General features: G+C 34.5%; 42 protein-coding genes (2 of these 42 only partly in view). 40 read left to right on the top strand and 2 right to left on the bottom strand.

Translation table 11 applies throughout. The features are described 5' to 3' along the window. The 12 genes from BMY96_RS02390 to queG form a co-directional block, all read left to right on the top strand. A protein-coding gene (locus BMY96_RS02390) for a DUF3341 domain-containing protein (RefSeq protein WP_092848573.1) crosses the window boundary here: on the top strand, positions 1 to 341 show its 3' portion. Its footprint begins 190 nt before the window's first position; only the last 341 of its 531 coding nucleotides appear in the window; its start codon lies beyond the left edge, outside the window; the stop codon is at positions 339 to 341. Between the two features lie 8 nt (positions 342 to 349). Then, positions 350 to 901, top strand: a complete 552-nt coding sequence (locus BMY96_RS02385; RefSeq protein ID WP_245750521.1) for a c-type cytochrome — start codon at positions 350 to 352, stop codon at positions 899 to 901. A gap of 22 nt (positions 902 to 923) precedes the next feature. Next, positions 924 to 2,288, top strand: a complete 1,365-nt coding sequence (locus BMY96_RS02380; RefSeq protein ID WP_092848571.1) for a quinol:cytochrome C oxidoreductase — start codon at positions 924 to 926, stop codon at positions 2,286 to 2,288. A 29-nt stretch (positions 2,289 to 2,317) separates the two neighbouring features. Beyond that, positions 2,318 to 3,391 carry a cytochrome c oxidase subunit II gene (locus BMY96_RS02375; RefSeq protein WP_092848568.1) on the top strand — a complete coding sequence of 358 codons (1,074 nt, stop codon included), beginning with the start codon at positions 2,318 to 2,320 and terminating at the stop codon, positions 3,389 to 3,391. Positions 3,392 to 3,420: 29 nt separating this feature from the next. Then, on the top strand, positions 3,421 to 5,214 hold the full coding sequence (locus BMY96_RS02370) for a cytochrome c oxidase subunit I (protein ID WP_092848566.1): 1,794 nt from the start codon (positions 3,421 to 3,423) through the stop codon (positions 5,212 to 5,214). Between the two features lie 229 nt (positions 5,215 to 5,443). After that, positions 5,444 to 10,117, top strand: coding sequence for a T9SS type B sorting domain-containing protein (locus BMY96_RS02365; RefSeq protein ID WP_092848564.1), 4,674 nt, complete (start codon positions 5,444 to 5,446; stop codon positions 10,115 to 10,117). A gap of 27 nt (positions 10,118 to 10,144) precedes the next feature. Then, a complete protein-coding gene (locus BMY96_RS02360; protein ID WP_092848561.1) occupies positions 10,145 to 11,101 on the top strand; it encodes a PorP/SprF family type IX secretion system membrane protein in 957 nt (318 codons plus the stop codon). Positions 11,102 to 11,209: 108 nt separating this feature from the next. Then, entirely contained in the window at positions 11,210 to 13,096 is a 1,887-nt protein-coding gene (locus tag BMY96_RS02355; protein WP_092848558.1) for an OmpA family protein, read from the top strand. A 162-nt stretch (positions 13,097 to 13,258) separates the two neighbouring features. Then, entirely contained in the window at positions 13,259 to 14,281 is a 1,023-nt protein-coding gene (ruvB, locus tag BMY96_RS02350; RefSeq protein ID WP_092848555.1) for a Holliday junction branch migration DNA helicase RuvB, read from the top strand. A 181-nt stretch (positions 14,282 to 14,462) separates the two neighbouring features. Further along, positions 14,463 to 15,803: a cytochrome-c peroxidase gene (locus tag BMY96_RS02345; protein WP_092848553.1), complete on the top strand. Its 1,341-nt coding sequence runs from the start codon at positions 14,463 to 14,465 to the stop codon at positions 15,801 to 15,803. A gap of 134 nt (positions 15,804 to 15,937) precedes the next feature. Continuing rightward, positions 15,938 to 17,272, top strand: coding sequence for a cytochrome P450 (locus BMY96_RS02340; protein ID WP_092848550.1), 1,335 nt, complete (start codon positions 15,938 to 15,940; stop codon positions 17,270 to 17,272). Positions 17,273 to 17,274: 2 nt separating this feature from the next. Further along, a complete protein-coding gene (gene queG, locus BMY96_RS02335) occupies positions 17,275 to 18,201 on the top strand; it encodes a tRNA epoxyqueuosine(34) reductase QueG (protein WP_092848548.1) in 927 nt (308 codons plus the stop codon). Between the two features lie 6 nt (positions 18,202 to 18,207). Here the strand turns inward: queG and BMY96_RS02330 are convergent, their stop codons facing one another. After that, positions 18,208 to 19,236: a LacI family DNA-binding transcriptional regulator gene (locus BMY96_RS02330; RefSeq protein ID WP_092848546.1), complete on the bottom strand. Its 1,029-nt coding sequence runs from the start codon at positions 19,234 to 19,236 to the stop codon at positions 18,208 to 18,210. Between the two features lie 168 nt (positions 19,237 to 19,404). Here BMY96_RS02330 and BMY96_RS02325 point away from each other — a divergent pair, with 168 nt between their 5' ends. From BMY96_RS02325 to BMY96_RS02250, 16 genes are all read left to right on the top strand, one after another. Next, entirely contained in the window at positions 19,405 to 22,128 is a 2,724-nt protein-coding gene (locus tag BMY96_RS02325; protein ID WP_092848544.1) for a TonB-dependent receptor, read from the top strand. Between the two features lie 162 nt (positions 22,129 to 22,290). Next, the gene (locus BMY96_RS02320; RefSeq protein ID WP_092848541.1) at positions 22,291 to 22,674 is read left to right on the top strand and encodes a glutaredoxin family protein; all 384 of its coding nucleotides are present in this window, start codon (positions 22,291 to 22,293) and stop codon (positions 22,672 to 22,674) included. A gap of 14 nt (positions 22,675 to 22,688) precedes the next feature. After that, positions 22,689 to 24,020 (top strand): MFS transporter, encoded by a 1,332-nt coding sequence (locus BMY96_RS02315; protein WP_092848539.1) that lies wholly within the window; start codon positions 22,689 to 22,691, stop codon positions 24,018 to 24,020. An 18-nt stretch (positions 24,021 to 24,038) separates the two neighbouring features. After that, positions 24,039 to 24,965, top strand: coding sequence for a carbohydrate kinase family protein (locus BMY96_RS02310; protein ID WP_092848537.1), 927 nt, complete (start codon positions 24,039 to 24,041; stop codon positions 24,963 to 24,965). Between the two features lie 11 nt (positions 24,966 to 24,976). Further along, complete coding sequence (locus BMY96_RS02305) at positions 24,977 to 26,710, top strand: alpha-amylase family protein (protein ID WP_092848534.1); 1,734 nt, start codon at positions 24,977 to 24,979, stop codon at positions 26,708 to 26,710. 130 nt (positions 26,711 to 26,840) lie between these two features. Continuing rightward, positions 26,841 to 28,043, top strand: a complete 1,203-nt coding sequence (locus BMY96_RS02300) for a sensor histidine kinase (protein ID WP_092848531.1) — start codon at positions 26,841 to 26,843, stop codon at positions 28,041 to 28,043. A 100-nt stretch (positions 28,044 to 28,143) separates the two neighbouring features. Continuing rightward, positions 28,144 to 30,438, top strand: a complete 2,295-nt coding sequence (locus BMY96_RS02295; RefSeq protein WP_092848528.1) for an NADP-dependent malic enzyme — start codon at positions 28,144 to 28,146, stop codon at positions 30,436 to 30,438. 131 nt (positions 30,439 to 30,569) lie between these two features. Continuing rightward, the gene (ruvA, locus tag BMY96_RS02290; RefSeq protein ID WP_092848526.1) at positions 30,570 to 31,151 is read left to right on the top strand and encodes a Holliday junction branch migration protein RuvA; all 582 of its coding nucleotides are present in this window, start codon (positions 30,570 to 30,572) and stop codon (positions 31,149 to 31,151) included. Between the two features lie 6 nt (positions 31,152 to 31,157). Then, the gene (gene sov, locus BMY96_RS02285) at positions 31,158 to 38,441 is read left to right on the top strand and encodes a T9SS outer membrane translocon Sov/SprA (RefSeq protein WP_092848523.1); all 7,284 of its coding nucleotides are present in this window, start codon (positions 31,158 to 31,160) and stop codon (positions 38,439 to 38,441) included. 245 nt (positions 38,442 to 38,686) lie between these two features. Continuing rightward, positions 38,687 to 39,067, top strand: a complete 381-nt coding sequence (gcvH, locus tag BMY96_RS02280) for a glycine cleavage system protein GcvH (protein WP_092848521.1) — start codon at positions 38,687 to 38,689, stop codon at positions 39,065 to 39,067. After that, a complete protein-coding gene (locus BMY96_RS02275; RefSeq protein WP_175473496.1) occupies positions 39,060 to 39,437 on the top strand; it encodes a VanZ family protein in 378 nt (125 codons plus the stop codon). The genes gcvH and BMY96_RS02275 overlap by 8 nt, the downstream gene beginning before the upstream one ends. 63 nt (positions 39,438 to 39,500) lie before the next feature. Then, a complete protein-coding gene (locus tag BMY96_RS02270; protein ID WP_092848518.1) occupies positions 39,501 to 40,220 on the top strand; it encodes an energy transducer TonB in 720 nt (239 codons plus the stop codon). A 203-nt stretch (positions 40,221 to 40,423) separates the two neighbouring features. After that, positions 40,424 to 41,218, top strand: coding sequence for an energy transducer TonB (locus BMY96_RS02265; protein WP_092848515.1), 795 nt, complete (start codon positions 40,424 to 40,426; stop codon positions 41,216 to 41,218). A 204-nt stretch (positions 41,219 to 41,422) separates the two neighbouring features. Beyond that, the gene (locus BMY96_RS02260) at positions 41,423 to 43,537 is read left to right on the top strand and encodes a gliding motility protein RemB (protein ID WP_092848513.1); all 2,115 of its coding nucleotides are present in this window, start codon (positions 41,423 to 41,425) and stop codon (positions 43,535 to 43,537) included. A gap of 259 nt (positions 43,538 to 43,796) precedes the next feature. Beyond that, positions 43,797 to 45,512: an amidohydrolase gene (locus tag BMY96_RS02255; protein ID WP_092848511.1), complete on the top strand. Its 1,716-nt coding sequence runs from the start codon at positions 43,797 to 43,799 to the stop codon at positions 45,510 to 45,512. Positions 45,513 to 45,866: 354 nt separating this feature from the next. Continuing rightward, complete coding sequence (locus BMY96_RS02250) at positions 45,867 to 46,349, top strand: hypothetical protein (protein WP_092848508.1); 483 nt, start codon at positions 45,867 to 45,869, stop codon at positions 46,347 to 46,349. 121 nt (positions 46,350 to 46,470) lie between these two features. Here BMY96_RS02250 and BMY96_RS02245 read toward each other — a convergent pair whose 3' ends face one another. Further along, positions 46,471 to 47,337: an MBL fold metallo-hydrolase gene (locus tag BMY96_RS02245; RefSeq protein WP_092848506.1), complete on the bottom strand. Its 867-nt coding sequence runs from the start codon at positions 47,335 to 47,337 to the stop codon at positions 46,471 to 46,473. 148 nt (positions 47,338 to 47,485) lie between these two features. On the opposite strand from BMY96_RS02245, the gene cyoE reads away from it, so the two are divergent. The 12 genes from cyoE to BMY96_RS02185 form a co-directional block, all read left to right on the top strand. Then, entirely contained in the window at positions 47,486 to 48,379 is an 894-nt protein-coding gene (gene cyoE / locus BMY96_RS02240) for a heme o synthase (RefSeq protein WP_092848503.1), read from the top strand. 3 nt (positions 48,380 to 48,382) lie between these two features. Further along, a complete protein-coding gene (locus BMY96_RS02235; protein WP_092848501.1) occupies positions 48,383 to 48,964 on the top strand; it encodes a cytochrome c oxidase subunit 3 in 582 nt (193 codons plus the stop codon). Between the two features lie 294 nt (positions 48,965 to 49,258). Continuing rightward, complete coding sequence (locus BMY96_RS02230) at positions 49,259 to 50,251, top strand: cytochrome c oxidase subunit 3 (RefSeq protein ID WP_092848499.1); 993 nt, start codon at positions 49,259 to 49,261, stop codon at positions 50,249 to 50,251. 54 nt (positions 50,252 to 50,305) lie between these two features. Beyond that, entirely contained in the window at positions 50,306 to 50,686 is a 381-nt protein-coding gene (locus BMY96_RS02225) for a cytochrome C oxidase subunit IV family protein (RefSeq protein ID WP_092848496.1), read from the top strand. A gap of 352 nt (positions 50,687 to 51,038) precedes the next feature. Beyond that, positions 51,039 to 51,755: a hypothetical protein gene (locus BMY96_RS02220; protein ID WP_092848493.1), complete on the top strand. Its 717-nt coding sequence runs from the start codon at positions 51,039 to 51,041 to the stop codon at positions 51,753 to 51,755. Positions 51,756 to 51,791: 36 nt separating this feature from the next. Next, positions 51,792 to 52,532, top strand: coding sequence for an SCO family protein (locus BMY96_RS02215; protein ID WP_092848490.1), 741 nt, complete (start codon positions 51,792 to 51,794; stop codon positions 52,530 to 52,532). After that, positions 52,525 to 53,058 (top strand): DUF420 domain-containing protein, encoded by a 534-nt coding sequence (locus BMY96_RS02210; protein WP_092848485.1) that lies wholly within the window; start codon positions 52,525 to 52,527, stop codon positions 53,056 to 53,058. Before BMY96_RS02215 ends, BMY96_RS02210 begins: the two co-directional genes overlap by 8 nt. Before the next feature lie 3 nt (positions 53,059 to 53,061). Then, on the top strand, positions 53,062 to 53,283 hold the full coding sequence (locus tag BMY96_RS02205) for a hypothetical protein (protein WP_092848483.1): 222 nt from the start codon (positions 53,062 to 53,064) through the stop codon (positions 53,281 to 53,283). Between the two features lie 92 nt (positions 53,284 to 53,375). Further along, complete coding sequence (locus tag BMY96_RS02200) at positions 53,376 to 54,077, top strand: ABC transporter ATP-binding protein (RefSeq protein WP_092848481.1); 702 nt, start codon at positions 53,376 to 53,378, stop codon at positions 54,075 to 54,077. After that, the gene (locus BMY96_RS02195; RefSeq protein ID WP_092848478.1) at positions 54,070 to 55,299 is read left to right on the top strand and encodes an ABC transporter permease; all 1,230 of its coding nucleotides are present in this window, start codon (positions 54,070 to 54,072) and stop codon (positions 55,297 to 55,299) included. Before BMY96_RS02200 ends, BMY96_RS02195 begins: the two co-directional genes overlap by 8 nt. Continuing rightward, complete coding sequence (locus BMY96_RS02190; protein ID WP_175473495.1) at positions 55,292 to 56,536, top strand: ABC transporter permease; 1,245 nt, start codon at positions 55,292 to 55,294, stop codon at positions 56,534 to 56,536. Before BMY96_RS02195 ends, BMY96_RS02190 begins: the two co-directional genes overlap by 8 nt. Before the next feature lie 104 nt (positions 56,537 to 56,640). After that, positions 56,641 to 57,671: the 5' portion of an efflux RND transporter periplasmic adaptor subunit gene (locus BMY96_RS02185; RefSeq protein ID WP_092848476.1), read on the top strand. Its footprint extends 85 nt past the window's final position; only the first 1,031 of its 1,116 coding nucleotides appear in the window; its start codon is at positions 56,641 to 56,643; its stop codon lies off the right edge, out of view.

Genomic DNA, 57,671 nt, shown 5'->3' with positions numbered 1-57,671 from the left:
TTGGGTTAACTGTAGCCATTACCATGATGAATTTTATTATGATTGAAGATTGGCCTCAAAATATTGGTGGTAAACCAAGTTTCAGTTATATTGAAAATATGCCAGCTTTTGTACCAATTATGTTTGAGCTTACTGTGTTTTTTGCAGCTCACTTAATGGTAATTACATTTTACTTACGCAGTAGAATGTGGCCTTTTAAAAATGCTGAGAATCCAGATCCAAGAACTACAGACGACCATTTTTTAATGGAAATTGCAGTAAACGGTAATGAGAAAGAACTAGAAAGTTTATTAGCAGAAACTGGAGCAGTAGAAATTAATTTAGTTGATAAAGCCCATTAATAATAGATATGAAAAGCTTAATTAAAATATTAGTATTAGCAGTAGTTTTTGTAGCTACATCTTGTAATAAGAGTACAGCACCTAACTATCAATTCATGCCAAATATGTATGAATCTGCAGGATATGAAACCTATGGCGAAGCAGCATTTGCAAATGGTGTAGAAGCGCAATTACCTGCTCAAGGTTCTATTCCTAGAGGTTTTGTTCCTTTCGATATAGAAAATTCTACCGCAGGTTACGATTTTGCAAAGGCAACCTTAAATAGCCCATTAGATTCTACCCAAGTAGATTTAAATAGAGGTAAAGAGTTATATGATATTTACTGCGGAATTTGTCATGGTAATAAAGGTAACGGACAAGGTAACTTGGTGAAACGTGAAAAAATTCTTGGTATTCCAAGTTATGATGATGCAGGAAGAGCTATTAATGCAGGAAGTATTTACCACACTATTTATTATGGTAAAAATGCAATGGGTTCTTATGCTAACCAATTGAATGAAGAAGAGCGTTGGCAAGTTGTGTCGTACGTTTTAAAGTTGAAAGCAGATTTAGAAAAGTAAGATTGATAAGATTATTATAGATATGTATACATTTTCAAATAAATTAAAGACATTTTCTTTCGTTCTAATGCTTTTAGGAGCAATAGGAGTTGGTTATGGTTTTTTGACATCTCATTTATCTTTTGAAGAAGTGGAGCACTTACTTGCAGAAGAAGCACACCACGGAGGTGGACATGGTGAAGAAGCGGGACATGCGGCACCAACTCATGATGCACATGCAGTAGCAGATACACATGATAATCATGGAGATACAGCACATGCTGAAGTGGATGAGCACAAAGAACATGTAGAACATGTGCAACACCAAATAGCAAATAGACCTTGGTCTGCATTATACGTAGCAGCCTTCTTTTTTATGATGATTGCTTTAGGTGTATTAGCATTTTATGCTATACAAATAGCTTCTCAAGCAGGATGGTCTCCAGTTTTATTTAGAGTAATGGAAGGTATAACAGCTTACCTTTTACCAGGTGCCTTAATAGTTTTAGCTATAGCAGTGGCTTCTGGTACCATAGGACACTATAACATATTTATATGGATGGATCCTGAGGTTGTGGCGCACGACAAACTTATTGAAGGTAAAACAGGATGGTTAAATCTTGGTGGTTTTGTTATTAGAGGTCTTATTTTTATTGGAGGTTGGTATGCTTACCGTCACTTTTCAAGAAAATTTTCGATTGCTCAAGATACAGCTGAAGATAATAGTAACTTTAAAAAATCATTCCGTATTTCTGCGGCATTCTTAGTATTCTTTATTTATACAGAATCTATGATGTCTTGGGACTGGATTATGAGTGTAGATCCGCACTGGTTCTCTACATTATTTGGTTGGTATGTGTTTGCTAGTATGTTTGTAAGTGGAATTACGGTAATAGCATTAATTACAATATACCTAAAATCTAAAGGTTTCTTAGAGTTTGTAAATGCAAATCATTTACATGATGTTGCTAAATTTATGTTTGCAATTAGTATATTCTGGACGTATTTATGGTTCTCACAATTTATGTTAATCTGGTATTCAAACATTCCAGAAGAGGTAACTTACTTTGTAACGCGTTTCCAAGATTATAAATTACCATTTTTAGGAATGGTAGTTATGAACTTTGTGTTCCCATTATTAATGCTTATGAATGCAGATTACAAGCGTATGCCATGGTTTGTGGTTATGACTGGTTTAGTAATCTTATTTGGACATTATATAGATATTTTTAATATGATAATGCCAGCTACAGTTGGAGATAGATGGTTTATTGGAATACCAGAAATAAGTTCAATTTTACTTTTTGCAGGGTTATTTATATTTGTAGTATTTAGCGCCTTAACAAAAGCACCATTACTTGTAAAAGGATATCCTTTTAGAAAAGAAAGTGAAGAATTTCATTATTAATTAGATATAAATAAAGACGAACGATACCAATGACTGCTTTATTAACAATTATAGTTTTAGTATTTATTTTAGTTGCCATTTGGCAAATGGTAAAGATTTTTGATTTGGCTCAGGCTAAAAACGAAAGTACAATTGCCGGAGTTGCAACAGATAAGGATAATACATTAAATGGATATTTAATGATGGGCTTTTTAGCTTTCATTTACATAATTACCATTGTATGTTTTGTTAAATGGGGTGATTTACCTTTAATGTCTAACTCTGCATCAGAACACGGACCAACTATCGATAATTTAATGGTTATTTCTATGACCCTTATTTTTATTGTACAAACATTTACTCAGTTCTTATTACACTATTTTGCTTTTAAATACAAAGGGGAAAAGGGTAAAAAAGCATTGTTCTTTGCCGATAATAATAAGCTGGAAGCTATTTGGACCATTATTCCTGTAATTGTTTTAGCAGGTTTAATTATTTATGGTTTAAGTACATGGATAAACATTATGGGTGTAGACGAAAGTGACGACCCTTTAGTTGTTGAGTTATATGCACAACAATTTAACTGGAAAGCTAGATATGCTGGTGCCGATAACACTTTGGGTAAAGCTAATGTACGTTTAATTGATATTGATCGTGCTAATATTTTAGGTTTAGATGAGTCTGATCCTAACGCTCAAGATGATATTATTACTACAGAGTTACATTTACCTGTAGGCCGACCAGTATTATTTAAAATGCGTTCTCAAGATGTTTTACATTCAGCGTATATGCCGCACTTTAGAGCACAAATGAACTGTGTTCCTGGTATGATTACGCAATTTGGATTTACACCAACAGTAACTACTGCTGATATGCGTCAAACACCTCAAATGATAGAAAAAGTTCAAAACATTAACAACATTAGAGTTGAAAATAGTAAAGAACTTGTAGCTAAAGGTGAAGATGCTTTAGAGCGTTATGAGTTTGATTATTTATTACTTTGTAACAAGATTTGTGGTAAGTCTCACTACAATATGCAAATGAAGATTATAGTTGAAACTCAAGAAGAATATGACGCTTGGATTGCAGAACAAAAGGAATTCAAGAACTCTCTAGTTAATTAATTAAAAAAAGATAAACACGATATAAGATTATGTCAGCACACGCAGATAACCACGCTCACGACGACGATCACGGACATCATCATAAAGAAACGTTTGTAACTAAATATATATTTAGTCAAGACCATAAAATGATTGCTAAGCAGTACCTAGTTACAGGTACTATAATGGGAGTTATTGGGGTTATAATGTCTTTTATGTTTCGTATGCAAATTGCATGGCCAGAAGAGCCAAACGTATTGTTTGAAGCATTATTAGGTAAATGGGCTCCAGATGGAGTTATGGATGCCGATATTTATTTAGCATTGGTTACTATACATGGTACCATCATGGTATTTTTCGTATTAACAGCAGGTTTAAGTGGTACATTTAGTAACCTATTAATTCCATTGCAAATTGGTGCTCGAGATATGGCATCTGGTTTTTTAAACATGGTATCGTACTGGTTATTCTTTTTATCATGTATTATAATGGTATCTTCTTTATTTGTTGAAGCAGGACCAGCAGCAGCGGGTTGGACTATTTATCCGCCATTAAGTGCTTTACCAATGGCTCAAGGAGGTTCAGGTATGGGTATGACCTTATGGTTAGTATCTATGGCTATTTTTATTGCTTCGTCTTTATTAGGGTCATTAAACTATGTAGTTACTGTTATAAACTTACGTACAAAAGGTATGTCTATGACAAGGTTACCTTTAACAATATGGGCGTTTTTTGTAACTGCTATTATTGGTATTATTTCATTCCCGGTATTATTATCAGCAGCGCTATTATTAATAATGGATAGAAGCTTTGGAACGTCATTCTTCTTATCTGATATCTTTATCCAAGGTGAAGTTTTACATTATCAAGGAGGATCGCCAGTTTTATTCGAACACTTATTTTGGTTCTTAGGACACCCTGAAGTATATATTGTAATCTTACCTGCAATGGGTCTGGTTTCGGAAATTATGGCATCTAACTCACGTAAACCTATTTTTGGTTACCGAGCAATGATTGCTTCAATATTGGCAATTGCCTTCCTTTCAACTATTGTTTGGGGTCACCATATGTTTATTTCAGGAATGAATCCTTTCTTAGGGTCTGTATTTACATTTACAACATTGTTAATTGCAATTCCTTCAGCTGTAAAAGCATTTAACTGGATAACCACACTATGGAAAGGTAATTTACAAATGAATCCTGCCATGTTATTTTCTATTGGTTTTGTATCAACATTTATAACAGGTGGTTTAACAGGTATTATATTAGGAGATAGTGCATTAGATATTAATGTACATGATACTTACTTTGTTGTGGCACACTTCCACTTAGTAATGGGTATATCTGCTTTATATGGTATGTTTGCAGGTATTTATCATTGGTATCCTAAGATGTATGGGCGTATGTTAAATAAAAATTTAGGATACATTCACTTCTGGATTACTGCAGTATGTGCGTACGGGGTATTTTTCCCAATGCATTTTATAGGAATGGCTGGTTTACCACGACGTTATTATACAAATAGTAATTTCCCTTTATTTGATGATTTAGCAAACGTAAATGTTATTATAACAATTTTTGCTTTAGTTGGTGGAGTGGTTCAAGTAATATACCTATACAATTTCTTTATTAGTATGTACTACGGTAAAAAAGCTGTACAAAACCCATGGCAGTCTACTACATTGGAGTGGACAACACCTGTAGAGCATATTCATGGAAACTGGCCAGGAGAAATTCCTCATGTATATCGTTGGGCTTACGATTATAGCAAACCAGGACATGATGTAGACTTTGTTCCTCAAAATATTCCATTAAAGGATGGCGAGGAAGAATTGCAGCACTAACACGATATAACATAGTTTATTATATAAAAAACCCACCTTTTTAAGGTGGGTTTTCTTTTATTTCAAATTTTTTTAGGCAAAAAGTGAAATTTATTGTATAAATTCGATGAAATACAAAAAAATCTGTTAAATTGCACAAAATTTTAAAGGTTACTTTAATCTGTTTCTTACAGGGGTCTTACTTAACTTATTAAGATTGTATTGTTTATTTGATTTTAAATTTCAAACTATGAAAACCAAACCTACTCAAAAAATTACGCACTCTTATGCGTTATTTTTCTTGTTGCTATTTGGGATGTCTTATTCAGGATTTTCCCAATGCCCGACAGTTAACAATCCTGCACCACCTCCTATTTGTGTTGCTGCTGGTTATTCTTTTGGCGATTTAAATGCTAATGCCACCGATGGTGGAGATGGCATTGTATGGTATGATTCCCCTACAGGTGGAAATTCTTTTAATGCTAATGAACTTGTAGACGAAGGCATTTATTATGCAGGTAACAACTCGGGGACTTGTGTTACTAGAATGCCTATTACTATAGATTTCATCGTGGATGCTTCTGGGCAAAACTTAGATAGAGTGTATTGTAGTAATGAAAATGCAACCTACCAAGTGTATGTTGACGACGTTTTAAGTGCTAGCATTCCAGCAAATGGATCTGTAGAAATTTATTCAGATTTAGCTCTAACCAATAGTGTTAATTTTGGTGATGCCATTCCAAGTAGTATGGTAAACCATTATATCGTTTTTGTTGATAATTCTGGTTGTAAAGGACAAATAGAAGGAGCTAGAATAATTGTTAGTGGTTCCCCTGTTGAAGCTACTCCTGCTACTAGTCAGCCTTTCTGTTCTGATGCTAATGCTACCATTGCCGATTTAGATCCTGGTACTACAGGTAATTTTTATTGGTATAGAAATTTAGATGGGTCTGGAGATCCAATAGCACCTTCGTTAGCCTCTACAGAGGTTTTGGAAAATGGAACCTATTATATTCAAGTTGATAATTTTATTTGTGTTAGCGATCCGGTGGCTGTTACAGTAGCGATAGATGATCCAGTTAATCCGGGTACATCGAGTAGCTTAGCATATTGTAATGACAGTTTACCAGTTGCAGATTTTAATTTATTTGATGAATTGGGTGGAACCAAGGACACTACAGGTTCATGGTCTGGACCACAAGCTACATCTAATGGACATTTAGGAACCATTAATATTTCTAGCTTAACTACATCTGGCGATTATATATTTATTTATACAGTGCCAAGTAATGGCGTTTGTCCTGATGGCGTTTCAGAAGTGACCATTTCGGTTTTCGAATCTTTAAGTTCTGGTAATGCTTCAGCAGCAAATCCAGCTTCATTTTGTATAGCAGATTTACCTTCAGAATTCGATTTGTTTTCATTAGTAGAAAATCATGATTTAGGTGGGCAATGGACAGCAGGTGCTGCAAGTACAGATCCTGTTATTACTTCTCCTATTGATTTGTCAGGTTTAACCGCAGGTACATATAATTATACCTATTCGCAAAACGTAACTCCAAACCCTTGTCCAGAAAATTCTACAACAGTACAAGTTGTTGTATTAGATGATCCAAATGCAGGAGTTGCTTTAAACGCTGTGTTTTGTGAAAATGATTTAACGGCAAATTCACCATATAATTTATTTGATGCTTTAGATGGTTCGCAAGATAATAATAGTGGTACTTGGGCGGATTCAAATAATAATACAATTTCAAACAGTTTAGATATTACTTCTTTAACTGTAGAAGGAAGTCCTTATTCTTTTAATTATACTATAGATAATGGTACATGTTCTGATACCGAAATTATTACAATTACTATCGAACCTGCTCCGGAATCTGGAACGGTAAACCCAGCAGCAATGTTTTGCGAAGGCACAGGATCGGCAACGTTCGATTTATTTACCTTATTAGAAGGCGAAGACCAAACAGGAACATGGAGTGATGATAATGGTACAGGTGTTTTAACTGGTAACGAGGTAGATTTATCTGGATTAACCCCAGCAACTTATAACTTTACATTCGATGTAGATGCCATAGGAAGTTGTGATGACGAGCTGGTAACAGTTCAAATAACCATCAATCCATTACCAGAAACAGGAACACCAATGCCAGCTACATTTTGTGAAAATGATTTAGTAGCAAATTCACCTTTAGATTTATTCGGACAATTAACCGGAGAAGATGCAGGTGGTACATGGACAGATGATAATAGTTCTGGCGCTTTAACGTCAAGCAATGTAGATTTAACAGCATTAGCCATTGGTAGTTATAACTTTACTTATACTATAACAGATGCAAATAGCTGTGAAAACAGTTCAACGGTAACACTAATTGTAACCGATGCTCCAGAATCTGGAACGGTAAATCCAGCAGCCATGTTTTGTGAAGGCACAGGATCGGCAACGTTCGATTTATTTACCTTATTAGAAGGCGAAGACCAAACAGGAACATGGAGTGATGATAATGGTACCGGAGTTTTAACTGGTAACGAGGTAGATTTATCTGGATTACCCCCAGCAACTTATAACTTTACATTCGATGTAGATGCGATAGGAAGTTGTGATGATGAGCTGGTAACAGTTCAAATAACCATCAATCCATTACCAGAAACAGGAACACCAATGCCAGCTACATTTTGTGAAAATGATTTAGTAGCAAATTCACCTTTAGATTTATTCGGACAATTAACCGGAGAAGAAGCAGGTGGAACATGGACCGACGATAATAGTTCTGGCGCTTTAACGTCAAGCAATGTAGATTTAACAGCATTAGCTATAGGTAGTTATAACTTTACTTATACTATAACAGATGCAAATAGCTGTGAAAACAGTTCAACGGTAACAGTAATTGTAACCGATGCTCCAGAATCTGGAACGGTAAATGCACCAGTAGAATTTTGTATTTCAGAAATTACTTCAGGGCAAACCTATAATTTATTTGACTTATTAGAAGGCGAAGATCAAACAGGAACATGGGCAGATGACAATGCTTCGGGCGCTTTAAGCGGAAACGAAGTAACATTAGATGGACTTGCTGCTGGAATCTATAACTTTACTTTTGATGTTGATGCCATAGGAAGTTGTGATGATGAGTTAGTTACTGTAAGTATTATTATTGATACTATTGAAGCTCCTACGGCAGATGCTATTCAAGAATTTTGTGATAGTGCTACAGTAGCTAGTCTAGAGGCTACGGGTACAAACATTAAATGGTATGATGCAGCTACAGAGGGTAACCTATTAGATAGCGATACTGCTTTGGTAGATGGTCAAATGTACTATGCGAGTCAAACCGATGCTACAACAGGATGTGAATCTACAATTAGAACAGCGGTAACAGCAACCATCTATCAGTCACCAAACGCAGGTGCTGCAAATGCAACAGCAATTATATCTTGTAATGATAATACAAGTATCGACTTATTTACAGGATTAGATGGCACTCAAGATACTACAGGAACTTGGCAAAATGATGATAGTGCCGGTACTATAACTGGTAATACCTTAGATGTTACAGGTGTTTCTGCAGGTACATACAATTATACGTATTTAGTAAGCGCTTCTTCTCCTTGTGTAGATGATAGTGTAACAATAACAATTACTATTGAAGAGCCTTTAAATGCGGGTTCAAACACAAACATCCAGCAGGTTATGTGTAGTAATGAAGGAACAGTCGATTTATTTACGCTTTTAGGTGGTGCAGATACTGGCGGAACATGGTCTCCAGCATTAACAAGCGGAACAGGTGTTTTTGATCCTTTAGTTGATGTAGATGGTACTTTTGTGTACACCCTTACTAACAGCTGTGGAACGTTTACAAATCAAGTTGAAGTAGAAGTAACCTTAGCTCCAAATGCAGGAGAAAACAATACTCTAGATATCTGTACTAGCTCTGATGCTATCGATTTATTTACTTTATTAGGAACAGGTGCACAAAGCGGTGGTGTATGGTCTCCAGAACTAACAAGCACAACAGGTGTTTTTGATCCTGCTGTCGATACTTCTGGCACATATATTTATACTGTAACAGCGGTTTCACCATGTTCTCCAGATGCTACAGCAGAAATTGTAGTAACAGTTACGGATACGCCGGCAGTTGGTGTTCTAGATCCAAATCCAGAATTCTGTATGGAAAACAATCCAACAGTTGCAGATTTATCTGCTAGTATTAGCGCAACAGGAACGGCTAATTGGTATGATGATATGGCACTTACAATGCCATTACAAGATACAGATAGCTTAGTAGATGGCGAAGATTATTATGTAACACAAACGAGCAATGGTTGTGAGTCTTTAGGTGTCGAGCAAATTAATGTAACTATTAACGACGCGCCTACACCAACTTTAAAGGATTCAACTTTAGAATATTGTATAAATGATAATCCTACTATTAATACATTATCGGATAATATTACAGAGTATGACAATACAGGCGATAATCTAAGATGGTACGATGCAGCAACAGGTGGGTCAGCAATTTCAAATAACTCATCCTTAACTAATACTACATATTATGTGGCATTAGTAGATGCTGCAACCGGATGTGAAAGTAGTGTACGTTTACAGGTAACGCCAGATTTAACGGCTTGTGGTAAACTTCAAATTCCAGATGGATTTTCTCCTAATGGCGATGGCACTAACGATACTTTCGATATCGATAACTTAGCTATTCTATATCCTAATTTCGAAATAGAAATTTTTAACCGAAACGGAAACGTGGTTTATAAAGGAAACGCTAATTCACCAAGATTCGACGGTACGTCTAATCAAGGTAGAGTCGTATCAAAAGGTGATTTACCAGTAGGTGTTTATTTCTACATTTTCAACTATAACGATGGTGAAAACAAACCAGAACAAGGACGTTTATACTTAAGCAGATAATTTATACAATAAGCAAAATTTAAGAACATGAAACATTTAAATATATATCATAGAATAGCTGCTTTGTTAAGTATAATTATACTGTCTTTTCAAGGTAACGCACAACAAGATCCTCAGTTTACACATTACATGTATAACATGAGTATTATTAATCCTGCCTATGCTACAGCAGAAGAAGGGATTTTAAATTTAGGAGGATTGTACCGAACGCAATGGGTAGGACTAGAAGGCGCTCCAAAAACAGGAAGCTTTTTCGCCCACACACCTATAAACGATAAAATAGAGATGGGAATCTCTTTTACCAACGATAATATTGGCGATGTCGTAAACGAAAATAACATTTATGCAGATGTAGCGTATGTGTTACCGGTAGGATTAGAAAGTAAACTATCATTTGGTGTAAAAGCCGGTGTAACGCTTTTTGATACTAATTTTAACGGCTTTCAATTACAATCTGGAGGATCAAGTTCCGATCAGGCATTCGATGAAAACATTAGTAAAGCTTTTCCAAATTTAGGTATTGGTGCTTTCTTTTTTACCGATTCTTATTATTTAGGTTTATCGGCACCAAATATGCTTTCAACAAAACACCTCGAGAATAAAAACGGCATTACAGCTACAGGGGTTCAAAATGTACACTATTTTTTAACCGGTGGATATGTTTTCGATCTTAATAATGATTTAAAACTAAAACCAGCATTTATGGCTAGAGGCGTAAAAGGTGCTCCAATGGCTATCGATGTTACGGCAAACGTGTTAATTAACGAAAAACTAGAGGCTGGTTTAGGATACCGTTTAGGCGATGCTATGAGTGCTTTAGTAAATTTTAGAGTAACACCAGATCTAAAAGTAGGATATGCTTACGATTATACAACCTCTAATTTAGGAGATTTTAATTCTGGATCGCACGAAATATTCATTTTGTTTGATGTTGATTTATTTGGCTTTAAAAGCGGATACGATCGTTCACCAAGATTCTTTTAACATTAATATTAGGAAAACATGAAACATTCTTTATTGAGATATATGTCAAATGAATTAACAATCAATAGAATGTTACATCTGACAATTAATATAAAATAAAATTTACAGATGAAAAAATATACATACATACTTGCAGGCCTATTATTAGTTAGTGGATTGGGTCATGCTCAAAAGAAAAATTTAAAGCATGTTAATAAGCTTTTCGAAATGAGAGCTTACAAAGATGCAGCAGAAATTTACGAAACCAAAGAGCGTAATCAAACAGTACTTCAAAATTTAGCAGATAGTTATTATTACAATACAAGTTTGCAAAAGGCTGTTAAAACGTACAGAGAATTATTTGTTGAATATGGGGATTCTATCGATATAGAATATCACTTTAGATTTGCACAAGCCTTAAAAGGTGTTAAAGAATATAATGAAGCAGATAAGCATTTAAAAATGTATTATAATAAGCCTATTAATACCTTAGCGCTTATTGAGCAAACCGATAAAACAACACCGCATAATTTCAAATTAAAACAAATTGAAAATAAAAATTCAAGTAGCGATTTTGGATTATCTTTTTATGGCGATAATAAAGTAGCATTTGCATCGGGGCGTAACTCAGAAAATCCAAATTATACCTGGAATAATTTGCCTTATTTAGATATTTATAGTGCTACGTTAAGCAGTCAGAACGTCTTAGAAGATATTCAACCATTTTCTGAGGCTATTAATACAAGTTCGCACGAAAGTAGCCCTGTTTTTACTAAAGATGGTAAAACCATGTATTTTAATAGAACCAATACCACACGTAAAAAAACAGATCAAGAACGTATAGCCCATATTAAGATTTATAAAGCAGAATTGGTAGATGGCGAGTGGACTAATGTTACCGCGTTACCATTTACTTCAAACTCTTATAGTACAGAGCATCCTGCATTAAGTAAAGATGAAAAAACACTATATTTTGCTAGTGATATGCCAGGAACTTACGGAAGTTTCGATATTTATAAAGTAGCCATTAATGAAGATGGTACTTACGGCGAACCAGAAAATTTAGGAGACACTATAAATACCAAACACAGAGAGCAGTTTCCTTTTATTAGTGAGTTTAACGTACTATACTTTTCTTCTATTGGCCATTTAGGTTTTGGTGGTTTAGATGTGTTTAGAAGCAACTTAGTTAATGATACATTCGATAAACCAGTAAACCTAGGAAGTTCTATAAATAGTAGTTTAGATGACTTTGCGTATGTAATTAGAGAGAAAGATAACAAAGGTTATGTGTCTTCAAATAAAACCGGTTACGATAGAGTATTTGGATTCTCAAGAGTAGAAAATCCTTTAACAAAATATCAAGTAGAAGGGGTTGTACAAGATTTAAATAGCAAAGCTTTACTTAAAGGCGCATTGGTAACTTTATTTGATGAGTCCGATACGGTTATTCAAGATACCATTGTTGGAGATGATGCTTATTATATCTTTAAAATAGAACCAAATAAAAAGTATAAAGTTCGAGGTACTCAAAAAGCGTATATTCCTCAGGATGTGGAGTTTTCAACCGATAGCAAAGGTAAAGTACAACACGATATTTACTTAACGTTAGAATCTTTTGCTGATGCTGAAGAGCGTGTTAAGGAAAATGAAAAAGGCGATGTTCAAGTTAATTTAGATAAAATTTTCTTCGATTTCGATGCCGCTATAATTCGCGAGGATGCTGCTAATACTTTACAAGTACTAGTAGATTTAATGAAGAAATATCCAAGTATGGAAGTAGAGGTTTCTGCGCATACTGATGCTCGCGGACCAGATGAGTACAATTTAAACTTATCTAAAAAACGTGCCGCTTCAACGCTAGAATATCTAGTAAGTCAGGGTATTGATAGAAATCGTTTAAAAAGTATTGGTTATGGCGAAATGCAACCACTTAACGCATGTGTTAAAGAAGGCATTTGCGACGATAGAGAATACGATATAAATAGACGTTGTGAGTTTACTATTTTAAAGTAATAACAATACTAGTTAATCAAATAATTAAAAAGCCTTTCCAATTCGGAAAGGCTTTTTCTTTATATTTGCTTGTATAGACTTTTTAGTCATTCTCGCACATGCGGTAATCTAATTAAATTCAACCTAAGTGTTATTCTAAGCCCTGTTTAAAGGCGCTATACTATGAACGAAAACCTAGATCCAACAGACGAAAATTTTTCACCAGAAGAATTTGATGTAGAAAAAAAATTAAGACCCTTATCATTTGATGATTTTACAGGGCAGGATCAAGTATTGGAAAACCTTCAAATATTTGTTCAAGCTGCAAATTTAAGAACCGAAGCCTTAGATCATACGCTTTTTCACGGTCCACCAGGACTAGGAAAAACAACATTAGCACATATTTTAGCCAACGAGCTAGAAGTGGGTATAAAAGTAACCTCTGGGCCTGTATTAGATAAGCCTGGAGACTTAGCAGGATTGCTTACTAATCTTGACGACCGCGATGTTTTATTTATCGATGAAATCCATAGATTAAGCCCTATAGTGGAAGAATATTTGTATTCGGCCATGGAGGATTATAAAATTGATATCATGATTGAAACGGGCCCAAATGCAAGAACGGTTCAAATAAATCTAAATCCTTTTACTTTAATAGGAGCTACAACTAGGTCTGGGTTATTAACGGCTCCCATGCGTGCCCGTTTTGGTATTCAAAGTAGGCTACAATATTATAAAACCGATTTATTAACCACCATCGTGCAGCGTAGTGCTACTATTCTAGACGTACCCATTTCCATGGAAGCCGCTATAGAAATAGCGGGTCGTAGTCGAGGTACACCTCGTATTGCAAATGCATTATTACGTCGTGTTCGAGATTTTGCCCAAATAAAAGGCAACGGAAGTATTGATATTAAAATAGCCAAATATGCCCTAGAGGCTTTAAATGTTGATGCCCATGGTTTAGATGAGATGGATAATAAAATATTAACTACCATTATCGAAAAGTTTAAAGGCGGTCCGGTTGGTATATCTACTATTGCCACTGCAGTAAGCGAAAGTTCAGAAACTATAGAGGAAGTATACGAGCCGTTTTTAATACAACAAGGGTTTATAATGCGTACGCCTAGAGGTAGAGAGGTTACAGAACAAGCGTATAAACACCTCGGAAAAATAAAGGGCCCGACACAAGGTGGGTTGTTTTAACAAATTATTATGGTAAATAACTTAAAGTCTAGAGGTAAAGTAGGTTTTTTATAGGCGAAATTTGCGCTTTAACGAAATTTTAACAGCACAACTATTTTATTGGTTTGTTGTCTATTTTTTGTAAGGTTTTATTGGTTAACGATTTACATTTACTGTGTAAATTGTAACCAGTTTTTTTATTATGAAAACTTTAAAGTACTGTAGTCTTTTAGTTATAGTTGTCGGTTTTTTAAACTCTTGTGCAACAGATCAAGACGATTATATAGAAAGACCTTCTCAGTCTATTCTAGAGCAGCGTATTGAAGAATTATATGGTTCTAAAGAATCTTTAATACTTCCAGCCTCAAACAATTATTCAGATATTCCTAGTGATGCAAAAAATAGTATCACAGAAGCAAAAGTAGCATTGGGTAAATTTCTTTTTCATGAAACCATGTTAGGAGAAAATCCTAGTAGGCCAGAAGGAAGATATACCTATTCTTGCGCTAGTTGTCATCATGCAGCAGCAGGATTCCAAAGCGGTATATTACAAGGTATTGGAGAAGGTGGTTTTGGTTTTGGTAACCATGGAGAAGGACGTGTAAAAGCACCAAATTATGTAGAAGCAGAAATCGATGTACAACCTATAAGAAGTCCATCAATAATTAACAGTGCTTACCAAGATGTTATGCTATGGAACGGTCAATTTGGTGGTGTTGGAACTAATGCAGGAACCGAGGCAAGTTGGACAGTAGGCACTCCTAAAGAGGTTAATAGTTTAGGTTTTGAGGGCGTAGAAACACAAGCCATAGCTGGTTTAGATGTGCATCGACTTGTAATTAAAGAAGACTTTGTGCTTAATACTGAATATAAAGAGTTATTTACTGCTGCATTTCCAGATGTTCCTCAAGAAGAATGTTTTAGTAAGTTATACGCAGGTTTAGCTATTGCGGCCTATGAAAGAACAGTTTTGTCAAACGAGGCACCCTTTCAAAAGTGGTTAAATGGTGATAATTCTGCTATGAGTACCGATGAATTAAAAGGGGCGTTGTTGTTTTTTGATAAAGGACAATGTTATAGCTGCCACTCCGGACCTGGACTTAACGGAATGGAGTTTCATGCATTAGGTATGAATGATTTAGCAGGCGAAAATGTTATGACCGTAATTGATGAGGCTACCAAAAAAGGACGCGGTGGTTTTACCGGTAATAGCGAAGATAATTATAAGTTTAAAACGCCTCAATTATATAATTTATTGGATGTTGAGTTTTTTGGGCATGGTGGTAGTTTAAAATCGGTGCGCGATGTAATAAGCTATAAAAATAATGCCGTGGCAGAAAATAAAGAGGTGCCATCAAGTAATTTATCAGAGCAGTTTGTGCCTTTAAATTTAACAGAAGATGAAATCGATTTACTTACTTTATTTGTTGAAAACTCTCTTTACGATCCAAACTTAAAACGTTATCAACCAGAAAGTTTACCTAGTGGAAATTGTATTATTAATGCAGATTCTCAATCATCTATAGATATGGGTTGCATGTAATTGCTAAACCTTATTTTACTACAATAATAAAAACCGAAGTTAAATGCTTCGGTTTTTTTGTTTTTTTAGTGGTGTATAAAAACTGTATTTTTAAAGCAAAGAACTATTTTAGGTTTTTTTAAATGAGAAAATAAATGTCAAAATATACATATCCCAAAAAAGTGCCGTTTTATAAGTTTTTGTTAAACGCAAATTCTATGGCCAAAAACCCTATTGTTTTTCATAACAAATGGTTTAATGAGGTTGGCGAAACATTTGCTGTAAAATCACCATTTTATGGGTATGTGGTTTTAACGCGCGATGTAAATTTTGCGAAGCATGTGCTTCAAAAGCAGCATAGATCTTATCGTAAATCAAAAATTCAAACTACGTACTTATCTAAATATGTAGGATATGGCTTGTTAACCGCTAGTGGCGATTATTGGCTAAAACAGCGCCGGTTAATTCAGCCAGCATTCCACAAAGAAAAAATTAACGACTTGGTTTCAATTATTAATAATACTGTCGAGAAACAAGTCGATAACATAGAGTCAAATGGCTTGGTAGATTTATACCCTATAATGAATGAGCTAGCTTTTAAAGTTGTAGCAAAATCATTATTTAATTTCTCAGCAAAAAAAGAGGTTTTAGAAAGATTACAATTTATAATTGAAAAACTTCAACTGTTTATTGTGAAAGAGTTACGCATGCCTTATAACAAACTTTGGTACTATTTAAAGGGAGATATTAGTTATCACATGAAGTTGGTAAAGGAAAGTAGGTGTATTATTAATTCAATAATTGAACATAGGCGTAAATCAAACCAATCGCATAATGATTTGTTAGACATGCTATTACATGCACAGTATGAAGATGGTAGCACCATGAGCAATAAACAATTAATAGATGAAATTCTAATTTTGTTTGTTGCGGGGCATGAAACTACGGCAAATGCATTAACATTTACTTTAAAATTACTAGCAGAAAACAATGAGGTTTTGCGTAAAGTGGAAGACGAAATTAGTAAAAGTAGTCTTAAAAGTTTATCGCCATTAGAAACCATATCTCAGTTAAATTATACTAAATGTGCTATTGAAGAAAGTTTACGATTATATCCACCTGCGTGGATAACGGATAGAGTAAATATTGAAGACGATAGTATAGAAGATTATCATTTAAAAAAAGGAACCATGATAGGTATTTCAATTTACGAGCTGCATCGTAATAAAAAATACTGGAATAATCCTGAAGCTTATATTCCTGAGCGTTTTTTAGAGGAAAACAGAAAAGAAATATTGCCCTATTATATGCCATTTGGTGCGGGGCCTAGGTTGTGTATTGGCAATGGTTTTGCTATGTATGAAATGATTTTAGCCGTTAAAATCATTGTGAAAAAATTCAATATAACTTCAGATAACAATAGTATAAAAATAAATCCGTTAATTACATTAAAACCCGTAGATGTTAAATTGAAATTTAATAAAAAATAAAGGTGATTAATAACAAAGCTAAATACTCAAACTTCATAAAAGCCGAAGCTAAACGTTTAGGGTTTTTGTCGTGCGGTATTAGTAAAGCAGGTTTTCTTGAAGAAGAAGCTCCTCGTTTAGAGAAATGGCTTAATAATAACATGAACGGGCAAATGCAATACATGGAAAACCATTTTGATAAACGCTTAGACCCAACAAAATTGGTAGAAGATTCTAAAAGTGTTATTTCTTTATTGTTAAATTATTATCCTGCGGAAGAACAAAATAGCAACAGTTTTAAAATTTCAAAATACGCATACGGTGCCGATTATCATTTTGTTATAAAAGATAAATTAAAATCGTTACTTCATGTTATTCAAGATGAAATAGGCGAAGTACATGGTCGTGCTTTTGTTGATTCTGCTCCGGTTCTAGATAAAGCTTGGGCTGCAAAATCCGGATTAGGATGGATTGGTAAACATAGTAATTTGCTAACCCAACAAGTAGGATCCTTTTATTTTATAGCCGAATTAATAATCGATTTAGATTTAGAATATGATTCTGTAACAACAGACCATTGTGGAACATGTACTGCTTGTATAGATGCGTGTCCTACCCAAGCTATTACCGAACCTTATGTAGTAGATGGTAGTAAATGTATCTCTTATTTTACTATAGAGTTAAAAGAAAATATCCCAACGGAATTTAAAGGTAAAATGGACAATTGGATGTTTGGCTGCGATGTATGTCAAGATGTTTGTCCATGGAATCGGTTTTCTAAACCGCATAACGAGCCACTTTTTAATCCGCATCCCGACTTGTTAGAAATGACTAGAAAAGATTGGGAAGAAGTCACACAGGAAACCTTTAGTAAAGTGTTTCAAAAATCGGCAGTAAAGCGCACCAAATTTTCTGGCTTGAAGCGTAATATAGACTTTTTGAAAACTTAGCGCATATTAACTTTTAGTTGATTCCCTTTTAACGAGTGCAGTTTCAAGGGTAATAATTGTGCTTTTTTTTGGCTTTTTATTTTTAATAGCTTTCATTTCTTTATAAAGTTGCTTAAACGCAGTTTTACCCATTTTATAACCGGGTTGATCAATTGTTGTTAATGTTGGAGATATTACCGAAGACATAAACCAATTACTAAAGCCTACAATTTTAATATCCTCTGGGATTTTAACACCTAGAGCTTTAAATTCGGTCATGGCACCAATAGCTACTAAGTCTGTATTTATAAAAATACCATCAACATTGTCATGATCGTGTAATAGTTGCCTTGCGTTTTGTTTACCTTCTTCAAAACTTTTATCACCAAGTTCACAGATATAAACTAAAGTTGGATCGTAAGCCATACCATTATCAATTAAAGCTTGTTTGTAGCCTAAAAATCTATCAATAGAGTTCTGAGGTAAGAGTCCACCCCTAAAATGCGCAATGCGTTTACAACCAATATCAATTAGATGTTGCGTAGCAGTGTAAGCGGCTTTTCTATCATCAATAATAATTTTTGAACACTTAACAAGTTTAGCAATTTTATCGAACATGACTAAAGGTTTCTCTTGTACTATAACGTCGTTTAAGTGCTTAAAATCGGCTGTACCGTTAGCTATTGAAATTATAATGCCGTCTACACGCTGGCTTAATAATAAACCAATGTGTTTTTTTTCTAACTCATAAGACTCATTAGATTGAAGAATGATAACCAAATAACCTTTTTTTTCTGCCTGCGATATAATACCTTTTATAACATTCGAAAAAAAATGATGAACGATTACTGGAATTACTAAGCCTATAGTTTTAGACTCTTTGGTTCTTAAGTTAACAGCAAACGTATTTGGCTTATAGTTTAATGTTTTTGCCAGTTCTTTTACTAACCCTTTAGTTTTTTTACTTACATCCGGATAGTCTTTTAAGGCTTTTGAAACTGTGGTAACAGAAATATTTAATTGTTCGGCGATTTCTTTTAAAGTTACAGGTTTCATAAAATGAGTTTTTAAAGCATAAATATAATAATTAAAAGTATTTTCGAAAACGTTTTCGGTATAAACGAAAACGTTTTCGATGCTAAATAATTATTTATATATATGTTTTGCTGTAGATTTGATAAAAATTAACTAAATAAATTATCAAATAATCTAAATTAGGACAAAATGAATTCAATTAAAAAAAATGGAGTTTTATTGATAATATTGCTGCTTTCGGTGGGTACTGCCGTAGCGCAATCAATAACAGGAAACGTGAAGGATAAAACAGGTATACCTTTACCAGGTGTTAATGTTATTGTAGATGGTACTACTAAAGGTGCTGTTACAGATTTTGATGGCAATTATGCTATTAGTAATCTGGAAAATGGTAAGTATACCTTATCTGCTACTTTTATTGGGTATGCTAAAACATCAAAAACTGTTACCATTGATGGAGGCGATCTTGTTGTCGATTTTACAATGGAAGAAGATGCGCAATCTTTAGACGAAATTATTGTAACTGGAGTTGTTAATCCTAAATCTAGACTAGAGTCTAGTATATCGGTATCTACAATGGGAGCCAAACTTATTGAGCAAGCTGCACCACGAAGTGCCGGAGAGCTTTTTAGAAACATTCCGGGTATACGTGCAGAGTCTTCTGGTGGTGAAGGTAACGCTAACTTTAATGTGCGTGGTGTACCAGTATCTTCTGGTGGATCAAGATATTTCCAAATTCAAGAAGATGGTTTACCACTAAATTTATTTGGAGATACCTCTTTTGGGAATGCCGATAACTTTTTAAGAATCGATTCTAATATTGGTAGAGTTGAAGCTATTAGAGGTGGTTCTGCATCTACGCAAACCTCTAACGGTCCAGCAGGTATTATTAACATGATAAGTAAAACAGGGTCTGAAGAAGGAGGTTCTATAGCAACAACTTTTGGTTTAGATTATCAAACTAGTAGATTAGATTTTGAGTATGGTACGCCGTTAGGAAATGGCTTAGAGTATCATATTGGTGGATTTATGAGAACTGGAGAAGGACCAAGAGAAATAGGTTACCAAGGTAATAAAGGGGGACAGTTTAAAGCAAACCTTACTAAACGTTTTGAAAGCGGTTACGTGCGTACCTATGTTAAATTTTTAAATGATAAATCTGTTATGTATATGCCAATGCCTATGCGTTTAGAGGGTAGTAATTCAGATCCTACGTATTCTAATTTACCTGGGTTTGATATTACTTCAGATGCATCACAGTCTGCATACTTACAACAAAGTGCTGGTACATCTCCTTTTTCTGGTGAAAGACATGTAAATGACGTTAGAAATGGTAATAACCCTATTTCTAAAGCGTTGGGTGCTGAGTTTTCTTTCGATTTAGGTGAAGGTTGGAAAGTAACAGGTAAAGGTAGATATTCAAATAATAGTGGACAATGGGTTGCACCATTTACCGCGGCTGTAGGTACGGTTGCTGAAATTGAAGCTATGTTAACGGCTGATAACGATGTAGATGATCCAGATAGATTAGATGAAGACGGAAATCCAGACCCTTATACAGGTAAAGCAGGTGTACAATCACATATAGGTGAGTTTGCTACAGCTGGAGATATACCATCATTGGTTTATTCAAATGGTGATAGAGAAGCTTTTAATCCTTCAAACGGATTAGCTCAAATTATACACATGTTCGATGTTTCAATTGAAGACTTAAGTAACTTTTTTGGAGATGTAAAAATAAGCAAGAAAGTTAGCGATAATGTTGGAATTACAGCAGGTTTATTCACAGCAACTCAAAACACTAAAATTGGATGGCAATGGAGTTCTTTCCTATCTGAAGTTAAAGGTGGTGGAGAAGCAAGATTAGCAGATTTTGATGGTGTTTCAAGAGGTGGCCAATTCTCTTACGGTACTCCAGTTTGGGGCAACTGTTGCCAACGTAAATATAACACAGTGCACAATGTGAATTCTCCTTATGTAGGTATTGATGCTGATATTAACGATAAATTAAACTTTGATGGTAGTGTGCGTTTTGAGAACGTTCGTGTAAACGGTAATATTCAGGGTGGTCCAACAAGTCAAGGTAACTTTGATTATGATGGAAATGGAACGATTGAAAGTATTGAAGAAACTGTGCCATTAATTATAGGTAATGCAGGTCAGCCAATTAATGATGATTATAACTTTGTGTCTTACTCATTAGGTCTTAACTATAAGTTGAATGATGGAGCAGCAGTATTTGGAAGATATAGTTCTGGTGCTTCTGGTAGAGCAGCTGATAGAAATAATTATGGAACAAATGGTTTAGCCGATGTTCAATATGACCAATTATCTCAACTTGAAGTTGGATTAAAGAAAAGACTTAACAACGGTACACTTAACTTAACAGGTTTTATGAGTAATACTGATGAAGGGTTAAGTAATGAGTTAAACAGATCGGTTGGAAATCCATTTAAAGCTTTAGGTTTAGAGGCAGAAACGGCTTTAGCTTTTGGCGAAAACTTTAACTTTAATGGGTCTTTTACTTGGACTAAAGCAGAGATTGATGGTGGTGCTAACAAAGGAAATACTCCAAGAAGACAAGCAGATTTAGTTTATAACCTATCACCGTCTTATAACTTTGGTGCTAATAGAGCCCATAGTGTTGCTTTAAGTGTATTAGGTACTTCAAAATCTTATGCCCAAGATGATAACGATTTAGTTATGCCTGCATACGCATACTTCAATTTAATAGGAAGAGCTGGTTTAACAAAAGGACTTTCTGTAGTATTAAGTGTAAACAACCTTTTTGATACAGTTGGTATTACAGAGGTTGAAGGAAATGGTGATGGTGCTTTTGGAAATGATCGTTTAGTAAGAGCTAGATCAATTAGTGGTCGTTCTTCAACATTATCATTACAATATAAATTTTAATAAAATAGTTTAGTTTGAGTTTGTAACTAAAAGAGTTGGGGTTTGTTTTAAGTTTCAACTCTTTTTATTTAAAGTTTAAATGCTGATAATTTATAATTAACGTTTAGATAGGTGTAATTATAAGATTGTCATCATTATTCAAATCAGAAAAAATATAAACAGATGAAAGCTCTTGTTTTTTCAATATTATTAATTATTACATCAGGAGAAGATTGCTTAGCTCAAAAAACAGAACCAGGTTTACAAGGTAGCTTAACAGCTAAAGAGAATTTAAAAACAATAATTGTGTACGGTAGTGATACCTGTCATTATTGTATAGATACTAAAGCTTACCTAAAAAATAAAAAGATAGACTTTACATATTACGATGTAGATGTAAACCTTTTAAAACAAAGAGAAATGGTTATTAAACTGCAAAAAGCAGGCATTTCACTGGATAATTTGTCTTTACCAATAGTAGATTTAAACGGTAAGCTAATTATGAATAATACCGATTTTAAAGATTTTCTTAAAAAACTAGACACCACAAAAAATAGACACCACTAAAAAACTAAACTATTATGATAATAAAAAAACCAAAGTTAAGTTTCTGGCAAATTTTAAATATGAATGTTGGGTTTTTCGGGATTCAATATAGTTTTGGTTTACAACAAAGTGCCGTAACACCAATTTACGATTTTTTAGGAGCAAGTCCAGATCAAATTCCAATTTTACATCTTGCTGGTCCAGTAACAGGGTTATTAGTACAACCTATTATTGGAGCATTAAGCGATAAAACATGGAGTCCAAAATTTGGAAGACGTAAGCCTTTTTTCTTAATAGGCGCCATATTATGTAGTTTAACGCTACTAGCGTTTCCGTTTAGTAGTTCGTTATGGATGGCAGCTGGTTTATTGTGGGTTTTAGATGCTGGTAATAACACCGCTATGGAGCCTTACCGAGCGCTTATAGCAGATAAGTTGGATGATGAGCAGCAGCCTTTAGGTTTTCAAATGCAAAGCTTTTTTACGGGCTTAGGGCAGGTTTTAGCTAATTTATCATTATTTATTTTTCCTTTAATATTTATAGGCATGACAGGTTCATTGCCAACCTGGGTTTATGCATCCTTTTTCTTAGGGGCGTTTTGTTCTATTGCTTCCATTTTATGGAGTATTAGTAAAACCAAAGAAATTCCACCAACCGAAGAGGAATTAGCAAAACTTAAAAGTGAAAAACGAAGTGTTTTAGGGCCTTTACTAGAAATATTTGGAGCCATTAAAGATATGCCAAAAGTAATGTGGCAATTAGCGTTGGTATATTTATTTCAATGGTATGCCTTGTTCTGTTATTGGCAAAACTCGTCAAAAAGTGTGGCGCTTTCAGTTTGGAATGCCACACCCGAAAATACCGAGGCGTATAGCGAGGCTGTAAGTTGGACCGGATTAGTTAACGGTTGGTATAATGTTGTTACCTTTTTAGTAGCATTTGCTTTGGTAGGGTTTGCTAAAAAATATAGTGCTAAAAAAGTACATGCGTTCTGTTTGCTTATCGCCGCAATAGGGTTTTTAGCCTTCCCTCATATTGAAAACAAAAACTTGTTGTTTTTCGCTATTACCGGTTTTGGTATTGGTTGGGCAAGTATGATGGGAATACCTTATTTAATGGTGGTTTCAGAAATACCAAAAGAACGTTATGGTGTCTATATGGGCATAATCAATATGATGATTGTTGTGCCAATGATTTTTCAAACATTAACATTTGGCTTTGTTTTAAAATATTTTTTAAATAATGATCCGCGTCAAGCCATCACATTTGCAGGAGTGCTTTTAATTATAAGCGCGATTTTAACCCTATTTATTAAATCTAAGAAGTTTAAAGGCGATAATACAACAGTAGCACCAGCGGTGCACTAAATTTTAATATTTATTTTTATGAAAAACATAGACATTCTATGTGTTGGCGAAGTACTTGTCGACTTTATTGGGCATCAAACAGAGGTTCTAATTAATAATACACGAGATTATCATAGATATTTAGGTGGTTCGCCAGCAAATGTCGCTATGAATTCGGCTAGACTAGGGTTAAACTCGGTAATGGTTGCAACTGTAGGTAATGATGGTTTTGGAGAGTATATTTTTAAAAGACTTAACGAAATAGGGGTTTCTACAGCGCATATTAGAATGATTGATACTCAGCCTACCAGTGTTATTTTTGTTTCTAGAACCGATGGTACTCCAGATTTTATACCATTTAGAGAGGCAGATTCTTGTATTACTGAAGACCAAATTTCAAAAGAAACGCTGGCTAATGCTAAGGTGTATCATACCACCTGTTTTGCTCTAAGTAAAAAACCAGCACAGTCTACCATTTTAAATAAAGCTAAAGAAGCTTTTAACTTGGGGTGTCAATTAAGTATAGATGTAAATTATGCCAAAAAACTTTGGAGTAGCCAAGAGGAAGCTTTTAATATAATTAAAGCATATTGCAAGTATAATCCTTTGGTAAAGGTTAGCGAAGATGATATGTCTAGACTTTTTGAAGAAGATTTACCACACGACAAAATATTTGAATTTTTCCATAACGAAGGGGTCGATACGGTTTGTTTAACATTAGGAAGTAAAGGGGTTAAACTATCACAAAAAGGAAAATCTGTTATTGAATTACCAGCCATAAAAATAGATGTAGTTATGGATGCTACGGGGGCAGGCGATGCTTTTTGGTCTGGCTTTTTATTTGCCCATATAAAGGAAAAGCCTGTTGAAGAATGCTTGCAAATTGCATTAAAATTAGCAGCCCTAAAACTTCAAAATGTAGGTAGACTACCCGATAACATTAATATTTTATCAGAACTTTTGTAAACTTAAAAACAATGTCGAAAGAAAATAAAATAACCAACGGCGTAATGCTTAATGCTTACCCAGATAGTATAGGTGTAAATTTAAAGGATACCATTACTATGCTGAAAATGCCAGAATTCAAGGATGTTTTCTCTTTGTTTTATGTGCTGCCAACATTTTTTAATAGCGATTTAGATAGAGGGTTTTCGGTAATTGATTATAACATTAATAAAGAGTTAGTTTCAGAAGAAGATTTAACAGATTTAGAAAACCTAAATATTCAATTAAAGTTTGATATAGTTTTAAATCATTTATCGGTAGCCTCACCTCAGTTTAAAGACTTATTAAAGCACGGTGAAAACTCTAAATACAAAGATTTTTTCATCAATTGGAATACCTTTTGGGAAGGCCACGGTGAAATGGGAGACGATGGTGTTATTGTGCCTAAAGAAGAATTTCTTAATAAATTATTTATGAGGAAATCTGGGTTGCCAATATTAAAAGTGCCTTTTCCAGATGGTACCGAAAAACCATATTGGAATACCTTTTATCAGCAAATTACATTTAACAAAATAGATGCAGAAGACTTACAAAATATTAAAGGCTTAAATCCACAGCAAGCCATTGCAATAGTTAAAAAAGTAAATGTTGCCATAGAAGAAAAGCAAGCGTTAGAGCACATAGATTTTGAAGATTGTATTACCTTTAAAAAGGAAATTATTCAGATTGTGCATCAAAAATGTTCGTACTTAGGGCAAATGGATGTTAATGCTAATTCACCGTTAGTTTGGGGGTTTTATGAGGAAACTTTAAAGAAAGTTAGCCATTTTGGTGGTAAAATTTTAAGGCTTGATGCTTTTGCATATTTACATAAAGAAATTGGTCAAACTAACTTTTTTAATAAACCGGGTACTTGGCAGCATTTAAAGGCTATTAAAGAAATAGCACAAAAAAATAATTTAATGGTATTGCCAGAAATCCATGCCGAATATGGCTTGCATTTACACGATGAGGTTGCTAGTGAAGGGTATTTTATTTACGATTTTTTCCTTCCAGGTTTAACCATTCATACCATTGAAACTGGCAGTAGTAAGGCGCTGCTTAAATGGGCTAACGAAATTCTTGAAAAAGGCTATAAAACCGTAAACATGCTTGGTTGTCATGATGGTATTCCTGTTTTAGATTTAAAAGGAAAAGCGGTTAATGGTGTTTATAATAAAGGCTTGCTTCAGGATGAAGAAATAGAAGCTGTTATGACCAAAATAATGGATCGTGGCGGGCGCGTAAAAAATCTTTATGGGCCATCTGGTAAAAAAATTTCGTACTATCAAGTTAATGCTACTTTTTTTAGTGCTTTAGGAGAAGATGAACAAAAGTTGTTGTTAGCTAGAGCTATACAAATATTTATGCCTGGTATTCCGCAAGTATGGTATTTAGATGTTTTTGCCGGTAAAAATGATTACAAAGGAGCCGATAAAGGCGGAAGCGGAGGCCATAAGGAAATTAACAGAACCACACTATCTATGCAAGAAATTATAGATGGTGTTAATAGGCCTGTTGTTAAAGGGCAACTTGAGCTTTTAAGGTTAAGAAATACATTAAGTGCTTTTTCGGGTACTATGAAGATTATTGAAACTTCAGATGCTAAAATCGATATTGTTTGGGTAAATGGAGAAGATGTTGCATCTCTTAATGCAGACCTTAAAAGTCATTCCTTTGAAATAAATTATACTGTGGGTGGAGAAAATATAGTATTAACGTTTTAAAGTGAAGTAGCTGTAAAAAGCTACTTTTTTAAATAAGTGATAGTGTAAATTACTGTAAAAAGTATAATTAATGCTATTACAGAAAATTTGTCGTGAATTTGTAGTATTTTGCAGTTGTAAACTTACAAGTATGATTGCTCCCAATGACCATGAAAATGAGGTAGATAGAATTGAAAACTTAAAATCGTATAATATTCTTGATACGCTACCTGAAAAGGATTACGATGATATTACACGTATTGCGGCAGAGATTTGTGGTATGCCTATAGCATTAATTAGCTTAATAGACGATAAACGGCAATGGTTTAAGTCGCACATTGGGTTAAGCACTACCCAAACACCAAAAGAATATGCTTTTTGCGCACATGCTATAAATGAATCGAATGAGCCGTTTATAATTCAAGATGCAAGAAAAGATGATCGTTTTCATGATAATCCTTTAGTTACCGGAGCTCCAAATGTGATTTTTTATGCAGGTGTGACCCTAAAGAGTCAAAATGGTTTGCCTTTAGGGACCTTATGCGTTATTGATAATAAACCAAATTTATTGAGTCAAAGTCAAATAAATTCACTTTCTGCTCTCTCAAATCAGGTTATGAATATACTAGAACTTCGGAAAAATAAATTTTTATTGGAAGACGCCTTAAAGAGCTTAGAAGAAAAAAACCAGGACTTAGAGCGCTTCGCGTATGTGGCAGCACACGATTTAAAATCTCCTTTAATTAATATTTCTAGCTTAGCTGAGTTATTCATTGAAGATAACAAAGAAATTATTGGTGATGAAAGTTTAGAAATGCTAAAACTAATTTTAAACTCATCTGATAATCTTCGAGGTTTAGTAGAAGGCTTGCTTGAGTATAGTAAAAGCGATACTATTATAAAAGAAAAAAAGACCTCAATTAACTTAGAGGATTTAATTCAACAAGTAGAAGGGCTTTTTAATTACGATCATAAAATAAAAATGAAGTTAAATACCTCATTGGTTGATGTTAAAGCTAATAAGACGGTGGTTAATCAAGTTTTAATTAATTTGGTTTCAAATGCTATAAAGTATAATGATAAAGATGAGGTTGCTATTGATATAACTGTTTCAGAGTCGAGTACACACTACCAGTTTTATGTAAAAGATAATGGGCCTGGTATAGCCTTGGCTAATCAAAAAAAGATATTTAAAATCTTCGAAAAACTTGTTAATTATGACAAATTTGGGCGTACAGGGCATGGAATAGGCTTAGCAACTGTAAAAAAGATAGTAGAAAAATCTGGAGGTACCGTTAAAGTAGACTCTCAATTAGGAGAAGGTGCTAAATTTAGTTTTACTATTAAAAAATAAGTAAAAGTAACCTGTAAAAAGTAGCATCATTTTTTTTAAAGAAAAGGTGTATGCTTTCAAAGGATTATTATCTTTGTTCGTTTAGTTAATAAACTACATTATGAGCGAAGAAAGTAAACGTAGAGAAGCCCTTATATATCACGCAAAACCAACACCTGGTAAAATTGCAGTGGTGCCAACCAAAAAATATGCAAGCCAAAGAGATCTGTCTTTAGCGTATTCACCTGGTGTCGCAGAACCTTGTTTAGAAATTGAAAAAGATAAAGAAAACGCTTATCGCTATACATCCAAAGGGAATTTAGTTGCTGTAATTTCTAACGGTACTGCCGTTTTAGGACTAGGTAATATTGGTGCTTTGGCAGGGAAACCTGTTATGGAGGGAAAAGGGTTGCTTTTCAAAATTTTTGCGGATATCGATGTTTTTGATATTGAAGTTGATACTGAAAATGTTGAAGAGTTTATTCAAACCGTTAAGAATATAGCACCTACTTTTGGTGGTATTAACTTAGAAGATATCAAAGCGCCTGAAGCTTTCGAGATTGAAAGACGTTTAAAGGAAGAGCTGGATATTCCGGTAATGCACGACGACCAGCATGGTACTGCCATAATTTCGGCGGCAGCCTTATTAAATGCTGTAGAATTATCAGAGAAAAAAATTGAAGACGTAAAAATAGTAATAAGCGGTGCTGGGGCTGCTGCTATTTCATGTTCTCGCTTATATCAAGCTTTTGGTGCCAAAGGTGAAAATATGGTAATGCTGGATAGTAAAGGTGTTATTAGAAAAGATAGAGGAAACTTATCTTCTCAAAAAGCAGAATTTGCTACCGATAGAAAAATAGATACACTAGATGAAGCTATGAAAGACGCCGATGTTTTTATTGGGCTTTCCATGGCGGACATTGTTACTCCCGAAATGTTATTAAGCATGGCCAAAAACCCTATTGTTTTTGCTATGGCTAATCCAAATCCTGAAATTAATTACGATTTAGCAATCGCTACCCGTAAGGATATCATAATGGCAACAGGAAGAAGTGATCATCCTAATCAAGTAAATAATGTTTTAGGTTTCCCGTTTATTTTTAGAGGAGCCTTAGATGTTCGCGCTACCGGAATAAACGAAGCCATGAAAATGGCAGCTGTTAAAGCCTTAGTTAAATTAGCTAAAGAGCCTGTGCCAGAGCAAGTAAATATTGCCTATGGCGAAACACGTTTAACCTTTGGCAAAAATTATATTATTCCAAAGCCGTTCGATCCGCGTTTAATTGCCGAAGTTCCTCCTGCTGTTGCAAAAGCCGCAATGGATAGTGGTATTGCTAAATACCCAATTACCGATTGGGTTAAGTATGAAGATACATTAAGAGAACGTTTAGGTTCCGATAATAAGTTAATTAGATTATTATTAAATCGTGCAAAACTAAATCCTAAGCGTGTAGTTTTTGCCGAAGCAGATCAATTAGATGTTTTAAAAGCTGCCCAAATAGTGCATGAAGATGGCGTAGCTATACCAATTCTTTTAGGTAGAAAAGAAACTATTGAAGACTTAATGAAAGAAATTGAGTTCGACGCAGATATTCCTATTATAGATCCTAAAACCGAAGAAGAAAACGAGCGTAAAAACAAATATGCCAAAGTGTACTGGGAGCAACGTAAACGCAGAGGTGTAACATATTATTCTGCACAGCGTTTAATGCGCGAGCGTAATTATTTTGCTGCTATGATGGTTAACGAAGGCGATGCAGATGCTGTTGTTTCTGGGTATTCTCGTAATTATCCTACCGTTTTAAAACCTATGTTAGAGCTTATTGGTCTTATGCCAGGAGTTAGTAGAGCAGCAACTACCAATTTAATGATGACTAAAAGAGGACCTTTATTTTTAAGTGATACCTCAATTAATATAGATCCAGATGCTAAGACATTGGCTAAAATTACTCAAATGACAGATAGGGTAATTAAAATGTTTGGATTAAACCCGGTATTGGCTATGGTGTCTTATTCAAACTTTGGGTCGTCTATAAGTGAAAAAGCATCAAAAGTAAGAGAGGCAGTTTCAATGTTACACAGAAATTATCCAGATATGATTGTTGATGGTGAATTACAAGCCGATTTTGCATTAAACGACGAGATGCTTCAAGATCGTTTTCCATTTTCTAAACTTGCTGGTAAAAAGGTAAATGCGCTTGTTTTTCCAAATTTAGATTCAGCAAATATTACCTATAAGTTACTTAAAGAATTATATGAAGCAGATTCTATAGGGCCAATTATGATGGGTATGCGTAAGCCAGTACATATATTGCAATTAGGTGCTAGTGTTGATGAAATTGTAAATATGACTGCTATTGCCGTTATTGATGCTCAAAACAAGGAAAAGTGGGAAAAAGAAAACCCGACCCTGTAAGAATTATAAGGAATAAAGCTGAAAGCAAATTAAAAACAAGCTAATTTATTGCTGTAATGTCGATTAGTAAATAGGATATAAATTAAATGTTAATAATTTTATTACATTTGAGGGTTAACGATTAATACTTTATGATAACACATATTCAAGGAAAGCTTACCGAAAAAAATCCAACTCATGTTGTTATTGATTGTAATGGCGTTGGATATATGCTTAATATATCTTTACATACGTTTTCTCAAATTCCAAATAACGAATTTTTAAAACTATATACCCATTTACAGGTTAAAGAGGATTCTCATACATTATATGGGTTTTCTTCTATTGGCGAGCGCGAAATTTTTAGATTATTAATTTCTGTTAGTGGTATTGGAGCTAGTATTGCTCGTACTATGTTATCGTCATTAACTCCAAAACAAGTAAGAGAAGGTATTGCTAGTGGAGATGTAGCATTAATTCAATCTGTAAAAGGAATTGGTGCTAAAACTGCGCAACGTGTTATTTTAGATTTAAAAGACAAAATCTTAAAGATTTACGACATAGACGATGTTTCTATGCCTCAAGGCAATACCAACAAAGATGAAGCGTTATCTGCTTTAGAAGTGCTTGGATTTGTTAAAAAACAGGCAGAACGTGTTGTAGATAAAATAATGATAGGACACCCAGATGCCGATTTAGAAACTATTATAAAGCAGGCCTTAAAAAATTTATAATATATTTTGAACCAAACTAACTATAAACTTTCTAAACAAACATTCCTATTAGTATTCCTGTTTTGTTACTCTTTTGTGGCTTGGTCTCAACAGCCAACACAGGATACTATACAAACCGGATTTAGTTTAGGTAAAATAAAAGTACCAAATCCTACTAGTGTGGAGTCCAGGTATACCTACGATCCCATAACAGATAGGTATATTTATACCGAAAAAATAGGTAGCTTTAATATTAACTACCCTGTTATCCTTACGCCAAAAGAGTATTATGCCTTAGTGGCTAAGGAAAATTTACGAAGCTATTACAAAGAAAAAATTGATGCTTTTGAAGGTAAAAAGGAAGGTTCAGAAGAGACTCAAAAAAACTTACTGCCCGAATTTTATGTAAAATCAGATTTTTTTACCAGTATTTTTGGAAGTGATGTTATCGAGGTTATTCCGCAAGGATCGGTAGAAATGGATTTAGGTGTCCTTTTTTCAAAACAAGATAACCCATCGTTTTCACCACGAAACAGAAGTAATTTTACTTTCGATTTCGACCAGCGTATTAGTTTAAGTTTATTAGGTAAAGTGGGTACAAGGCTTCAGGTTAATGCTAATTACGATACACAATCTACCTTCGATTTTCAACAACTTATAAAATTAGAATACACTCCAACCGAAGATGATATTCTTCAAAAAATTGAAGTGGGTAATGTAAGTATGCCTTTAAATAGTTCTTTAATTACAGGAGCACAAAGTTTATTTGGTGTAAAGGCGCAATTACAATTCGGAAAAACTACGGTAACAGGTGTGTTTTCCGAACAAAAATCGCAAGCCAATACCGTGGTAGCTCAAGGTGGAGGAACCCTAGAAGATTTCGAGTTTTTTATTAGAGAATACGATGAAAATAGACACTTCTTTTTAGCACAATACTTTAGAGATACTTATGATGCTGCTTTGGCAAACTATCCCTTTATAAACAATAAAGGTTTACAAATTACAAGATTGGAAGTATGGGTGACTAACAGAAGTAATAGAACAGAAAATGTTAGAAATATTGTAGCACTTCAAGATATTGGAGAGAGCGATAAAACCTATTCTCAAACCGTACCAGTATCGGCAGCTCCTGGGGCTTTTCCAGATAATGGAAATAACGGATTTAATCCCTTAACAATTACAACAGGTGGTTCAGTTTTAACACAACAAATTAGAGATATATCGACAGCCGATCAAGGTTTTGGTGCTTTAAATAACGAAGTAAACGAAGGTAGCGATTACGCCAAACTTGAAAATGCTAGAAAATTAATAAGTGGTCAAGAGTATACATTAAATACAGAGTTAGGATATATATCATTAAGCCAAAGACTTAGTAATGATGAGGTTTTAGCCGTTGCCTATCAATATACCGTTGGTGGTAAGGTTTATCAAGTAGGTGAATTTGCTAACGATGGTTTGGAGGCTACAGAAGTGGAAACCAATGCTGATAACCAGGTAACTTCGGTAGTAAATACCGCCTTGGTTTTAAAAATGTTAAAAAGTAGCATTACTAATGTTAATCAGCCTATCTGGGATTTAATGATGAAAAACATCTACGACACCGGTGCTTACAACTTGAGTGAAGATGATTTTACATTAAACATTTTTTATAACGAAGCTTCTCCGCTTAACTTTATTACGCCTGTTGGTGCTAGTTTCGAGTTAGATATTAACGGAAACCCTGTTACTACAAATACACCAAGTGATGATTTAATTGAAAACTCACCATTACTAAGGGTTTTCAACTTAGATAAATTAAACTTTAATAACGATCCGCAATCTCGAGGCGATGGTTTTTTCGATTTTGTATCGGGCATCACGGTTATTCCTCAAAACGGAAAAATTGTGTTTACAAGTGCTGAGCCTTTTGGAGAATATTTATATAATGTTTTAGGTGGTGGTAGCAATTACGACGATGAAGATAATGGGGGGTTTAATGAGGATCAGAAAAAATACGTGTACGATGTGCTTTATAAAAGCACAAAAACAGCTGCTCTAGAGGAGGTAGAGAAAAATAAATTCAAATTAAAAGGGCGCTATAAATCTTCTGGTGGAGGCGATGGTATTCCTATAGGAGCTTTTAATGTTCCTAGAGGATCTGTGCGTGTAACTGCCGGTGGGCGTGTATTGGTTGAAGGTATCGACTATACCGTAAATTATCAATTAGGAAGGGTTCAAATTTTAGATGCATCTTTAGAAGCTTCAAATACACCAATTCAAGTATCAACCGAAAATAATGCCGTATTCGGGCAACAAACAAAACGCTTTACGGGAATAAATGTTGAACATAAATTCAACGAAAACTTTCTTTTAGGGGCTACCTTATTAAACTTAAACGAACGACCAATAACCCAGAAAGCCAATTACGGGTCAGAATCTATAAACAATACTATTTTTGGTTTAAACGGAAACTTTTCTACCAAAGTACCATTCTTAACGCGTTTGGCTAACAAATTGCCAAATATCGATACCGATGTGGAGTCTAACTTATCCCTTCGTGGCGAGTTTGCCTATTTAGCTCCAGGCGCACCAAAAGGAACAGATTTAGAGGGCGAAGCCACATCGTATATAGACGATTTTGAAGGCTCGCAAAACAGCATCGATTTAACCTCGCAGCAATCTTGGTTTTTATCGAGTAGACCTTTAGATATTGATGGCGACGGAGAATATGGCGAACTTGAAGATCAAGCAGGTATTCAAAATGGATATAATAGAGCCTTATTAAACTGGTATACTATCGACCCCATATTCTATAGCTCGCGACGACCAGATGAAATTTCAGATGAAGATGTTTCTGGTCTGTATACAAGTCGTGTATTTATAAACGAACTATTTCCTAATCAAGATTTGGTTCAAGGTCAAAACTCTGTAATTTTTACTTTAGATTTAGCCTACTATCCAGAAGAACGGGGGCCATATAATTTTCAGACTACCAATCTTAATAATGAAACGCTTACTAATCCTCAAGACTCTTGGGCGGGTATTACAAGATCATTATCATCTACCGATTTTGAGCAACAAAATGTAGAATATATCGATTTCTGGCTACAAGATCCGTTTCAAGATAATCCATCAAATCCGGGAGGTAAATTGGTGTTTAACCTAGGTAATATTTCAGAAGATATTATTAAAGATGGAAAAAAACTATATGAAAACGGATTACCTAAAGATGGCGATATTAGTTTATTAAACGAAACATCTTGGGGTACAGTTGTGCCTCAAAACCAATCCTTAATTTATACGTTTGATAGTACGGGAGAAGAACGAACCAATCAAGATGTTGGGTACGATGGATATAATGACGCCGAAGAAATAGCGGTATTTGGAAGCCAATTTGGAGAGGACCCTTCAAAAGATAACTATGCGTATTTTTTAAATACTAGTGGCGATATTTTTGAGCGTTATAAAAAGTATAATGGCGTTGAGGGTAACACGCCTGATACGTTTTCGGATACAGATAGGGCTGCTAACACCCAACCAGATGTAGAGGATATAAATCGTGATAACACCATGAACACGATTGATAGTTATTACGAATACGAATTAGATCTTAATCGAACTAATTTACCTCAAAGTCAAGCCGATTTCGATAATATTCCTAATGGAAATCCTTTAAAGGAATTTTTAAGAGATTTTAAAGATCAGCCACGTACGCTACCAAATGGCGAATCGGTTAATGTAAGATGGTATCAGTTTAGAATTCCTGTAGAAGGTAGTCATGTTAAAGCTGTAGGTGGAATAAGCGATTTACGTTCGGTAAGGTTTGCTAGAATTTACCTTAAAGAATTTCAACAGGCAACAGTGTTTCGATTTGGTACTTTAGATTTGGTAAGAAGTGATTGGAGACGTTACACGCAGGCTCTAGATTTAAACGATACTACACCAGAGGATGAGCAAACAGATTTCTCGGTTAGTGTTATTGGAACTATAGAAAACGAAGGTAGCTACCAACGCCCTCCAGGAATTGAGCCAGAGGAGTTGTTTAATAATAACACGGTAGTAAGCCAAAATGAGCAGTCTTTAGTTGTTAAGGTTTGTAATTTAGAAGCAGAAGATGCTAAGGCGGTATATAAAAATATCAATCTAGATATGCGTCAATACAAACGTATGCGTATGTTTATGCATGCTGAAGATGGCGAGTCGGGAACAGGAGATTTAGCCGATAACGAATTGGTTGGTTTTATTCGAATGGGTAACGATTTAACCGAGAATTATTATCAAATAGAAGTACCTCTAGAAGTATCTACATCTACAACTAGAGATGGTTTATGGCCAACAAACAACGAAATTAATTTACCAATAGATATTTTAGGGAAAGTTAAAGCAGAATCCTTTGTAGATGCAGCACCAACAAATGGAGAGGCTAGATTTTACGATGTAATTAATAACGAAATATCTAGAGTTGCCGAGGGTGGTACCTATGTAGGATACATTCCTGGTCAACATCGTGTCGCTATAAAAGGTAATCCTAACTTTGGAGATATAAGAACACTTATGGTTGGTGTTAAAAACGCAACATCAAGTGACGATGTTTGTGCTGAGGTTTGGTTTAACGAGTTGCGCTTATCCGATTTAGATAACGAAGGTGGTTGGGCAGCCGTAGTTAGTATGGATACTAATATTGCCGATTTTGCAAGCATTAGCGCCACAGGTAGTCAAAGTACATCTGGTTTTGGTTCGTTAGAGCAAGGTCCGAGTCAGCGTAGTTTAGAGGATGTTAAACAATACGATGTGGTTACCAATATTAATGTAGGTCAATTGCTTCCAAAAAAATGGGGTATTCAAGTGCCTTTTAATTATTCGCAAAGCGAAGAGTTAGTAACACCAAAATACGATCAGTTTTATGAGGATATCACTCTAGAATCTCGAATAGATGCTGCAGAAACCGAACAAGAAAAAGAAACCATAAGACAGCAGTCTGAAGATTACACAAAACGCCAAAGTATTAATTTTATAGGAGTAAGAAAAACGAGAACTACAGATAAGAAACCGCGTTTTTACGATGTAGAAAATGTAACGTTAAACTATTCCTATAACAAAGTACAGCACAGAGATTTCGAAATAGAGAACTCGGTTAGTAAAACGTTACGTGTTGGTGCTAATTATGCGCACAACTTTAACCCTATAACTATAGAGCCTTTCAAGAAAAACGATTCGCTTTTTACGGGTAAATACTGGAAAATATTAAAGGAGTTTAATTTTAATTTACTGCCAACAAGTTTTACTATTAATACCGATATTAATAGACAGTTTAATCGTCAAAAGTTTAGAGAAATAGATTTAACTGCAGATAGTGGTAACATTGGTATTGAAGAGTTATTTAGAAGAAATTATACATTCGATTTTCAATACGCCATCAATTACAATTTAACCAAATCGTTACAATTTAACTTTACGGCTGCTAATAATAATATTGTTAGAAATTATTTTAAAGACAACGATTTAATTGCAGGCGAGCAAGATGATGAATTAGATGTTTGGGATGGTTTAATGGATATTGGAGACCCTAACAGACAAACACAAAATTTAGGGGTTACTTACCAATTACCACTTAATAAATTACCAATGTTTAGCTTTCTAGATGCTACGTATCAATACACGGGTAGTTTTCAATGGCAAAAAGGATCTGATTTATTTGGTAGTTTAGAAGTTGATGGTGTGACTTACGATTTAGGAAACACCATACAAAACTCGAACGTTCATAATATCAATACCTCGTTAGATATGAATCGTTTTTACAAGTATATAGGGTTGGTTAAAAAACCAATTAGACGTGTAAGAACTCGAACAACTCCAGGTGGTGCACCTCCGGGAGGCGATGCGAAGGATACTAAAAAGAAGACCTCTAGAGTTAAAAACCAAAGCATGACCAAATTGTTAAATGCTGGTGTAGATATTTTAACAAGTGTAAAAAGAATTCAAGTTAACTACTCAGAGAATAATGGTATGTATTTACCAGGATATTTAAACACTCCAGGATTTGTAGGGACGTTAAAACCAACAGTTGGTTTTACATTTGGTAGCCAAAGCGATGTTAGGTATTTAGCTGCAAGACGTGGTTGGTTAACAACCTTCGATGAGTTTAACCAACAGTTTACATCTACAAATACCAAACAATTAGATATTTCGGCAAGTTTACAGCCTGTTAAAGATTTAAAAATTGATATTGTAGGTAATAGAGCGTATTACGAAAATTTTACAGAGAACTACAGAGTTGATAATGGTATATACAACCCATTAACACCAAATACCTTTGGTAACTTTAATATATCGACGGTTTTAATTAAAACAGCCTTTAGCCAAAGTGATGAAGTACGATCGGATGCTTTTGATGATTTTAGAGCAAACAGATTAAAAGTTGCAGAGCGACTAGCCGAAGAGTTTTATGGCACAACCACTTACGAAAGAGACCCAGAAACTAACTTTCCTTTAGGTTTTGGTAAAAATAACCAGAAAGTATTGTTGCCAGCCTTTTTAGCAGCGTATTCGGGTCAAGACGCTAATAAGGTGCAAACAGGAGCTTTTAGAGATATTCCAATTCCTAACTGGGATTTAAAATATACAGGTTTCATGAAGTTTGGTTGGTTTAAAAAGCGCTTTAAACGTTTTTCTTTAACGCATGGTTACCGTTCGGCTTACACTATAAATCAGTTTAGCACCAATTTAAATATAGATCCAAACGGGGTAGGTAATGAGGCACCACCAACACCAGGTGTTGCTTATGTAGATCAATCGGATGCATCAAAAGATCAATCTGGTAATTTTAAAAACGAAAGACTGTTTAGCAATATTAACTTAACAGAATTGTTTAGTCCGTTGGTTAGAATTGATATGGAAATGAATAATTCGGTTAGGGTACAAGCCGAAATTAAAAAGGATAGAATGTTGTCTTTAAGTTTTGATAATAACCTGTTAACCGAGGTGCAAGGCAACGAGTACATTTTTGGTTTAGGGTATAGAATTAAAGATTTACGTATTAGATCGAAATTAGCAGGACCAAAAAAGCGTATTGTTAGCGATTTAAATATGAAAGCAGATATTTCGGTTAGAGATAATAAAACCATAATTAGATATTTAGATTTAGAAAACAATCAAATTACATCGGGTCAAACTATTTGGGGCTTAAAATACTCGGCAGATTATGCCTTTAGTAAAAACCTAACTGGTATTTTCTATTTTGATTATACGTTCTCTGATTATGCTATATCTACTGCCTTCCCGCAAACCACTATTCGATCTGGGTTTACAGTACGTTATAACTTTGGGAATTAATTAGGGTATACCAACTAACACAAAAGTCTTTTTGTTTAGTATTAGTTACTATATTTAAGGTTTTCCCCGCGCTAGGGATAGTAAAGGAAAGCCCACAGCCCGACGAAGGAGGTGCGAGGACTTGTATTGGATAGCCCGACCCTAGTGGTAGCGCCCAAAAAATAAGTTTGTTAATTACCATTTTGAGGTTTGAAAAGTGATTGCGAATAAATACATTTGTTAAATAAATATAATAAAATTATAAAATGAATATTCCTGCTGATTTAAAATACACGAAAGACCACGAATGGGTTAAGTTAGATGGCGACGTTGCTACCATTGGAATTACCGATTTTGCACAAAGTGAATTAGGTGATATTGTTTATGTTGAGGTGGAAACTGTTGATGAAACTTTAGAGGCCGATGAGGTTTTTGGAACTGTTGAAGCCGTAAAAACCGTTTCTGATTTATTTTTACCATTAACTGGTGAGATTATTGAGTTTAATGAAGGTTTAGAGGATGAGCCAGAAGTGGTAAACTCGGATCCTTATGGAGCAGGTTGGATGATAAAATTAAAATGTTCAGATTTATCGCAAGCAGAAGGATTATTATCTGCCGATGATTATAAAGCCTTAATTGGTGCTTAAAAAAGCAACTTTTATTATAGCCTTAGTATATGCCCTGGCATTAGCAGTAGTAAGCTTAATTAATTTAGATGGTCGCCTTCCAGATTTAGAAATATCCTTTGGCGATAAAATATTTCACTTTTTAGCTTACGCCCTTTTTGCCGTTTTATGGTATTTTGCTTGGTGTTTTACCTTTAATTTTAAAAAAAAGAAGGCTTTAATTTATGCTTTTATTTTCGCTGTATTATTTGGCATAATTATGGAAGTTTTACAAGGAACATTTACAGCCTCAAGAGCCTTAGATGTTTACGATGCCTTAGCTAATACTTTAGGAGCCTTAATTGCGGCATCCGTATTGTGGTTTAAAAACCAATTACATATTAAAAACTAATAAAGGCTTGCTTTTTTGATAAATAAATAGTTATTTTAGCAATCTTGATAAACGATTTAAATTATGGAACCTAAAAAAAATCCCCAAGCAAATGTTGGACGTAACAGTTCACTTTACTTCGCAATTGGATTAGCGTTAATGTTGTTCTTAACAAATTACGCAATCAATTACAAAACTTATGATAAAGTTGAAATAGATATAGGACAATTAGATCTTGAAGAAATTGAGGACGAAGAAATCCCAATTACTGAGCAATTACAAACGCCTCCACCACCTCCACCACCACCTGCAGCGCCAGAAGTGATCGAGATTGTTGAAGATGAAGTTGAAATTGAAGAAACAGTAATCGAGTCTACAGAGGTTGATCAAGAAACAGAAATTGTTGAGGTTGAAGAAGTAGAAGTTGTTGAGGTTGAAGAAGATATTGATGTACCATTTTCAGTTATTGAAAACGTACCAGTTTTCCCAGGATGCGAAAAAGGAAGCAATACTCAAAAGAGAGATTGTATGTCTAAAAAAATATCTCAGTTTGTTAACAAAAAGTTTAACACAGAGTTAGCTAGCGACTTAGGTTTATCTGGAAGACAACGTATAAACGTTATCTTTAAAATTGACAAAACAGGTACAGTTACAGGTATTCGTGCAAGAGCACCACACCCAGGTTTAGAGAAGGAAGCAAAAAGAGTAATTGGATTGCTACCACAAATGAAACCAGGAAAACAACGTGGTAAGCCGGTAAACGTTCCATATTCGTTACCAATTATTTTCCAAGTACAAGATTAAGAAAGCATAAGTTTTACTTATATATTAAAAACCTCGAAGTTAGCTTCGAGGTTTTTTTGTTTATAGAGCTTTTAAAAACAGTGACTTCTTTTAACTCATTATTATTTTAATATAAAATCCCGTTACAAAACTGTAACGGGATTTCTTTTTGGTATGCTTATTGTGACTTTAGCATAATATTAACATTTTAAATTCTAATTATTATGAGTAATCAAAAGAAAACTCACGATCTCATTCGGCAAAATGAGAAAATCGTGGAAAAATCACAAAAGCATGATGCAAATTTACAAAAAAACTCAACCCTTTATTTTCAAATAGGGTTAATTGTATGTTTACTAATTTCCTTTGGGTTGTTAGAAATGAAATTCGAGACTACTGCACCACCAGTAGTAAAGTTAATGCCTCCGGATATTCCAGAGGAAATTTCAATTAACAATATTAAAGTTGAAGAATTGCTTAAGCCCGAGGTAAAACCCCAGCCCAAAAAGAAAGTTGCTTTTATAAATAAAATAAAAGAGATTGACGATGATGTTACTTTAGAAGAAGTACTAGAGCTCGTTACCGAAGAGCAGAAACCCGTAACCCCAGTAGTAGATCCTGGAGCGGTTGTGGTTGATGAAAACCCGGGAGATGAGGAACCTGTTTCTATTGTGTTTGTCCAGAAAGTACCAATCTATCCAGGTTGCGAAACATCTAAAAACAATACCGAACGTAAAAAGTGTATGTCCGATAAAATAGGAAAGCTTATTCAACGAAAATTTGATGGTGGCGATATCGCTGCGCAATACGGTTTGGAAGGGAAACAAAAAATAGATGTGCAGTTTACCATAGATAAAACGGGTAAAGTAACCAATGTTAAAACTCGAGCAGATCATGATAAATTAAAAGAGGAAGCTGCAAGGGTCATTAATTTTATACCAGAAATGATTCCTGGTAAACAGAATAATAAAAATATTGGGGTTATTTACGCACTACCTATAGTATTCTATGTACAATAAGTAATACTTAATTATAATGTCATGCTTTAAAAACCGTTGTTACTTATGTAATAGCGGTTTTGTTTTAATACTAATTTGTACCTAACACTTTATTGTGTAACTCCTGTTTTTAGAAGTACTTATCGGGGTATAAATGAGAGTAGAATCTAAAAATATAGTATCTTTCGGCAGTAATACGTTTTAATTAATCCATAATTCTTAAACATGAAGCAATTCATTGTACTAGTCCTACTTTTAGTTCAATATAATTTTTATGCTCAAGATACTTTTTCTCTTGAAAAGCCGCCGGTATTCTCTATTTGTGAAGAGGTAGCTATTACCAACTTACAAAGCTGTTTTAACACCCAAGTGTACAACGAAATTTATAACAATTTTAAGGTACCTACTAATCTTACCGAAGCTGGTTATAAGGGTGAAGTCGTTGTTGTTTTTGAGGTGGATACCACAGGGCAGTTTAAAATTGTGTATACAGATGCTATACATAAAGAGTTAAAGGACGAGGCAAAACGTGTTTTTGCAGAATTTCCAAAAGTACAGCCAGCTACCTATAATGGTAAAAGTACTTTTAAGCAATATTCTTTACCCATAAAAATACCTTTAGTAAATCAGGCTGAAGGTGCAAATAATGCTACTAGCCCTAATACCAATGCTACCAAAGTGATTAATCCATTAGAGTTGGCTGCTAAAAAAGAATACGATAATGTAAATAAAGAATTAAAAGATTTTGAAAACCAATCGTTTAAAAGTCAATTAAATATTCAGTTTACACATAGTGATTATGCACGTTTTGATAGACAAATGAATATGGTTGGTACCAATAGTCATACCGCATCAAAACCATTTGTGTACGAAGAGGTGTCTAAATATTTCGATTTTGAAGCCGAACAAAAAGAACTGCATAAAAATACCGAAACTTGGTTTGGTAAAAAGTTTTGGAACGAACATTTAGTGCAATTACAAAGCGATGATTATTGGTTTACTATTGATCCTATTTTAGATTTACAAGTAGGAGCCGATTCTAATTTAGACGCCGGAACCACCTACAATAACACTAGAGGATTTATGGTGCAAGGTGGATTAGGTAAAAAATTAAATTTCTATGCTTCGGTGTTTGAAAGTCAAGGTCGCTTTGCCGATTATGTAAATAGATATGCCGAAAGTTTAAAAGCCTTTGGTCCAGATCCAGCTATAATTCCTGGGCGTGGTATAGCGAAACGCTTTAAAACCGATTCTTACGATTATCCGGTGGCCGAAGCGTATTTATCTTATGCGCCGGCTAAGTTTATTAACCTGCAATTTGGGCATGGTAAAAATTTCATTGGCGATGGTTACAGATCATTATTACTAAGTGATGTTGCAAGCCCTAGTCCGTTTTTAAAATTAAACACCAAGTTTTGGAAAATTAAATACACCAATACCTGGATGTGGTTAAAAGATGTTAGAGATGCTGTTGAAGTAGATAATGCCTTTTTAACTAAATATATGGCTAACCATTATTTAAGTTGGAACGCTAGTAAACGTTTAAATATAGGTTTGTTTGAGTCCGTTTTATGGACTAACTCCAACAATCGAGGTTTCGATGTTAATTACCTAAATCCTATTATATTTTACAGAGCTATAGAGTTTGAAACCGGACAAGGTGCCGGAAATGCGCTAATGGGCGCAACGGCAAAATACAAATGGAACGATGATGTAAATATATATGGTCAGTTTATTTTAGATGAATTTTCTCTAGGCGATGTAAAAGCAGGTGAGAAAAGCTGGAAAAACAAGTTTGGTTACCAACTAGGTGTTAAATATTATAACGCCTTTAAGGTTGATAATTTATTGCTGCAGTTTGAGTATAACCGTGTGCGTCCTTATACCTATTCGCATAATACCGTGGTGTTAAATTATGCGCACAATAACCAATCGATGGCGCATTTATGGGGCGCAAACTTTAGTGAGGCCGTAATAATTGGTCGTTATCGTTACAAACGTTGGTTTGGCGATGCTAAATTTATTATTGGAACACGCGGATTAGATTTTAATGATGGTACAGACGATTTTAGTTACGGTGGCGATATCTATAGAAATTACAACGAACGCCCTTTCGATATCGGTGTAGAAGTTGGTCAAGGTATAAAAACAACAACCTTTAATGGTAATATACAAGCAGGCTACCTTTTAAACCCTGCAACAAACCTTAAATTGTTTACCGATATAACCGTAAGGAATTTTAATCCAGAAGCTACAACGACCACTACCTTTAAAAATAATACCGTATGGTTTAATTTTGGACTTAGAACCGATTTGTTTAATTGGTATTTCGATAACTAATATGGCCTTGCTTGGGTTGGAATCTAAGAACTATAAGTTGCAATAAATTAAAACCCTCAATAGTAATCTATTGGGGGTTTTTGTAAGAAAAATTGATTATATTTACGAGATAACAGGGATAAAACCCTAACTTTATTTTGAGTTGTTAAAGTGATGTGAATTGTAAAAGTGATTTTATAATGGGTTTGGCGCAATTTAAATATCTTAAACGAAACGATTAAACCAGTCTAATAATCATGAATTCCAAAATAAACTCACAATGAAACTAACTCCATTATTTCTTTTCTTTTTATTTATAAGTGCCAACTCAAGGGCACAAACCATTGAGGTTGATACATTAGCAGATCAAATTTATTTTAACGGAGAGATTTATACAATGGATGATGACCGCCCAATGGTAGAAGCTGTAGCCGTAAAAGCCGATTCAATTCTATCTGTAGGTAGTAAGGAAGGTATTATGAAGTTAAAAGGGGATAAAACCCAACTCTTCGATTTAAAAGGCAAGACTATGATTCCTGGTTTAATAGAGGGGCATGCCCATTTATATTATCTTGGAGTAAATTTATTGGAAGTTGACTTGGTCGGGGCTAAGAGTTATGAAGAGGCTATTGAAAGAGTCGCAGAAAAAGCAAAAAACACGCCGAAAGGAGAATGGATTTTAGCAAACGGATGGCATCATGATAAGTGGGATACGCAACCTACATTAATCAATGGGTATCCTACAAATAAGTTGTTATCTGCTGCTATACCAGATCATCCTGTTATTCTTGTACATGCTTCTGGACATATCATAATTATTAATCAAAAAGCTATGGATATTGCAGGTATCAATTCAAAGACACCTCAACCAGATGGCGGCGAAATAATTAAAGATTTAAATGGTGAACCAACCGGAATTCTTAATGAAATTGCAGGAGATTTAGTATATAAGTACTTACCTGAACCCACAAAGGAAGATGTAAAAGAAGCAGTAACTTTAGCTTTAGAAGAGTGCTTTAAAAATGGTATCACAGGATTTCATGATGCAGGTTCAGGTGGCTACATGGTAAACCTTTTTGAAGAAATGGCATCGCAAAACCTAATTAAACTAAGGCTGTATGTTATGCTTCGCGGAACACAACCCGAACTTCTAAAATATTCTTTTAAGAGAGGTATTCAAGTGAACTTATACGACAATCAACTAACCATTAGATCTATTAAACTAATGGCAGATGGGGCTTTAGGCTCAAGAGGTGCTTGGTTATTGGAGGAGTATACGGATGCTCCCGGAGAACATGGTCATGTTGTAACACCGTTAAAGGATATTAATAAAATTGTTAAAAATGCTTATAAAAACGGTTTTCAAGTAGGCATACATGCCATAGGTGACCGAGCAACTCGTGAGGTTTTGGATATTTATGAGAGCACCTTTAAGACGCAATCTTCAAACGGTTCAAAAGATGCAAGATTTAGAATAGAACATGCCCAACATTTCGATCCAGCAGACATTCTTAGGGTTGCAGAATTAGATGTTATTCTGGCAATGCAGGCTATTCATATGTCTTCAGATAGACCTTGGGCCATTGATCGTCTAGGAGAGAAGCGTATTAAAGAAGGTGCTTATATATGGCAGACCTTATTAAAATCTGGAGCAAAGATTGTAAATGGAACCGATGCACCTGTAGAACCCCTAAATCCTATGGCTGGCTTTTATGCGTCAGTATCGAGAAAAACTTTAAAAGGTATGCCAGATGGTGGTTACGAGCCTCTGCAGAAAATGACCAGAAATCAAGCACTCAAATCTTATACATTGGATGCTGCCTATGCCGCATTTCAAGAAAATGACAAAGGAAGTATAGAAGTTGGAAAATGGGCAGATTTTACCATTCTAGACAGAAATATAATGACAATTCCAGAAAATCAAATATTAGACACTAAGGTTGCTATGACTATTATTGGAGGAGACATAGTTTTTGATGATAAAAAGACTGATTAAAAAGTCTCTAATAGATTTCCCTGTAATTATACATTATGAAAACCTAACTAAACACGCTCCTCTGCTAGTACGAGAGTCCCGCTCGTGCCCTCAAGAGTTAGTAAGATTTAGGTTTTAGTTTTAAAATAAAGTTGAGGGTTGTTTTATTGACGGCACAAGCAAGCTGCTTGCGCTAGCTGAGGGGATTAAAAACTAAATTATTATTTGTGCCTTATAATGTATATAGTCCATTTTTAGTTCTATCCTACTTACAATTTATTTCTGCGGAATGTTCCAATCGATTTGTATTCGCTAAATTAGCTGCTTCAGACTCAATGTAATATATGTAAGACCTTTAACGCCAATTAAAACTCAATGAATCTAATTTTTAAACATCCTTGGATATTATTAATTGCATTTACAATTTTGAACGGATTAGTTCTTAAATCGCGCTCTAAAAAGTATATTGAAGCAAATCCCGAATTAGAAAAAGGTTATGAGAACTATTTTAAAGGTTGGATGTTTTATGGTAATATTCCGTGGGTTATAATAATGATTGGAAATTTAAGTGGCTTGACTCAAAACCTATTCGATTATTTTAACCCTAAAGTAATGAATCCAATAGTTGTTACTTTTCATTTTTCAATAATCGTTCTATGGGTTTTAAGTGTGCGATGGATTTATTTTAGAAATGGAGCAGAATTTATTGAAAAACATCCTGGGTTATTTCGAATATCAAGCTTGAATGGGGTTTCTTACGCTACAGCAAAACAAGTTAAATTATTTTTTCCTTTAATGATTTTAGGAGGAATAATAGGAATGTATTTTATGTGGACAATGGATTTCCAAATCCCTTAGCTAGCGCGAGCGTCCCGCTCGTGACCTCAAGAGTGAGTAAGATTTAGGTTTTATTGTTAAAATAAAGTTGACGTTTAATTTATAGACGGTGCAAACAAGATAAATGTAGTATAACCAAAAATTACTCCTTCAAGCCCTTATAAAACGTACGTCTAATTTTTTCGGAAGAAATAAAGCAACAGCCATAATTAAGGTCGTCGTAGGTTTTGGTAAGCGCGCTATTTGCCGCCACTTCGTCTTCGGTTTTCCCTTGGCTAATTTCGGTTTCAATGCTGCTTTTTAAGGTTTCCATCATATTTAAAAAGTTGCTGTATTCGGCTTTGTTAGATAGGTTGCCATGCCCAGGAATAATTTTAGTCTCGTCGTCAATTAAAATAAGAGCACTTTTTACAGCGTTTATATAGCCATTTATAGATCCACCAGAATTTAAATCGATGTAAGGATAACGTCCGTTAAAAAAAGTATCGCCTGTGTGTAGTACGTTACTTTTTGTAAAATATAGCATAGCGTCGCCATCGGTATGCGCGTTATCCACATGAAAAATAAGCACCTGCTCGCCGTTTATATATAAACTTAGTTTATCGTTAAAGCTTATTACAGGCAACGACGCATCGTTTTGTTTCGGGTTGTCTTTAATGCGTTTATACACATTGTCGTGCGCAATAATGGGTGTTTGTAATTTGGCAATGTTTTCGTTTCCGCCGGTATGGTCGCCATGGTGATGTGTATTAGCTAAATAGGCAATAGGTTTATCGCTTAGTGTTTTTATGGCCGTTAAAATTTTGGGTGTTAAGGTAGCAAATTGGCTATCGATCATTAAAACACCATCATTGCCAATAGAAATTCCAATATTTCCACCTTGGCCTTCAAGCATATAAATGTTGTTGGTAAGTTGGTGTGTGGTAATGGTAACCTCTTTTTTTTGTGCAACACCTACAAAGGCGATACCAAATAAGGCGATGCTAATAATTGATTTTAAAAATTTCATTTCTAAGCGTTTTTTTTTAGATTACTAAAAATACAACTTTTTAGGTGAGTATGGTTTGTTTTAATTTACCATTAAAAACCATTGGTGAAATTGCTTTTATAGAGTATCTTTGCACTCGCAATATTAAAGCCGTCAAGGATATAGACCATTGAGCAAATCGAAAACTACAATAGCAAAGCCTTCTGTACTATCAGATTTTAAAGAAATCACGAAAATGCGATTAGCATTGAGTGTGGTGTTTTCGTCGCTTGCGGGATATTTACTTGGTGTAGAAACGGTCGATTTTAAAACCTTAACCCTACTAGCTTTTGGTGGGTATTTTATGGTAGGTGCATCAAACGCCTTTAATCAAATTATAGAAAAAGATTTAGATGCTTTAATGGATAGGACTAAAAACAGACCTATTCCTTCAGGCCGTATGTCGGTAAACACCGCGTTTATAATTGCAACGCTTTTTACAATTTTAGGTATTGGTATTTTGTACACCATAAATAAGCAAACCGCTATGTTTGGTGCTATATCTATTTTTATTTATACCTGTATGTATACGCCATTAAAAACAAAAACACCTATTGCGGTTTTTGTTGGGGCTATACCGGGCGCTATCCCATTCATGCTAGGTTGGGTTGCAGCTACTAACGATTTTGGTATAGAACCAGGCACCTTATTTGCTTTACAGTTTTTTTGGCAGTTTCCGCATTTTTGGGCTATTGGCTGGTTTCTGTACGACGATTATAAAAAAGGAGGCTTTTTTATGTTGCCTACAGGAAAACAAGATAAAGCAACTGCAGTACAATGTATTATGTACACCATTTGGACCATACTAGTATCCATAGTGCCCGTGTTTGGGTTTACGGGTAGGTTACAACTATCGGTTGTGGCTATGGTATTGGTGTTATTAGCAGGTTTATGGATGTTGTATTATGCTATTGGCTTATTTAAAAAAATGACCGAAAAAGCTGCTAAACAATTAATGCTAGTCAGTGTATCTTATATTACACTGGTGCAAATTATTTATGTGGTAGATAAATTTATTAGATAAATTATGGATTTAACTCAAGGAACACGCGAAGAGAAAAATAGCAGAGCCAAAAAAATGATGCTTTGGTTTGGTATTGTATCACTTATTATGTCGTTTGCAGGCTGGACCAGTGCTTTTGTAGTGAGTAGTTCCAGGCCAGATTGGTTAAAAGATTTTGTTTTACCCAACGCTTTTATAATTAGTACAGTTGTAATTATAGTAAGTAGTATTACTTTTATTTTAGCTAAACGGGCTTTAAAAAGTGGCAACCAAAAAGCAACTATGTTATGGTTGGTGTCAACATTAGTGCTAGGTTGTGTATTTATTTATAACCAGTTTGCAGGTTTTAGACAAATTATAGATTTAGGCTATAATTTTACCGGGCCAACTAGTAATGTAACCATGTCTTACATTTATTTAATTGCTATTGTGCATATTTTGCACGTGGTGGTAGGATTAATTTGTTTATTGGTTGTAATTTATAATCATTTTAAACAAAAGTATACTAAAGATAAAATGTTGGGACTAGAATTAGCAGGAACGTTTTGGCATTTTATAGATATTTTGTGGGTTTACCTATTTTTATTTTTATACTTTGTAAGATAATAGAGTTAAGGGTAAGCCTTTTAATTAGTTGTGTTATAACGGTTTTAACGGGTAGTTGCGTTAGGGATTGAGGCTTTGTTGAAGCTCGCCGACGTAGGAGGAAGCGACTGCCGAAAGCCCGACTTTTTGTGTTCTATACAGGTTTTTTAAACCTTTAATTTGCTAACAAAAAGGAACGCCCAAAGTATTTTTAGTACCGATTACTTTTAAGTGATTAATTTTTAAAGCATGATGTTTTATTAGATGAATAAAATGATTATTTTTGTCCAACTTTATAAATAACAACCATTATATATGAGTACAGCAGTAGCAGAAGGCAAAACTTGGGAAGGCGGAAACGAGCCACTTAAAGTAAGTTACGGTAAAATGATGATGTGGTTTTTCATCGTATCGGATGCCTTAACATTCTCTGGGTTTTTAGCAGCCTACGGATTTTCAAGATTTAAATTTATTGATGCATGGCCAATTGCCGATGAGGTGTTTACCCACTTTCCATTTTTACACGGTGTAGATGCGCCAATGTATTATGTAGCTTTTATGACGTTTATATTAATTATATCGTCTGTAACTATGGTATTAGCCGTTGATGCTGGACACCATTTAAACAAAAGCAAAGTAACCATTTACATGTTTTTAACCATTGTTTTTGGTTTAATATTCGTAGGATCTCAAGCTTGGGAATGGAATACTTTTATTAAAGGTGATTATGGTGCTGTACAAACTAAAGGTGGTAACATTTTACAATTTGGGCATTATGTAGATAAAGATGGCGAGCAAGTTTTTAAACGTGTAGCTGTTAGAGATTTTGCTGTAAGTGCAGCGCACCAAGAAAGAGCACAACACGAAAGTAGAAATGGTATTTGGTTTGCTAGCGAAGGGGCTTTGCCTGCTTATACCATGGACGAGGTTATACACGGTTTTCAAGCCAATAAAGATGTTTTAATACGTACTCAAATTATTAACGAGCACGGAGAAAAAACAGTATTATCTAGAGAAGAGTCTATAAATCAATTAATGAAAAACGGTAAGTTATACGTTGAGGGTGCTAACCTTCATGTAAACGAATACGGATCGCCGCTTTTTGCAGATTTCTTTTTCTTTATTACAGGATTTCACGGGTTTCACGTATTCTCTGGTGTAATAATTAACATTATTATTTTCTTTAATGTTGTATTAGGAACTTACGAAAGACGCGGAAGCTACGAAATGGTAGAGAAAGTTGGTCTTTACTGGCACTTTGTAGATTTAGTTTGGGTATTTGTATTCACATTCTTCTACCTAGTATAATAAATAATTTTTTTCATTTCCTTACAGAAGGAAATCTTTTAAACCAAAGAGAAAATGGCACAAGAACATAAATTAGAAATATTTAGAGGACTTTGGAAATTTAAGTCTAACATTCAAAAAATTTGGGGTGTATTATTATTCCTTTCAATAGTAACAACCATAGAGGTTGTTTTAGGTATCATTAAGCCAGAATGGTCAATGGCACACGTATTAGGAATGAAAATATTAAACTGGATATTCATTATACTAACCATTGTAAAAGCCTATTACATTACCTGGGATTTTATGCACATGCGCGACGAAACTAGCGGATTAAGACGTGCCGTGGTTTGGACAGCAATATTTTTAATCCTTTACCTAACCTTTATCTTATTACAAGAAGGTGGTTACGTATTTGAGGTTTACGATAACGGATATATTAAGCGCGATTTTTAAGCCTAACAACACATAAACACAAATCCTGCCAATTGGCGGGATTTTTTTTGCCATAAAAAGTTTTGGGCGCTACCACACCCTTCGTCTATGCTCAGGGCAGGCGGTCGGGCTTTTCGCTGTATCTTTTTAAAAAGTTTTGGTTAAGAGCGAGCAACATAGCAAGTGGTTAGCTTTTTGTTTGCAATAGCTTTTGTTTTATAAAGTTTTAAAAAGGATGCCGCTGCAATCCCTAGCGCACACATCTGCCAAGGTTGTTGTAATACTAAGTTAAATAATAGAATATAAGCGGTTATTACCTGCGCTTTTTTTATTTTTGCAACTCAAATAAAAACAACATAAATTCAGGTTTTTAATGGATTACAAAAAGGTAAGTCGGTATGTAGTTTTAGGAATATTATTCTTCCTTCCTGTAACGTTTTTACTGTTTTTATATCCCGCTACACATAACTACACGCCATTGGATATTGTAAACGAATCGGTTTTAGATATCGAAGCCTTTACATCCGAAACCGAAGATCCAGTCCTTTTAAAAGACCATATTACAGTTCTTGGTTTTTTTGGAAACCATCCGGAGCAAAGCAGCACGATAGCCTTAAATTTAAAGGAATTGGTTTACGATAAATTTAAAGGGTTTAAACGATTTCAGGTGGTAGCACTTATGCCAAAAGGTAGCGAGGAAGCAGCTAAAGTTTTAAAGGCCGAAATTAGTTCGTATCAAGACTTAAGATTTTGGCACTTTGTGTATGGCGAACCAGCCGATATTAAGCGTATATATTTTAGTTTAAAAACTAAAGAAAATCTATCTAGCAATTTAACAAGCAACCAAGTTTTTGTAGTTGATAAAGATTTAAACCAGCGCGGACGTTTGGATGATAGAACAGATAGCGAATTAGAAAAAGACAAAGCCGTTTACGGGCTTTATGGCTACAATTGTATTGAAGTAAGCGAAATAAAAAATAAAATGAGCGACGATTTGCGTATTCTATTTACCGAGTACAGGCAAAAACGTAAAGGCGATTTTGATCCTAGTTCTTCAAGAACCGAAGATATAAGTGTAGAAAAGAAATAAGTCCCGTCTTAAAAGAAGATTTGTAAAGTATTTAAAATGAAAAAAACGAATTATTCATACATAGGTATAGCGTTTACCATTCTGGTTTTCGGAATAATTTTTATTCCTAGAATAGTCGATAGAATTTCCAATGGCGATATTTCAAGGCAAGAAAGCAGAAGCGACCAACCTAAAGAGGTAGACGAAAAAAAGTCCGATTTAGTATTTATACAAAACAATGGTGTAAACCGTAAGGTGCCAGATTTTTCGTTTACAAATCAGGATGGCAAAACCATTACCAATCAAGATTTTGAAGGCAAAGTGTATGTTATAGAATTCTTTTTTACAACATGCCCAACCATTTGTCCTAGGATGAATAGTAACTTGGCTCAAATTCAAAACGAGTTTGAAGGTTTTGAAGATTTTGGAGTGGCTTCGTTTACTATTAATCCAGAACATGATACGCCCGAAGTTTTAAAAACCTATGCCGAAAAATATGGCATTACAAACCCAAATTGGCATTTATTAACGGGAAGTAAAGAGGCTATTTACGAGTTGGCAAATAAAGGTTTTTATATTTATACAGCCGAAAACCCAGATGTTCAAGGTGGTTTTGAGCACTCTGGAAATTTTGCTTTAATCGATAAAAACGGATTTGTGCGCAGCAGAGAAATGCAAGGAAACCCTATAATTTATTATAATGGTATTACCTCGGAATCCGAAAAAACAGACGAAGATGGTAAACTAGAAGAAATAAGTGCCCTAAAAGAAGATATTAAAAAGTTGCTAAATGAGTAATACAGAAAACACCTTAGACGATAAAAAGTATAATAAACTAATTGTAATACTTTCGGTAGTAATACCCGTTGCGGTAGCTGCGCTTTTTGGAATTAAAATAGATGTAGAACTGCCTGTTTTTTTACCACCAATTTACGCGAGTACTAACGCGCTAACGGCTTTAGTTTTGGTATTGGCATTTATAGCCATACAAAAGAAAAACATAAAACTACACGAAAGGTTAATAAAGGTAGCTATAGTATTATCTGTTTTGTTTTTAATAATGTATATCGCTTACCACATGACTAGCAATTCTACACCATTTGGAGGTGAAGGTGGAGCAAAGTATTTTTATTATTTTATACTGATAACTCATATTTTGCTATCCATAATAGTAATTCCGTTTGTATTAATAACCTATGTAAAGGCTATTACTAATAACATAGAGAAACATAAAAGAATAGCTAAAATAACGTTTCCGTTGTGGCTATATGTTGCCATTACTGGTGTTGTAGTATTTATAATGATTTCTCCTTATTACGCTTAAGCAATGAAACGTAAAATTATATTTTTTCTTTTTTCACTGTTGTTTGTTATTAAAACAAATGCGCAATGTGCTATGTGTCGTGCCGTGTTAGAAAGTGAATCTGGGCAAACAACAGCCGAAGGAATTAACGATGGCATTGTATATTTAATGGCTATACCATATATACTTGTTGCTGGGCTTGGTTATTTTATTTACAGGAAGTATAGTTCTAAAAAAAGTAATTAGAAATTTTTTAGTGTTTTTTGTAACATTTAATGGGCTAGATAGTCTTATTGTAATATGTGCTGTGTATTAGCGCACTAAATCAATCAAAAAATATGTTAAAAATCCATCAGCTTAATAAGTCTTATCCTATTGGAGATTCTAGTTTACATGTTTTAAAAGGTATAAATCTTAATGTTGAAGAAGGCGAAATGGTTGCCATTATGGGATCTTCGGGTTCGGGCAAATCTACGTTGCTTAATATTATTGGAATGTTAGATGAGGCTGATTCTGGCGAATATATTTTAGATGGCCTTCCAATTAAAAATCTAACCGAAAAAAAAGCAGCCGTTTACCGAAATAAGTTTCTGGGCTTTATTTTTCAGTCTTTCAATTTAATAAATTATAAAAATGCTGCCGAAAACGTGGCGCTACCCTTATATTATCAAGGGATAAAGCGTAAGGAACGTCAAGAGCAAGCCATGTTTCATTTAGGTAAAGTAGGTTTAGCAGATTGGGCTAAACATTTACCAAAGGAGCTTTCTGGTGGACAAAAACAGCGTGTTGCTATTGCTAGAGCCTTAGCAGCAAATCCTAAATTATTACTTGCCGATGAGCCAACAGGAGCCTTAGATACCAAAACATCACATGATATTATGGCTTTTATTCAGCAATTAAACGATGAAGGTAAAACCATTTTAATGGTAACTCACGAAGAGGATATTGCTAATATGTGTAAACGTATTGTACGCCTTAAAGATGGTGTTATTATGGAAGATGTTAAGGTAACTCAAGATAGAGCCGAAAATTATGTTTGATTTAGACCTTTGGCGCGAAATATTTCAGAGTATTAATATGAATAGAACCAGGAGCCTTCTCTCTGGGTTTACTGTGGCTTTTGCCATCTTATTATTTACCATTCTTTTCGGAATTGCCAATGGTTTACAAAATACATTTGCCGAAGCTTTTGTCGATGATGCCAATAACTCTATTACTGTGCAATCGGGACGAACAACTAAAGCCAATAAAGGGCTTCAGGTTGGGAGACAAATACAGTTTAAAAACGAAGATTTCGATTACATAAAAGAAGAATTTGAGGGTAAAGTAGAATACATTACCGCAAGAATTTATAAAAACTTCCAAGCTTCTTTTAGAGGCGAACAAAATGTGTATGATATTCGTGCGGTGCATCCCGATCATCAGTTTTTAGAGAAAACAATAATGAAGGAAGGTCGGTATATTAACCAAAACGACTTAAACAGTAAAACAAAATGTATTGTTATAGGTAGGTTAGTAGAAGAAGACTTGTTTTTAAAAACCACGGCTTTGGGTAAATATCTTAATCTTGGCGGCATTCAATTTAAGGTTGTAGGTATTTTTACAGATGATGGTGGCGATAACGAAGAACGTAAAATTTACATGCCAGTTACTACGGCGCAGCATTTATATGGTAATAATGATTATATCGATCAAATTAACTTAACCTATAATCCAGAAATGGATTACGACCAAGCCTTAGCTTTTAGTACGCTACTTACAAAAAAAATGAAGAATAGGTTTTCGGTAGCTCGAAGCGATCAACGCGCCATTCGTGTGCGTAATATGGCAGAAGGTACCAAAGCTGTTAGCCAAATGACGGTTGGGTTAACATTTATTATCCTAATTATTGGGTTAGGAACTTTAATTGCAGGTATTGTAGGTGTAAGTAATATTATGATTTTTATAGTTAAAGAACGCACCAAGGAAATAGGTATTCGTAAGGCTTTAGGAGCTTCACCAAAATCTATAGTTTCTATAATTTTAATAGAGTCTATTTTTATAACAGCAATAGCCGGATATGTTGGGTTATTGTTGGGTATTGGCGTGTTAGAAATTGTAAAGCCATATTTGGTAGAGTATTTTATAAAAGACCCTGGTGTTAGCAATAGCTTGGTTGTTGGCGCAACACTCACTTTAATTATAGCAGGAGCCATTGCAGGTTATTTGCCAGCTAAAAAAGCATCAGAAATTAAACCCATAGTAGCACTAAGAAATGATTAAATTTTTATTCGATAGAGATACGTGGCAAGAAGTTTTTGATAGCTTTAGTAAAAATAAACTAAGGTCTATTTTAACTATGGTTGGGGTATGGTGGGGTATTTTATTACTCATTGGGCTTTTGGGGTCTGCAAAAGGGTTAGAGAATTCTTTTAATCGTTTATTTGGAAGTTTTGCTACCAATAGCGTATTTGTTTGGGGGCAAAGTACAAGTAAGCCATTTCAAGGGTTTCAAGAAGGTCGACGCGTTAATTTGTCTTTAACTGATGCTAAAAAAGTAGAAGAGAATGTAGAGGGTATTGAGTTTTTGGTACCTAGAAATCAAAATCAAGCTACCGTTGTTAGAAACTTTCTTTCTAGTTCGTTTTCTATAAATGGCGATTACCCTTTGCTAGATCAGGTTCAAAAGAAAAATTTGATTCACGGTCGTTTTATTAACCAAAATGACATTGACCATAATAAAAAAGTAGTGGTTATTTCAGAAGAAGCTTATAAACAACTCTTTGAAAAAGACGAAATGCCAATTGGGGAATATATCGAGATCAATAAAATCAATTTTATGGTTATTGGTATGTTCGAAAACGGAAATGTAAACATGGGGCCAACCTCAGATATGCATATTCCATTTACAACCTTTCAACAAATATATAATCAAGGCGATCAAATTGGATGGATGATGATAACCGGTAAACCCGATTATAATATTAAACAAATAGAAGAAGACGCCAAACTATTACTTAAAAACCTTAATGGTATACACCCTAAAGATCAACGTGCCTTTGGTAGTTTTAACTTAGGTAGCGAATTTGCTAAAGTAACAGGGTTTTTAACGGGTATGCAGTTTTTAACTTGGTTTGTAGGTATTGCTACCTTAATAGCCGGTGTTTTTGCTATTGGTAATATTCTATTAATCACGGTTAAAGAGCGTACTAAAGAAATTGGTGTACGACGCGCATTGGGTGCCACACCTTTCGAGATTAAAAGGCAAATTGTTGTAGAAGCCGTGTTTTTAACCATTGTGGCGGGACTATTTGGGATTATTACTGGCGGTTGGATTTTAATTTTATTGGACCACCTTTTTGGGCAAGGCGAAGATGCAGCCATTGTAAACGCCTCGGTATCCATATCGGTGGTATTTATAGCATTAGTAATATTAGTGGTGTTAGGGACTTTAATAGGTTTAATTCCTGCCTTTAAAGCAACAAGCATTAAACCAATTGAAGCATTAAGAGAAGAATAAACAATCAAAAAAAAGTGAATCTTCTATGGCGTTAAAAATCGTTTTCTGTAGTAAACTAGATATAGAATAGCAAGTAACAACATAGAACCAATACCAACAATCAAATGAATAAAATAGTAAAAATTATTTTAATATTAGTTGCCCTTATTGCGCTAGTGTGGGTTTTAAAGTATTTTAAAGATGCCAATTCTAAAGATGTGGTAGATTATAAAGTAGAAGAACCTTTTTACAGTTCTATTAATACTAAAGCCGTAGCAACGGGTAAATTAAATCCGGAGGAAGAAATTGAATTAAAACCTCAAATTTCGGGTATAGTAGATAAGGTACTTGTTGAGGAAGGCGATATTGTTAAAAAGGGCGAACTTATAGCAACGATACGAGTGGTACCAAACGAGCAAAATTTGGTAAGTGCAAAAAGTAGAATTTCAACGGCTAAATTATCGTACAATAATGCAAAAGTGCTTTTTGAAAGAAATAGAACTTTATTTGACAAAGGCGTAATTGCTCAGCAAGATTTTGAAAACAGCGAGTTGTCGTTTTACCAAGCTAAAGAGTCTTTAAATCAGGCTCAAAACGATTATCAAATTATTAAACGTGGTTCTATTTCTGGAGGAAATTCGGCAAACACAAATATTATTGCTCAAATTCCGGGTACAATTCTAGAAATACCTGTTAGAGAAGGCGACCAAGTTATTGAAAGTAATAATTTTAACGCAGGTACAACTATTGCTACCATTGCCGATATGAGTCTTATGATTTTTGAAGGTAAGCTAGATGAATCTGAAGTTGGAAAAATACAAGAAGGTAAAGAAGTAAAAGTGATTCTTGGGGCTATAAGAGATAAAGAATTCCCTGCAAAACTAACCTTTGTTGCTCCTAAAGGTATCGAGGAAAATGGTGCTGTACAATTTACTATTAAAGCCGATGTTACTATCGATTCAACCACAAATATTAGAGCTGGTTATAGCGCTAATGCGGAAATAGATATCGAAGCGAGAGATAGTGTTTTGGTAATTAGAGAAGCCTTATTACAATACAACAGACTTACCGAAAAGCCTTTTGTAGAGATTTTAAATGGAGATAATAAGTTTGATAAAAAGGATGTGGAGTTAGGGCTATCTGATGGTATTAATGT

It is taken from the genome of Algibacter pectinivorans, assembly GCF_900112595.1.
Lineage (GTDB): Bacteria > Bacteroidota > Bacteroidia > Flavobacteriales > Flavobacteriaceae > Algibacter_B > Algibacter_B pectinivorans.
The sequence above is the reverse complement of the archived record's forward strand: the minus strand, read 5'-3'. Positions and strand labels throughout refer to the sequence as shown.

Coding starts and splice junctions, on each gene's coding strand:
- BMY96_RS02385 (WP_245750521.1), top strand. CDS start 350: ATGAAAAGCTTAATTAAAATATTAGTATTAGCAGTAGTTTTTGTAGCT.
- BMY96_RS02380 (WP_092848571.1), top strand. CDS start 924: ATGTATACATTTTCAAATAAATTAAAGACATTTTCTTTCGTTCTAATG.
- BMY96_RS02375 (WP_092848568.1), top strand. CDS start 2,318: ATGACTGCTTTATTAACAATTATAGTTTTAGTATTTATTTTAGTTGCC.
- BMY96_RS02370 (WP_092848566.1), top strand. CDS start 3,421: ATGTCAGCACACGCAGATAACCACGCTCACGACGACGATCACGGACAT.
- BMY96_RS02365 (WP_092848564.1), top strand. CDS start 5,444: ATGAAAACCAAACCTACTCAAAAAATTACGCACTCTTATGCGTTATTT.
- BMY96_RS02360 (WP_092848561.1), top strand. CDS start 10,145: ATGAAACATTTAAATATATATCATAGAATAGCTGCTTTGTTAAGTATA.
- BMY96_RS02355 (WP_092848558.1), top strand. CDS start 11,210: ATGAAAAAATATACATACATACTTGCAGGCCTATTATTAGTTAGTGGA.
- ruvB (WP_092848555.1), top strand. CDS start 13,259: ATGAACGAAAACCTAGATCCAACAGACGAAAATTTTTCACCAGAAGAA.
- BMY96_RS02345 (WP_092848553.1), top strand. CDS start 14,463: ATGAAAACTTTAAAGTACTGTAGTCTTTTAGTTATAGTTGTCGGTTTT.
- BMY96_RS02340 (WP_092848550.1), top strand. CDS start 15,938: ATGTCAAAATATACATATCCCAAAAAAGTGCCGTTTTATAAGTTTTTG.
- BMY96_RS02330 (WP_092848546.1), bottom strand. CDS start 19,236: ATGAAACCTGTAACTTTAAAAGAAATCGCCGAACAATTAAATATTTCT.
- BMY96_RS02325 (WP_092848544.1), top strand. CDS start 19,405: ATGAATTCAATTAAAAAAAATGGAGTTTTATTGATAATATTGCTGCTT.
- BMY96_RS02320 (WP_092848541.1), top strand. CDS start 22,291: ATGAAAGCTCTTGTTTTTTCAATATTATTAATTATTACATCAGGAGAA.
- BMY96_RS02315 (WP_092848539.1), top strand. CDS start 22,689: ATGATAATAAAAAAACCAAAGTTAAGTTTCTGGCAAATTTTAAATATG.
- BMY96_RS02310 (WP_092848537.1), top strand. CDS start 24,039: ATGAAAAACATAGACATTCTATGTGTTGGCGAAGTACTTGTCGACTTT.
- BMY96_RS02305 (WP_092848534.1), top strand. CDS start 24,977: ATGTCGAAAGAAAATAAAATAACCAACGGCGTAATGCTTAATGCTTAC.
- BMY96_RS02300 (WP_092848531.1), top strand. CDS start 26,841: ATGATTGCTCCCAATGACCATGAAAATGAGGTAGATAGAATTGAAAAC.
- BMY96_RS02295 (WP_092848528.1), top strand. CDS start 28,144: ATGAGCGAAGAAAGTAAACGTAGAGAAGCCCTTATATATCACGCAAAA.
- ruvA (WP_092848526.1), top strand. CDS start 30,570: ATGATAACACATATTCAAGGAAAGCTTACCGAAAAAAATCCAACTCAT.
- gcvH (WP_092848521.1), top strand. CDS start 38,687: ATGAATATTCCTGCTGATTTAAAATACACGAAAGACCACGAATGGGTT.
- BMY96_RS02270 (WP_092848518.1), top strand. CDS start 39,501: ATGGAACCTAAAAAAAATCCCCAAGCAAATGTTGGACGTAACAGTTCA.
- BMY96_RS02265 (WP_092848515.1), top strand. CDS start 40,424: ATGAGTAATCAAAAGAAAACTCACGATCTCATTCGGCAAAATGAGAAA.
- BMY96_RS02260 (WP_092848513.1), top strand. CDS start 41,423: ATGAAGCAATTCATTGTACTAGTCCTACTTTTAGTTCAATATAATTTT.
- BMY96_RS02255 (WP_092848511.1), top strand. CDS start 43,797: ATGAAACTAACTCCATTATTTCTTTTCTTTTTATTTATAAGTGCCAAC.
- BMY96_RS02250 (WP_092848508.1), top strand. CDS start 45,867: ATGAATCTAATTTTTAAACATCCTTGGATATTATTAATTGCATTTACA.
- BMY96_RS02245 (WP_092848506.1), bottom strand. CDS start 47,337: ATGAAATTTTTAAAATCAATTATTAGCATCGCCTTATTTGGTATCGCC.
- BMY96_RS02235 (WP_092848501.1), top strand. CDS start 48,383: ATGGATTTAACTCAAGGAACACGCGAAGAGAAAAATAGCAGAGCCAAA.
- BMY96_RS02230 (WP_092848499.1), top strand. CDS start 49,259: ATGAGTACAGCAGTAGCAGAAGGCAAAACTTGGGAAGGCGGAAACGAG.
- BMY96_RS02225 (WP_092848496.1), top strand. CDS start 50,306: ATGGCACAAGAACATAAATTAGAAATATTTAGAGGACTTTGGAAATTT.
- BMY96_RS02220 (WP_092848493.1), top strand. CDS start 51,039: ATGGATTACAAAAAGGTAAGTCGGTATGTAGTTTTAGGAATATTATTC.
- BMY96_RS02215 (WP_092848490.1), top strand. CDS start 51,792: ATGAAAAAAACGAATTATTCATACATAGGTATAGCGTTTACCATTCTG.
- BMY96_RS02210 (WP_092848485.1), top strand. CDS start 52,525: ATGAGTAATACAGAAAACACCTTAGACGATAAAAAGTATAATAAACTA.
- BMY96_RS02205 (WP_092848483.1), top strand. CDS start 53,062: ATGAAACGTAAAATTATATTTTTTCTTTTTTCACTGTTGTTTGTTATT.
- BMY96_RS02200 (WP_092848481.1), top strand. CDS start 53,376: ATGTTAAAAATCCATCAGCTTAATAAGTCTTATCCTATTGGAGATTCT.
- BMY96_RS02195 (WP_092848478.1), top strand. CDS start 54,070: ATGTTTGATTTAGACCTTTGGCGCGAAATATTTCAGAGTATTAATATG.
- BMY96_RS02190 (WP_175473495.1), top strand. CDS start 55,292: ATGATTAAATTTTTATTCGATAGAGATACGTGGCAAGAAGTTTTTGAT.